Raw genomic sequence first — 57,671 nt, 5'->3', positions numbered from 1 at the left:
TTCGCCGGTGAAGCGCTGCGTGCCGTCCTGCGCACGATTATGGGTCAGGATGGCCTGCGAGATAACCGGAGTGGGCACGACGTCGTCGCGCGAATCGATGCGCACATGCACGCCGTTGGCGACCAGCACCTCGATGGCGGTTTTCTGCGCCGGGTCGGAAAGCGCATGCGTGTCGCGGCCGATGTACAGCGGCCCGGTGACGCCGGCGGCCTTGCGGTATTCGGCGATGGCCTGGGAGATGGCCACGATATGGGCTTCGTTGAAGGAGGTCTTCAGCGAGGATCCGCGGTGCCCTGAGGTGCCGAAGGAGACACGCTGCTCGGGATTCGCGGGGTCGGGGATGCAGTCGTAATACTTGCCGACGACTTCATCAACATTGATCAGATCAGCTGGGGTGGCGGGCATGCCCGCATTTTTTGCAACCATGCCACCATTGTGCCACGAAGTCGCTCCTTATTGGGAACAATTGCGCATAATAAATGTTGCATATGGTGTTTTCCGGCTCTTCGAGACGCTCTCGTACCACGACATGCAATGACTTTGACTTCTTGCATACGAGGCCGTACGCTGGTGTCGATTTAATTGCAGGGTTGCAAGTCGCGACGAAGACGCAAGACCTGAGATGGCGGAAGTGTATTTTCCGTATATCTCAGGTCTTTTTTGGTACGGCCCTTCCACTGCAAGGAAAGTCATACATCTCAAGAAAGAGAAAAGGAGGCAACACGATGGCTAACTCAACACGAGCGTCGGAGATCATCTCCGCGATCGGTGGCGCGTCCAATGTCAAGACGTTGACGCACTGTGCCACGCGACTGCGTTTCGAGCTGTTCGACGGCAACAAGGTCGATCAGCAGCGCATGGAAAGCATCAAAGGTGTGCTGGGGGCGGTTCCGCAAGCCGGCAATCGCTATCAGGTCGTCATCGGCGGCGCAGTGGCCACGGTGTACGAAGAGGTTATCGCTCTGCCGGAGATGGCAGGACGCGCCCAAGGCACCGTCGATGCCGATGACGGCATGACGAATGCCGACGTCAAGGCCGAGGCCCATGCCAAGGGCAAGAGCAAAAACGGGTGGGTGAATTCCTTCTTCGAGTACCTGGCTGATTCCTTCCGGCCGATCCTCGGTGTGCTGCTTGGCGCGTCACTGATCATCGCGCTGGTGAATCTGCTCATCTCGATCCACGTCATCGGCGGATCCGAAGAGACCACGGGCCTGGTGTTCGTGGAAGCCATCTGGAAGGGCGTGTTCTACTTCCTGCCCATCATGATCGCCTACAACGCGTCCAAGAAGCTCAAGGTCGATCCTTGGCTCGGCGGCGCCATCATGGGCATGCTCATGACCCCGCAGTTCATGAGCTTGTTCGACGAGAAGGGTCACGGCGTTGCGCTCAAGGCCGTGGCGGCCATTCGCGGCGTGGACCTCAAGTCCCTGCAGGGGTGGCATGACGCCGTCTCCTGCGTGCCGAACCAGGCTCTGGGCACCCAGATGTGCACCGCCAAGGTCTTCGGCCTGCCGATGATACTCAACGACTACAGCGGCAACGTCTTCGTGCCGCTGCTCATGGCTGCCGTGCTGGCGCTGGTCTACAGAGGCTTGAACAAGATCATCCCCGAAAGCGTTCAGATCGTCTTCGTGCCGTTCCTGTGCATGGTGATCGTCGGCGCGCTGACCGCGTATCTCATCGGCCCGCTCGGCGTCTTCGCAGGCAACTACCTCGGCATCGGCCTGGCGTTCCTGAACAAGTACGTGCCGTTCGTGCTCGCGATCCTGATCCCGATGCTCTACCCGTTCCTCGTGCCGCTTGGCCTGCATTGGCCGCTGAACGCCCTGATGCTGCTGAACCTCAACACGCTCGGCTACGACTTCATCCAGGGCCCGATGGGCACATGGAACTTCGCATGCTTCGGCGCCACCGCCGGCGTGCTGTACCTCTCCATCCGAGACAAGGACAAGGATATGCGCCAGGTTTCTCTCGGCGCACTGCTCGCCGGCCTGCTCGGCGGCGTGTCCGAGCCCAGCCTGTACGGCATCCATCTTCGTTATAAGAAGATCTACAGCCGCATGCTTCCTGGCTGCGCGGCCGGCGGCGTGACCATCGCGGTCCTCGGCTGGCTCTTCCCCTCCGTGGTGAACGGCGCTGCCGTCCACGGCGTGACTGCGAACGCCTTCGCCTTCACCTCGCTGCTTACCATCCCGATCTTCAGCCAGGTCTGGGTTTATGCGGTTTCCATCGCCGTGGCGTTCTTCGTTGCGATGTTCGGCATCATCTTCTTCGATTACCGCACTCCGGAGCAGAAGGCGGCTCTCAAGGCTACTGCAGCTCAGGGTTCCGACGCCGCTGCCCCGGCTCCGGCCGTTGCCGCTGCTCCCGCAGCCGCTCCTGTCGCTACGGCGACTGCAACTGCGGTTGCGACGACTGTCGTCGGCTCCCCGGTCGCAGGTCATGTCATCTCCTTGGATGACGCCGGCGATCCGGTGTTCGCCTCCAGGGCGCTCGGCGAAGGCGTCGGCATTCAGCCGGCGGCCTCGACCATCGTTGCCCCGGTGTCGGGCACGCTGCAGACCGTGGCCGAAACCGGCCATGCCTTCGGCATCGCTACTGCCGATGGCGTGGAAGTGCTGGTGCACGTCGGCATCGACACGGTCAAGATGAACGGTGACGGATTCAGCGTCGCCGTGGCGAAGGGCCAGAGCGTCAACGCGGGCGATACGCTGGCGACCGTGGACTTTGATAAGGTCACGAAGGCAGGATTCAGCACCACGACGCTCGTCACCGTGCTGAACACCGCCGAACTCGGCAGCGTCACCCCGCAGCCGGGCAAGGACGTCCAGGCGGGCGATCCGGTGCTGGATATCGTGCGCTAATCCGCACGGCGGTTGGAAGGAAGGTCCTTGGAGATACTTCGCGTGTTCAACAACAACGTCGTCCTCGCCAAGCGCGGCGACGGCGTGGTGATCCTCACCGGTCGGGGATTGGGCTTCAAAGCTCACACCGGCCAGCGGATCGACAACGCGAAAGTGACCAGGACCTTCATTCCCTCAGACGGGCGCGATCCGGACCATCTCGCAGAGCTGCTCTCCGAGATCCCGCCCGAAGTCATACATCTGGTCACCGATGCCATGACCGCCGTCGGCCTCGCCGAGCAATGCGAGACCCAGCCGACGCTGGTCATGGCCTTGGCCGACCACGTGGCATACGCGCTGCGCCGGGCCCATGACGGCACCAGCGTCGCCTATCCGCTGCAAGCCGAGGTTCGTTCGCTCTATGTGCGCGAATACACGCTGGGAGAGCGGCTGCTGGCCGAGCTCAACCGCCATCTGGGCGGTGCGCTGCCTGAAGAAGAAGCGGTGGCATTCGCAATGCATCTGGTCAACGCCGGATTCTCGACGGGCAATCTGTCGTACACCTACAAGATGACCGGCGTCATACAGCAGATTCTTTCCATTGTGGAACAAACGTATGGCATCACCATCGATCAGCACAGCGTGAACGTCGGCCGGTTCATCACGCATCTGCGGTACCTTTTCGTACGCATCAGCCAGAACAGGCAGCTCGTTGACGAGCCGGCTCCGATTGTCGCGTCGATTCGCCAAGCCTATTCGGATGCGGCGGCATGCGCTTGGAAAATCGCCGCGGTTATCGAGCTGCGGCTGAATGCGGGGCTTACCGACGACGAAGTCGCGTACCTGACCCTGCATGTGGCGCGTGTTGCGGCCGATGTGAGCTGACCCTCGCCCTGACGACGGTGTTTTGCTGACTTATGCGCTGGCTGTGCGCTGCCGGATACGACAATCCGCTCGTATCGTCGTCACGCAAACGAGCTGGCTTGCGTGATATTTCTGCCAGGATCCGTGTTTTTTCGTATTCTTGTCACACTGATAGGCCAACTTGCGCAACAAAGCCAAGAAGCTGCAGCGGATGGATGGTGCCTGCCGCTGGGCATCGGCGCATGTGATGGCGGGGCCAGAGGAACGGGACTATCCCTTTATTTATTATTTATGTCTGCGTGTCTGCGCTTCTGCGCCTCTGTCATTGCGCTGAGGTTTCGGACGAAGCCCCGATGCCGGCCTGCGCATCTTCAAGCTGCGGCACGCGCACACGCAAGGCCTTGCGATCCACGTCGAAGCGGATGCGCTTGGTTTCGCCCACGATATCCCCATCGACCTGCGCCAGAGCCTTGCGTTCCAGCTCGATTTCGGCGCTGATGCCCTGAATCTGATCGAGCGTCGAATTGGTCGACAGCGGGCTTTGCCCCGGCTTGCCCACGACGGTCTGATGCACCATGTCGCCGAAGAGATTCGCCCAGCCGATGATGCCGCCTGAAGTGTCGATCAGTTCGAAATCAAGCAGTCCGTCGTCGTACGTGGCCTCGGGCATAAGCGAAACCATGGGAATCTGCCCGCAGTTGCCTGCCAGGAATGTGCGGAATGACACGCTTTTAGAGCTATGGATTTCGCCATCCGCGCCGGTCATCGTGATGGTGCCCCGGTATTTGGGCGAGAACAAGTGACGGAATCCGCTGACGAAATAGGCCAGCCAGCTGATGTTCTTCTTGAGTTCGGGATCGGTGTCGTCGATCATCAGGGCATCGAATCCGATGCCGGCGATAATCAGAAACGCGTGCTCGCGTTCGTCTTCTGGCTGGTCGAGCATCGAGAGCCGACCCATATCGACCTGCCGGGAGCCGTGCGAGGTGGCGACGGTGAGCGCCGCATCGACGTCGTCGATAGGAATGCCCATATTGCGTGCGAAGAGATTGCCGGTGCCGATGGGAATGATGCCCAGAGTGTGTTCGGTGCCCGAAACCACGCTCGCCACCGTGCGCACCGTGCCGTCGCCGCCGACCGCGATGAGCACGTCGGCGCCATGATCCAGCGCTTCGAGCGCACAGGCGTGGCCATCCTTATCGAGCTGGGTTTCGATGAACTCGACCTGCCGCAGTTTCTTGCGTCTGCAATACTCCTCGATATGCGGCCGCAACTCGGCTGCCTGAGGCTTGGAGGGATTGATGATGAAGGCGTAATGCACCTGATCCTTGTCGCGCTGCTCGACGGCCTGCGTGAAACGATGGCGTCGGTACGCCCGTATGCCGAAAACCACCGCGGCAATGAGAACTATGGCGGCGACGATGCTGGCGATGACGATGAGCGCAGTGGTGGACATACCCTCCATTGTGCGCGTTCATAGCGGAAAACGCCCTGCGCGAATTGCGACGTCAACGATTCCTGCACGAACGCGCACAGGTATGCGCGGCGCCGGGCGTGTGGCATACGGTGCGCGAGATCGAATGCAGGGCGGCAGACGCGCGGCGAAGCGCCCCGAGCCTGCCGTGTCGGCTTGCGGCATTACTCTTGAAGCCATGCTTGATATCCAATTCATACGCGACCATGCCGATATAGTGAAGGAATCACAACGCAAACGCGGGGAATCCGTGGAGCTTGTGGATGAGGTGCTGGGGGCAGACGAGTCGCGGCGGGCCTCGCTCAAGGAATTCGAAGCGGCGCGGGCCGAGCAGAAGGCGCTCGGTCGCAAGGTCGCCGCAGCCAAAGGGGACGAGAAGGCCGCGCTCATTTCGCGCACCAAGGAACTGTCCGCAAACGTGTCGCAGTTCAAGACGGCATCCGACGAGGCGGCCGAGGCTTACACGAACGCGATGTGGAAGCTGTCGAACGTCGTTGAACCGGAAGCGCCCGAAGGCGGCGAGGATGATTACGTCGTCGTCAAGAAGGTCGGCGATATCCGCGATTTCGCGGCCGAAGGCTTCGAACCGAAGGATCATTTGGCACTCGGTCTCGGCGTGGCCGGCATCGACATGCGCCGAGGCGCGAAGGTCTCCGGCTCGCGCTTCTACTTCCTGCGCGGCGCGGTTGCGCGTCTGCAGATCGCCATGCTGACGATGGCCGTCGACCAGGCCGAGTCCGAAGGTTTCACGCTGACCATCACGCCGACGCTGGTGCGCCCGGAAATCATGGCCGGGACCGGTTTCCTCAATTCGCACGCCGATGAGATCTACCGGCTTCGCGACCCCGACGACCAGTACCTGGTCGGCACTTCCGAAGTGGCGCTCGCCGGCATGCACGAGAACGAGATTCTTGATCTGAGCAACGGCCCGCTGCGCTATGCGGGCTGGTCGAGCTGCTACCGGCGCGAGGCCGGAGCCGCCGGCAAGGACACGAGCGGCATCATCCGCGTGCATCAGTTCGACAAAGTGGAGATGTTCGTCTACTGCAAGCAGGAGGACTCGCGCGACATGCACGTGCGCCTGCTCGCGATGGAGGAGGAGATGCTGCACAAGGTCGAGGTGCCCTACCGCACCATCGACACCGCTGCCGGCGACCTGGGCTCTTCCGCGGCCCGCAAGTTCGACAACGAGGCGTGGGTGCCGACGCAGGGCCGGTACCGCGAGCTGACCTCCACCTCGAACTGCACGGAATACCAGGCACGGCGCCTCAACATCCGCGAACGTCTCGAGGACGGCTCGACCCGTTCGGTGTCCACGCTGAACGGCACGCTGGCCACCACGCGCTGGCTCGTCGCGATCATGGAGAACCACCAGCAGGCCGATGGCTCGATTGAGATTCCCGCCGCGATGCGCCCGTACATGGGCGGCCGCGAGGTCATAGAGCCTACTGCTTGGGAGGCGTGAGGCGTTCAGCGGTCGCGAATCGAAAGTCGTCCTAGACGACTCGGTGTATGACTTCCGACTCGTGACCGGTGCGTGGTTTTCGGAAGGCGGAACCATGGCGTTCCGGCATTCCGTTTCTGCGAGCGCTGCATACGATAATGCCGCGCACCATGCGTCGAATGAAAGGGCACGGGCCAAGCTGGTTGCCCTACGGCTCATGCGTTGCCAGCAACTCCGGTAAGTTCATGACTTGTCGGCAATGTCGGTTTCGTCGGTTATAATTACAGCTTGTGCCTCGCGTGCGAGGCGCAATGGACAGGTGTCCGAGCGGCCGAAGGAGACGGTCTTGAAAACCGTTGTGGAGCAATCCACCGCGGGTTCGAATCCCGCCCTGTCCGCTTTTCAAGGGCTTCCGGCCAATTGCCGGGAGTCCTTTTCGGTGTGCGGAATTTTCGTTCTGCTGTGCTGCACTCGAAGCCAACTGGATTAGCGGGCAAACCGAGTCTGCGAGTCGAAGCCGTCCAGACTCGTGCGTTCGGTGAATTGGTAAACGAATTCGTGACCGGCGTCGAATTGACTCAGGATTTCATCGCGATAGCGTTCGCGGCTGTGATGCATGAAATCGGCCAGGTTTTCTGGTGCATCCAGATGCCATGCGGACAGCGCGGCGAGGTACTGTGACTTCTCATCGTCGAAGATGACAGGCGGCAAGACGCCGACGCGCAGTGATTCCTTGAACATGAGGAGGCGTCCGACGCGCCCGTTGCCGTCGGAGAACGGGTGGATGGCCTCGAAGGTCGCATGAAAGCGCGCGAATTGGGCATCTGTTCCGGTGAAAGCGGCCATGAGCGTGAACAAATCGTCCAGTTCGGCTCGCACATGGTCCGGCTGCGTGGTCTTCACGGGGTCGAACATGCCGATTTGGTTGGGGTGGCGTTTGTAGCCGCCCACATTCCACATCCTTGGGTTGCGCGCCTGGCTGGTGTCGGCCTTGAGCATGGCATGCAGCGAGGTGAGCAGGTCGTGGCTCAGTGGCTCCTGATAATGGTCGAGGATCAGGTCGAAGGCGCGGAAATGGTTCTTGGTCTCGATTATGTCATCGACTTTGATCGACTGCCCGTCGCCCTGCGGCGTGAAGGAGTCGGTGTCGTAAATCTGCTGGGTCTGACGCTGAGTGAGTGTGCTGCCCGCGATGTGATTCGAGTTGTATGCGAGCACAATCGGCGTCCAATAATAAGCACCATGCGATATGCGGCCGTCGGAGGGAAGCACTCCCGCTCCTTTGCCCAGCGCGCCGCTCGCGAATATCTGATCCGCGATGTTCTGCAATGCGATCACCTTGCCAGTGGCAGGCGAGGTGACAGCGATGACCTTGGTTTCCGCGACGGTCTGAGTCGCAGTCATCGGCGCGGCTGCAGGCGCAGTCGCGGCAGCAAGTACCGTCTTGGAAGACTGTGCTGATTGCGCGGCAGCCGGGACAGCGGCAGCCCAGTCATCCGCCTGCGCGGCGTTGATATCGCCGGTTTCAGCCGCCACCGAAGCCACCGAATCCTCGGGCATGTCCTTGAAACCGATTGTGACCGTGAGAATGAAGGCAAGTACCGCGGCGACACCGGTGCCGATCATCTCCACGGCGAAATTGCCCACGCCGATATATACCGGTATGGTCAGCCCGCCGGGCAAGGCGAACGCGGTCGTTCCGCCACCGCCCGCAGCAGCGATCGCACCGCCGACTCCGCCGGCGATAACCGCGTAGATGAAGGGCCGGCGCAACGGCAGCGTCACGCCGTAGATGGCCGGCTCGGTGATTCCTGCGAACACGCCTGTGATGGTCGCCGGGCCTGCAAGCTCCTTGAGACGCTTGTTCTTGGTCTTCAGGAACACGCCGAATACAGCGCCGCACATGCCGAACACTGCGGGCAGCAGAGGCGCTGACAGGTGGCTGGATCCGTCGAGCGTGATGTCGTTGATGATGACCGGCCACACGCCCCAGTGGATGCCGAACACCACGAGCGGCTGCCATGCGGCGCCCAGAATCAGGCCGCCGACGATGGGCGCCTTGCTCCACAGCCATTCGAGTCCATTGGCAAGTCCTTCCGCGCACCAGCTCGACAGCGGTCCGATGGTCAGCAGCACCAGCGGAACCGTGATGAGCACGACGAGCATGGGGGAGAGGAAGTTGCGCAGATTGCTCGGCAGATATTTGTTGAGGACATGCTCGAGCTTGCTGGCGGCCCAGATCGTGATGATGATCGGAATCACGGTGTAGGTGTAATTCACGATCGCCACGGGGATGCCGAGGAAATGCACGGATTTTGCGCTTGCCAGCTCGATCACCGACGGATTGCTGCGCCGGAGACCCTTCGCTTTGCATGGGGATGGCCTCAGAACCACCCCACTGGATTCGGCAACGTCCCCTGAAAGTCCTAGCGCCTGCCGAGAGTGTAGGGAACGTGCGGAAATGCCGTGTCCAGCATCTCCATCATACCCGATACCCCCAAAACCCAACGCACTCAGGCATCGGTAACCAGCCATTAATACAAGCCGTGGTTTTGTAACTGGTCCGTAACAGCTCCACCGCGATTGCCTGGGCGTTGTTGGCGAGAATGGAAGTCACCAATCACGAATCCGCTATACAAAAGAGGTTTCGATGTTACAGATTTCCACGATTCTCGATTCCGACGACGAGCCGGCAAGCCTTGACGCTTTCAGCGGGCTGACCAAAGGCTCGTCGGCGCCGTTCTGGCTGTTTCAAGGCGTGTGCGCGGCCTGGGGCATTGAGAAGAGCCGCGCCGGAATCCAACTCATCACCGTCTCGGAGAACGCGACCTTCGTGCTCAAGCTCGACGGCAAGGAGGAAGGCGTCGTGCGCGTCTCGCAGCCCGGATACGTGGGCGGCCCGCAGGCGGTGGCCTCCGAGATCCTATGGCTCAACGCCTTGCACGACATCGATGGCGTCAGACTCATCAATCCCGTGCCCACGGTGCGCGGCACCTTCGTGACCACGATTCATGACACCAGCGGCATCGGCTGGACGGTGGTCTCCACCAAATTCGTCAGCGGCGAAGTACTCGAAGACCTCGACAACCCGGCGCCGTATTACGAGACCATCGGCTCGTGGGCGGCGCTGTTCCACGAGCAGTCGCGCCATTGGAAACCGCCGTACGGCTTCCAGCGGTTCAATTGGGACCTGTCGAATATGGTCGGCCCATCCCCGCGCTGGGGTCGGTGGGAAAGCGCGGATTTGAGTGATGGCGAGCGCGAGACATGCGAAAAGGCGCTGTGGAAGGCGATGGACGTGGTCATGAAAGTGCCGCGCACCAACGAGACCTGGGGCCTGATTCACGCCGACCTGCGCCCTTCGAATGTGATCAGAGCCGAGGATGGCGAGCTGACCATCATCGACTTCGATGACGCCGGATACAGCTGGTACCTCTACGACTACGCGTCATCGCTGAGCTTCATCGAACATGAGTCCTATGCGCCCGAGCTCGCTCAGGCGTGGGTGCGGGGATATGAGCGTCAAGCCGGGAAATTCAGCGATGACGAGCTCGAAACCATGTCCGCGCTGTCGATGATTCGTCGCCTGCAGATGCTCGGCTGGACCACCAATCACCGCGAGGACGCGTTGCCCGACGGGCTGGCGGCAGCCCAGGCGCCGGGCAGCGTCGAATGCGCGCGGCGCTATCTGGACGATCCGCTGTGGCTGCTGCGGTAGCGGATCAGCGCAAATCAGCAGGTACCCAGGATTCATAATCACTGACTTCACATCATTAACTTCGCGCTGCGCGTTGCTTTCCGCAGCCGCTTTCCGCAGCTGCCGTCCGCAGCACAGCGAAATCATTCCCATAGTCAATTCACGGAAAGGAATATGGTCATCATGTCTACAGCAACCACCGACGAACACAGAAGCACCGGACCAGCCGGCATCACCTATATCACCACCAGCGACGATTATTTCGAAAAGCGCCAGCTCAAACGAACCGCGGGCGTTTTCGGCCTGTGGGCCATCGGCATATCCGCAGTGATCTCCGGAGACTTCTCCGGCTGGAACGGCGGCATCGCCCAAGCCGGCTGGGGCGGCATGCTCATCGCAGCCCTGGTGGTGTACGCGATGTATGTGATGATGCTCAATTCCATCAGCGAAATGGCTTCGGCCATGCCGCACACCGGCGGCGCCTACTCCTTCGCACGGGCCGCAATGGGGCCGTGGGGCGGGTTCTTCACCGGTCTGGCGGAAACCATCGAATACGTGATGACCGCGGCGACCATCGTGTATTTCTCGTCGGCGTACGCAGACGCGATACTCTCCGACCTCACCGGATATTCGCTGACTCAGCACGGGCTGCAATGGGTGTGGTGGCTCATCCTGTACATTGTGTTCGTCGTGGTCAACTGGCTCGGCGCTGAAACCTCATTCCATTTCGCTCAGATCATATCGGTTGTCGCGCTGGCCATCGTTGCCGTCTTCGGCATCGGCGCGATCGTCTCCGGGGCGATCGACTTCTCCTCGCTGCTGAACATCAAGCCCGAACAGGGCGACAACGCTTTCCTGCCTTTCGGCGCTGGCGCGATATTCTACGCGATGCCCTTCGCCATGTGGCTGTTCCTCGGCATCGAACAGCTGCCATTGGCCGCCGAAGAGGTCCGCGACCCAGAGCGCAACATTCCGAAGGCCTCGCGCTGGTGCATCTTCACGCTGGGATTGTCCGCGCTGGTCATCGTCTTCCTCAATCCTGCGGTTGTCGGCTCCAAGGCGCTCGCCGGCTCCGATGAACCGCTGCTCGACGGCTACCGGGCGATTCTGCCGGGCAATCTGGCAGCCGTGCTCTCTGCATTCGCGCTGATCGGTTTGCTTGCCTCCATTCAAGGCATCATGTTCGCCTACGGCCGCAACCTGTATTCGCTTTCCCGTGCTGGCTATTATCCGGCTTTCCTGAGCCTGACGGGCAAGAAGAAGACGCCGTACTGGGGGCTGATCGTCGGAGCGGTCATCGGATTCGCCGCGCTGTTCATCATCGCCTACGGCGGCTCCGGAGCCGGTTCGGTCGTGCTGAACATCGCGGTGTGGGGCGCTGTGCTCGCCTACCTGCTGCAGATGGTGTCCTTCGTGCTGCTGCGCAGGCGGATGCCCGACATCAAACGGCCATTCATCAGCAAATACGGTGTTGCCGGAGCAGTTGTCTCAGGGCTGCTCGCGCTGGTGATTTTCGTTGCCGTGCTCTTCAACCCGGATTACCGGCTGGCGGTGTACGCCATGGTCGCCATTTACCTCGTAGCCACGGCGTTCTTCGCACTGTACGGGCGCAAGCATCTGGTCCTGTCTCCCGAAGAAGAGTTCGCGGCTTCAGGCGGCGTGGCGCAGTACAAAACCGAATGATTTCGGGGCTGGCGCGGGACGAATCAGAGTAAGTCTGCAATCGCTGCAACCAGCCGAAACGAGTCCGAATAGATTCTGATTTTGCAATATCCAACTAACCCTCAACCATCTCAACAACAGTAAACACGTTTATTCAAGCAATATGTATGGAGCAGCAATGAAGACATCATTCGTCAAGAAATCGCTGGCGGTTCTCGCCGGTCTGTCCATAGCCGTGACATCCGCAGCCTGCGGTTCGTCGTCCGGCGGCAAAGCCGATGCAAAATCATCCACGGCCACCAGCTCAGCAGATTTGGGCGGCATGGATGGGCTGGTCGCCAAAGCCAAGGCCGAGGGCGCGCTCACGCTGATAGCCTGCCCGGATGACTGGGCGAATTGGGGCAGCATTATCAAGCTGTTCCAGTCGAAGTACGGCATCAAAATCAATTCGACTAACCCCGATGCCTCCAGCGCGGAGGAGATCAAGGCCGCGAAGGATCTCAAGGGCCAGAAGAACGCGCCTGACGTCTTCGACTTGGGCCCGGCCGTTGCCACCACCAGTACATCCTACTTCGCGCCGTACAAGGTCAAGAATTGGGATACGATTCCGGCCGAAAACAAGGAATCCACCGGCCTGTATGTCAACGACTACACCGGTGTCATCTCGATCGGCTACGATTCCTCGAAAGTTCCCGAGCCCAAATCGCTCGATGACCTGCTCAAGCCGGCATATAAAGGCAAGGTCGCGATTAATGGCAACCCGACCCAGGCAGGCGCCGCATTCGCCGCGGTCGGCTGGGCAACGCTGCAGCAGGGCGGGAGCCTGGATGATTTCTCGACCGGCATCGACTTCTTCAGCAAGCTGGCCAAAGCCGGGAACTTCTTATCCGTGAGCGCCACATCAGCTACTGTCGCTTCCGGAGAGACCCCGGTGGTCATCGACTGGAATTACCTCAATGTTGCCGCGGCCAAGCAGAACTCGAACTACAAGACGATTGTGATCCCGAGCGACGCATACGGCTCGTACTACAACCAGGCGATCAACAAGGACGCTCCGCACCCAGCCGCAGCCCGCCTCTGGGAGGAATTCCTCTTCGGCGACGAGGTGCAGAACCTCTTCCTGCAGTCCGGCGCGTTGCCCGTCCTGGCCAAGGACATGGAAACGAAGGGCACGATCGATGCCAAGGCGCTCGCGACTGCAGGCGGCTTGCCCAAGGAGATCAACACCGCGTCCAGCGATCAGGTCACCAAGGCCAACACCTTGCTTGCCAATAAGTGGTCGTCAATAGCGGCATCCTGAGAACCTATCGCGATTAATCGTTCTCTATCGAAAGGGGCATGGCTATGGCAAAAGTCACGAACACGTTGAGACTGCTGCCGTTCACCGTCTACGTTCTACTGATGTTCGTGCTGCCGGCCGCGCTGGTCGTCACCAGCGCGTTCCAGAACGGTGAGTCCTGGACGCTCGCGAATTTCAGCATTTTCTCGCGGCCGGGCATCGTCGTTTCATTCTGGAATTCGTGCTGGCTCTCGGCCTTGGTCGCCTTCGTGGGGGCGGTATTTGGAGCTGTGGTGTGCTTCGCACTGCTTGCATGCAAGGAAGGTGGCGTCATGCGTCGGTTAGTCGATTCCGCGTCGAGCACCCTCTCGCAATTCGGCGGCGTCATGCTGGCTTTCGCCTTCATCGCCGTGATGGGCAACCAAGGCATGGTGACGCTGCTCATCCGCAATCTGCTGCACGTCAACATCTACAAGAACAGTATGTGGCTGTACTCGACACAGGGCCTCATCCTGCCATACTTGTTCTTCCAAGTTCCGCTCATGATCATTACTTTCTACCAGTCGATCGCGCGGTTGCCGGAAAATCTGGCCGAAGTGGTGGCCGGGCTGGGTGGCAGCAAGTGGATGTTTTGGAAGAATGTCGGTATGCCGATTCTCTTCCCCTCGTTTATGAGCGGCTTCTTGCTGTTGTTCGCCAACGCGTTCTCCGCCTATGCAACCGCGGCCGCGCTGATCAGCCAAGGGTCGCAGATTGCGCCGCTGCAAGTGCGAGCTGCGCTCATCAGCGAAACCGGACTTGGCAGTGAGGGTGTCGCAGGAGCTCTAGCTGTCGGCATGCTGGTGATCATGCTGGTTGTGATGGTGGTGTACGCCGCAGTGGAAAGGAAGGCTGCAAAATGGCTCAGCTAGCTACGGAACCGGACTTGAATAAGCAGACGGCGGACAGCCAGCCTACACGCGATGCCGTGATTTGGAAACGCTACGATCGCCCCTCAAAGGCGACGAAGGCCGTCGTGCTGACCCTGTTTCTGCTGTTCCTCGCATTCCCTGTCGTCGGCATGATCTACTTCACCTTCCGATCTTCGGCCGGCGGCTTCACGCTCAGCCACTGGGCTGACTTGGTATCGGGAGAGACATCGTCATTGACCTCCATGCAGGACGGGCTGATGAACTCGATCGTGCTAGTCATTGTCACTATCGCGATTGAATACGTCATCGTCATACCCGCGCTGGTGCTCATCAACGTGCGCTTCCCGCGTCTCGACCGGGCGATGCGGATCATCATGCTGCTGCCTATCGCGCTTCCCGCGATCATTCTGGTCGTTGGTTTCGCGCCGATCTTCTCCTTCCTATCCACCGTGTTCGAGGCGGGCACATGGACGCTTTCGCTGGCGTACGGCATCATCGCCTTGCCGTTCGTGTACACGACTATTGAATCGGATTTGGTCGGCATGAACGCGGCTACGCTGACCCAGGCGGCAGAGTCGCTGGGTGCGGGATGGTGGCGGGTGCTGCTGTCCATCCTTATTCCCTGCTTGCGAAAAAGCATCATTTCATCGACGCTGATCACAGCGGCCATCGTCTTGGGCGAATTCACCATTGCTTCGCTGCTCAACCGCGAGACCTTGCAGACGGATCTGATTGTCGTGTCGCAAAGCGATGTGTATTTCTCGGTGATCATCACACTGATCGTGCTCGCTGTGACCTTCCTGGCGCTTTTTGCGGTCAGCGGTCTGGGAAACAAGCGGCGCAAGAGCTGAATTCCATAGGAATCCGAACAGCCAAGCATTTCAAGAGGAGAACAATATCATGAGCGATGATTCCCAGACGGTAGTAGGCGAATCGGTGACGTTCCGTAATGTCACAAAATCATATGGCGGCAAGGAAGTGCTGCATTCCTTCAATCTCGATATCAAGGCAGGCGAGATGGTGAGTCTGCTCGGGCCCTCGGGATGTGGCAAATCCACAGCGCTGCGATGCCTGTCCGGTTTCGAAAGCATCACCCGGGGCGAGATCCTCATCGGCGACAAGTCCGTGGCTCCCGTCCCTCCGCAGAAACGCGGCATCGGCATGGTGTTCCAGCAGTATTCGCTGTTCCCTAACATGAATGTGCTTGACAACGTGGCCTTCGGCTTGAAAGTGCGCAAGGTCGGCAGAGATGAGCGGATCGCGGCGGCCCGCAGCATCCTGGATATGGTCGGGCTCAAGGACTTCGCCGAAGCATACCCAGCTCGTCTTTCGGGCGGTCAACAGCAGCGCGTGGCGCTGGCCAGAGCCATCGTCGTCAATCCGAAGGTGCTGCTGCTTGACGAGCCGCTTTCCGCGCTTGACGCCAAGATCCGCGTGCAGCTGCGCGACGAGATCCGTGCACTGCAATTGCGGCTGGGCATCACCGCCATCTTCGTCACGCATGATCAGGAAGAGGCGCTGGTCGTCTCCGACCGCATCGCCGTGATGCATGACGGCAACATCGAGCAGATCGGCACGCCCAAAGAGCTCTATCTGCACCCAGAAACTCCGTTCGTCGCTGATTTCGTGGGGCAGACGAACAAGATCGAAACCAAAGTCGGCCATGATGGCGCAGTGGACGTGTGCGGCTATGCCGTCCCGCTGTCGCAGCCGCAACCAGAGAACGCGTTGGTAAAAGTGTTCGTCAGGCCGGAGAATGTCATGCTCACGTCCGACCCGCAAGGCGATTTCGAGGTTCTGAGCGAGAATTATCTCGGATCCATTGAACGCACGACGGTGGGCGCCGGATCCATGCTGCTGACCTCGCAGCATGCGCCGAGCGAACAGTATCGCCAGCATGAGCGCGTCCGCGTGGCGATCAGGCCTGAAGCCGTGGTCGCGGAGCCGATTGAGCTGCGCTGGGCCGAAAACAGTACGGCGGAAAGGGAGGCGCAATGACAATGTCTGAGGAGGTCGAGAAGTCTGAAACGGCTGAAGCAGAGCAACCGGTTGAAACAGTATCCGAAACCCTGCGTGGCCGCGGGACTGACCGTCATCAATCAATCCGTCTGCACAGTTCCCGGCAGAAGGGCAATCATGTTTTGCACTTCCGCGAGAACGGAACGTTGCGCGTGCTCCAGCTGGCAGATGTCCAAGACGGCCCCGATGTAGATCCCGATGCCGTGGCGCTTATCGAGCGTGCGGTCATAGCAGCCGACCCCGATCTCGTGGTGCTCACCGGCGATCAGGTGCGCGGCTACGATGCGGCCTATGCGTCCACGTTCATGGCGAGGCGCGGCGACGAACCCGGCACTCGGCTTCCGCTGGCCATGCGCGTTGAGCAGCTGCTTGCCGAACGCAACGGATTCGCTGATCCGATTGACGATTCTTTGGCCAATGGCGGTGAAAACATGGAAGGCACGCGCGTCAAAATCCGTCAATCGTTCTCACAGTTCCTAGGGCCCATCGTCTTGCGGGGAATTCCTTTCGCGGCGACTTATGGGAATCATGATTTTCAATGCGGGATCCTTCCTGATGAGCAGGATGACATGTATCGCGAATTCGCGGGGTGTCTCAACCCCAAAGTCGAAGATGGCGCTGCATCGTCTGCAGGTGCAGACCCGCTGGCTTGCGAACCTGGAACCTTTGCTTTGCCGATTGCCTCGCATGACGGCAAGCGCACCGCCATGAGCATCATGATGGTCAATTCCGGCGATTTTGAACCTGGCGGCGGCTACGGTTCCCCCAGCGATGCCGCGGTTGAATGGCTTGCCAGGGCCGAAGATGCCGTTAGCGGCACCGGCTCGCGCGTACCCTCTATCGTTTTCCAGCACATCCCGCCGCAGGATTTCTACCAGTGCCTGAAAAAAGTGTCGCCGTTCACGCCCCATGCCGTCGAAGGCTATCGGGCGTTCTCGGACTCCTGCTACGTCGTCAACCCTGAGATCTGTCGGCCGGGATCCACGTTGGGAGAAGGCCCATGCTGCTCGGAGCGGGCCGTCGGCGAGGTCGAACGCATCCGTTCGGCAGGCGGCTACTTCGCCCTGTTCTGCGGGCACGACCATAAGAACAATTTCATCGGGCATATCGACGGCGTGGATCTGGGCTATGCGCCGACCTGCGGATTCCGCTCGTATGGGCCGAAAGCCGCTGATCGTGCGCTGCGCCTCTTCGTATTCCACGAGGACGCGCCCGAGCAATACGAAACACGACTGCTGACTTACGGCGACTTGGTCTCGCGGCGTGTACGTCATCCGTTGCGGTTGCTGGCCGGGGAATACATGATATCTGGCCTGTCATCCGTGCGCGATTTGCTGCGCCATCCGAAGATCTTCATTGGCATGTGCCTAGTAGCCGCACAGGCGATTTTCGCGCTCATCGGCCGACGTGCACCGCCGCACTGATCATCGATCATCGTTACCCATATGTGAATACGGTGCGGAATGCAACAGACAATAGAACGCAACAACACATGAGAAGGAAAAGAAATAATGGCAACCCGTTCAACGATTATGGACACCAACAGCTTCCGGCCTGAAATGGCGAAGGAGCTGGATCCTGAGACGCGCAAGCTGACGGAAGAGCGCGAGGTGCTCGGGCCGGCGTACCGGCTGTTCTACCGCAAGCCCGTGCACTTGGTCAAAGGCGTCGGCTCGCATTTGTGGGACGCCGACGGTGTCGAATATCTGGACGTGTACAACAACGTCGCGTCGGTCGGGCACTGCCATCCCCGCGTGGTCGAAGCCATCGCGAACCAGGCCTCGCTGCTCAACACGCATACCCGCTATCTGCACGAGAACGTCCTCAATTATGCCGATGATATTCTTTCCACCATGCCGGATGAGATCGACCGCATTATGTTCCAGTGCACCGGCTCGGAGGCCAATGATCTCGCGGTGCGCGTGGCGCGGACGTATACGGGCGGGCAGGGCATCATCGTCACCACTGAGGCCTACCACGGCAATAGCGCGCTGACTTCCGGACTCTCACCGGCCTTGGGCACGGCCCAGACGCTGGGGCTGACCATGCGCATGATTCCCACGCCGGACACCTACCGGCTTGAGATCGACGGCGTTCCGGCCTCGCAGTGCAGACCCGAGGTCTTCGGCGCGTGGATGGCCGGAGAAGTGCGCAAGGCGGTCGCCGACATGCAGCGGCATGGCATCGCCTTCGCCGGGCTGCTGGCCGATTCGATCTTCTCCTCCGACGGCGTCTACCCCGATCCGGTCGGCTATTTGAAGCCCGTGATCGATGCCGTGCACGAGCTGGGCGGCGTGTGGATCGCGGACGAAGTGCAGCCGGGCTTCACGCGCACCGGCGACGCCTTCTGGGGCTTCGCACGCCAGGGCATCGTGCCCGACATCGTGACTTCGGGCAAGCCGATGGCCAACGGGCTGCCGACCTCCATGATGGCCGTGCGACATGAGGTATTGGAGCCCTTCGCCGGTTCGATTCCCTATTTCAACACCTTCGGCGGCAACCCCGTGTGCATGGCTGCGGCCCAAGCCGTGCTCAATGTCATGCGCGACGAGGACACCATGGGCAACGCGCGCACGGTCGGCGCACACTTCAAGTCCGTGCTCACCGAAATGCAGCAGCATCACGCGTGCATCGGCGATGTGCGCGGAGCCGGGCTGTATATCGCATGCGAGATCGTGAAGCCGGGCACGAAGGAAGCCGACCAGCCCATGGCGCTGAACATCCTCGAGTCCTTGCGCGAGCACCGCGTGCTGACTTCGGTGTGCGGACGCTACGGCAACATCCTCAAGCTGCGCCCGCCGCTGGTCTTCAGCGACAGCGATATCGACTGGTTCGCCGACGCCTTCGAGAAGACCCTGAGCGAGCTTAAGGCCTAAGATCTTAGGGACTGAGACTCAATAACTATGCAGGGCTAGTCAGGTTGCGTGGTGCGCTCTGCCTGCATTGCGTGGGTGGCATTGCGCCGGTGGCTCTGCATGGCTCTGCGTAGTCGGCTGCGTGGGCCTGTTGCGCATGAGGCTGCGCAGCCGGCGATGCGGCGAGACGACGGGCCGTTATGCATACACGCGGTTGCATGTATAAACGGCCCGCGTCTTCCCTGAAACCGGCCAACGTTACGATGGGCTACAACATAGTCGGATGATATGCATAAGTACTTGCAGGCAGCGGCATATCGGGAAGGAGACCGTAAGTGCATGACGGGCAAGGGCGTGCCGATAGCGTTCGCCGCCGGTATGCCCGCAGCGAGACCATACGTCGGCTGCGCGCGATGATCAGCTCGGGCGAATACGAGGTCGGCGAGCGGCTTGGATCGGAGCGCGCTTTGGCCACGCAGCTGGACATCAGCCGCGCCGATTTGCGACTCGCGCTGGCAAGTCTTGAGGCATCGCATGAAATACGGCGCATCATCGGCAGAGGCGGCGGCATTCTGGTCTCCGACAGTCGGTTGGAACGCAATATCAACACCGTCGAATCGCTGCCGATCATCGCTCGCCGCCAAGGACTTCTCGTCTCCTCGCAGGTGCTTTCCGCATCGATTGCCACGGCATCGAGGTCCGACATGCGGCGTTTGGAACTCAAGGAGACCCCGGCCTCGATCTACGACATCGTGCGGCTGCGATTCATCGATGAAACGCCGCTCTCGTTGGAAATCAGCCATCTTCCGGCGCAGACCTTCCCCATGCTGCTCACACGTGATCTGACCGAGTCCTTCTATACGATATTCGAGCGCGACTATGACGTGCGCCCTCACATCGTCGACGAAACCGTGGAGCCGATGCTGTGCAATGCCGAGGAATCCCGACTTTTGCAGGTGCCTGAGTGCACTCCGGTAGTTCGGATTCGGCGCATCGCGCGTGATGTGGACGGGCGGCCATTCGAGCGGGCCACCGATGTGTATGTTGCTTCGCGGGTGCGCTTCACCATGCATCACTCCGGCTATGTCAGGCTTTCCGCCACGGCGAGGGAGCAGAAAGAGCCCGGTGGGCCAGAACAGTCGGAGAAGCCGGGGAATCCGGAAACCAATCCGCGCGAGCATTGAGCGATAGGGTTTTGTGGCTTGTGGCTTGTGGCTTGTGGCCTGCACTGGTTTGAACAGACTGCATGTTCTGAGCCGACCGGCAAGAGCATGTCTGTCCCTTGGGAGAATGTGGAAGTCAACGCCGACGAAGAAGGGAAGAGCCATGACCCAGCTTTTCGATCTTCCCACGTGGAGTCAGCTGCTGTCCGCCGCGATGACGGTGCTGCTATGCGGTCTCATCGGCTTCGAACGCGAATACCACGACAAAGCGGCCGGGATTCGCACAAACGTGCTCGTCGGCATCGGCAGCTGGCTGTTCACCATGGTTTCGTTCTACGGGTATAAGGCGGCGACCGGGCTCGCGGATGGCTGGGACCCTTCCCGCATCGCGGCCCAAGTGGTTTCCGGCATTGGTTTCATCGGCGCCGGCGTGATCTTCGTTCACCGCGACAATGTGCGCGGGCTGACCACGGCAGCCGGCATCTGGGTCTCCGCCGCCATCGGCATGTCGGCGGCATGCGAGCTGTTTTCGCTCAGCATGCTGACGGCGCTGCTGTATTTCCTTGTGGTGCTTGGCATCGCGCCTCTCGCACATCGCCTGACTCGGCGTCAGCGTCACGCGACAATTCGCCTAACCTACCGCAACGGCAAAGGCTCTTTGCGATCCTCTTTGCTTGAACTCGAACGCGAAGGCTTCGATCCTCAGGTGGTGTCCTCGCGCAATGTCGAAGCGGGCTCGGGAAGCATGGTGGCAGTGGAGATCCGCGTTCAGGGAAACATCGCTGCGGATATGGTGAGCGCGCTCGCCCGCATCGACGGCGTGAAGGACGCCGAACTGCTTCCCGAGGATGAGGAGTGATGCCGTGAGCGCATCGATAGACTTGCCCGCCGGCGTCACCGACGTGGTGTTTGGCTGGTACGGCGTGCTGGTGGAGCGTTTGCCCCGACTCGCGTTGGAAGGGCAGTATCCGTCCGGGGTGATTGACATGGTGCTCGATCCGGACGATATCTGGGGCTTTGATTATTACGACGCAATGCTCGAATGCGGGTGGAGCGAGGAGCGGGTGCTCGCGGACTACGAGCGTCATCACGGGCCTGCCGTGGCATGGGTGTTGCGCGTGTATCTTAGGCGTCGGCGTCTGGCGCTGCGTGCCGTGATGCCCGGGATGGGCGCGGTGCTGCAAGGCTTGCGCTCGCAGGGAATTCGGATATGGGCGTTGGCGAATGCCGCAGCGGCCGATTACGACGCGGCGCTTGAACGATTTCCTGAGCTTGGGGCCTTGTCCGGCAGCATCGTCTCCGCGCACGAAGGGCTGCGCATGCCCGACCTCGTGCTGATGCACCGCGCCGAGGAGGGGCTCGGACGACTCGGCCTTGACGCCAGCCGTGCTCTGTATGTTGATTGCGATGTGCGCAGCGTCGAAGTCGCACGGCAAGCCGGCTGGCGCGGCGTGGCATTTCGGGATGCCGGCCAGCTTCGACGCGAGCTGGCCCTAGCTTAGCGTCAGTTTTGTAGCGCTAACGAGCGGCTGACGCTACAAAACTGCCTATAACCGCCGCTTAGCGTTCGTTTTGTAGCGATAGCCGTCCTGTAGAGGCACGTCTCACACGATACGGCGGTCGGCGGCCCAGCGGGTCAGTTCGGTGCGGTTCGACAGTTGCAGCTTGCGCAGCACTGAGCTGACGTGGGTTTCGACGGTTTTGATCGAGATGAACAGCTCGCCGGCCACTTCCTTGTACGTGTATCCGCGGGCGATAAGGCGCATGACCTCCTGTTCGCGCGCCGAGAGGCGGTCGAGCTCGTCGTCATGCGTGGCCGGTGCGATGCCTTGGAAGGTGGAGAGCACGAATCCGGCGAGTTTGGGCGAGAACACAGCGTAGCCCTCATGCACCTGGCTGATCGAGTTCATCAAGTCCTGCCCGGTGATGGTTTTGGTCACATAGCCGCGTGCCCCGGCGCGGATCACAGAGCCGACATCCTTGGGCGAATCCGAGACGGAAAGCGCCAGAAACGCCGAATCAGGGGAGAGCGGCTGCGATTTGGCGAGGATTTCCGCGCCGCCGCCGCCCTCGCCGCCGGGCACATGCACGTCGAGCAGCACTACATCGGGCGCGGTCTGGCCGATCATCGCGATGGAGCCTTCGACGTCGGCCGCCTGCCCGACGATCTGGAAATACGGCTGCAGCGTGGCGATGACGCCGGCGCGGAACATCTCATGGTCGTCGACGACGGCGATGCGGATATGCCTGAGATCCTCGCTGCTGTGGCTTGGAGAGAGTTCGGCGTCCGAAAGACCGTCGCCCGGAAATTCGCCGTTTGCAGCAGGTTCGTCGCCCGTGGTATCGGTGCCGTTCATCATTGCTCCTTTGCGTCGTTCTGACGACAGTTGATCGACTCAGCCAGAACGGTCTCCGGTTGCATCGCCGTTATTGCCGCTGCTCGTGCTGTGGCTATTGCAGGTATCGTTGCGACCCCTCCGTTGCTTGCTTCGCCGGGCCGAAATGGGCAGTGTCTCGAATGCATATGCTTCTCATCAGTGTCGTTCATCATTGCTCCCCGTTATTCGTGTTGCCGTCGCTATTGTCTTGGGATATGTCGGCACCCGTGTCATCGCTCGTGTCGCCACTGCTGTATGGCTTATCGGCAGTATTGGCAGCCGTACTGTCATGAGTATTTTCAGCGGTCTCATCGGCCTTGCCGTCTTCGTCGCCCACGCAGGCGACCGGCATATGCATGCGCACTTCGGTCCCCCAATTCGGCTTCGACACGATCTCCACTGTACCGCCGCGCCGCGTGACGCGCCCGACGATCGATTCCTTGATGCCAAGCCGGTTGGCCGGCACGGCATCCACGTCGAAACCGGCGCCGTGGTCGCGCACGAATACCTCGACCGTGCCATTGCCTGCTTCGCAATACACGGAAATCGGCTCGCCGCCGTGCATGGCCGCATTGACCAGCGCTTGCCGCGAGGCGTCGAGTAATGCATCGGTCTGCGCGCTGGGCAGCGCGTCGCCTACGGTCACTACTTCGATCGGCTTGCCATGCTCATCCTCGACCTGCGCGGCGATGTCGCGCAGCCCCCGGCTCACCGAGCGCTCGGGCGGCGTGCGCTCCTGATAGAGCCAATCGCGCAGCTCGCGCTCCTGCTGGCGGGCCAGCGTGAACACCGTACTCGGCTCCTCGCTGTGCAGCTGAATCAATGCCAGCGTCTGCAACACGCCGTCGTGCAGATGGGCCGTCATGTCGGCGCGCTCCTCCTCGCGCTCCTTCAAGGCCCGCTCGGTGCCCACATCGCGGATGAGCGAATGCATCCATGGCACAATCGCGATGCCGGTGCCTACGAGCATCGCCAGTCCGGCGAACAGCACCATGCGCACGTTCGGGTTGGCAGGATTCGCCGGCACGGAGGAGGTGATGTAGACCGCGAAGGCGAGGAACTGCATGGCAATGCCGATGATCATCGAGCGCAGCTGTCCGTTTTCGGCGTTATAACGCAGCCAGGCGACGCCGATGCCGGCGAGCGAGAGCAGCGTGGCGGCGAGAACGCCCGCGGCGAGGCCTGTGCAGGCCAGCAGCACGCCGACCGCAAGGGTGAGCAGCCCAGCGAGCGCGAACAGCGACGATTTCGACGCGCGACGCAATGCCGTCAGCAGGCTTTCCGCGGAACCGCGTATATCACTTGCCGCGTCATGCGGGGCATCGCCGGAGATGAATTCGTGAGTGGCAGCGTTGCCGTTTTGGCCGACGCCTTTGATTGCGGCGTCCGGCGCGTCGCCGCCTTGTGCGGCATAGGGCTTGTTGCCGTGCGACAGCGGCGAGTCGGTCACCGAAACGGCATGCGCGAGCGCAGCGGCAGCGCGAACCGGATCGCCCGAGGGAACGAAAACCCACAGGAACACATAGGCGATGGGACCGGCTCCGAACAGGAAAGTCGAGGCCAGAAACGCGGCTCGCACCCACCAGACCTTGATGCCCAGATGCTTGGCTATCCCCAGGCACACTCCGCACAGCACGCGGCCATGCTCCGGGCGCATCAGCGGCAGCACGGCAGGATGCCGCGGCTGCGTGAGCGGGCTGGGCATCGTGCCGGAAGCGTCGTCGCGCTGCGGCGGTCGCATGGTGGTGGTCTGCGTCATACCTCTATTGTGCCTTCCTGCCGGGTGCAAGGGTAGGGATCGGGCGAGAGTTCAGGGAACAATCAGGGTGTTCCCCGATACGATGGCGCATGCTCGTTTGCTGTAATAGAGACATGAGCAATCCATATGACGCGGCGCCGCCGCAGGAACCACATCCGCAGGATCCATACGACAAGACGTTTTCGACCCATGCGCGACGCTTCTTCGCATGGATACGGGGCAGCCGAATCAGCCGCGGCGAGGATCGCTGGGTCGGCGGCGTGTGCGCCGGACTGGCCGAACGCATCGGGTGGAGCCCGGTGCTCGTGCGTGCGCTGATGGCCGCCTCCACCGTGGTGTTCGGCTTCGGACTGGCGTTCTACGCTCTCGCTTGGTTTCTGCTGCCAGACGACTACGATGGCCGCATTCTGGCGCAGGACCTCGTCAATGGGAGCTGGCGCTGGGTGATGCTAGGGCCGTTGGCCATGTTCGTGGCCGTTTTCGCATTCCCCGGCATAGGCCTGTTTGTGGATGCGCTCGCGCTCGCTGCACTGCTGGTCGTGATCAACAACCTTTCGCATCGCGAGATCATCGCGGGCAGAGGATCCGGATACGCCGGCCCGCAGCCGAATCCGCCTGGGCCGCAGCCTTGGTCCGGTGGGGCCAAGGACGGACCTGCGCCTAGGCAGACAGGACCTGCCGGTCCGTCAGATTCGGATTCAGAGCATGCGCGGTGGAATGGGCAGGCAGGGCCGGCCGGTCCAGCAGGCCCGCCCGAGCAGCCGGCGTATGCCATGCCTGCTCGTCCTTCCGAAGGCTGGGCCCCCGATTCCGGCTCGGCTGATTCCACGGCAGCGGCGGCATACCGAAGGCCGGTGCAGCAGGCAGCGCCGAGATATGCGCGGCGCAAGCCGGCTGGTTTCGGCGTGGTCGTGGCCGTGCTTGGATTGATTTTCGTTTCGGCGGCGGTGCTGTTCGGCACGCAGGTGAACGCCCGTCTCTATCTCAGCGATATCGTGAAGCTGGCGATGCTTTGGAGCGCCGGGGCATGCCTGCTTATCGGCGCCGTGATTGTGGTGCTTGGACTGATGGGCCGGCGCTCGGGCGGTCTGATGCCGCTGGCATGGCTAGCGGGCTTCGTCGCGGTCTGCGTCGCCGCAGCAGGCGCGGCCTACACTTACAATCTCAACGATATGCGTCACGCGGATGCCTTGTACACCAGCGTTTCAGGGCGCAAGCCGCAGGCGCTGGGGTCGGGCGAACGCGATATGGCCACGCTGAAGAACGGCGTTGCCTTCGTGGGCGACAACTATGACAACAGTAGCGCTGCCATCAATCTGAGCGACTATGCGAAAGGCCGCAAGCCCCACGATTTGAAGCTGGCCAGTGGCAAAACCGCATCCTCGCAGTGCCCTGCCGGCGAGATCAGCCTCACCGCCTATCGCACGCAGGTGTCGATCACGTTGCCGGATGGGTGCTCGTATGGCTTTGGGATGTCGTACGGCTCTGGGAATGGTGGTTGGGAATACTACGGTTCCGTGCGTTCGATTGGAGGACGGTATGTATCCATGCGCCGATCCGCGAACGTCATTGGAGTCGATTACATGTATCTGAAGGATATCGGCGACATAGGCGACAAAAACTATAGCTGGCTGTATGGCGACGACGATCAGCGGCCCGCCGAGGGGCCGGAGCTGTGGATCAACGCCACGCATGTGATCGAGGCCAAGGTGTCGGTGCGCTATGCTTCCGAGCCAGTAACGGACATCACCGGCGCGGCGTGGGATGGCATAGCTGGTACGGCTTGGCGCGGTTCTTCGTCTCGGCCGGCCGCGCTGACGCTTGTCGCTGCGAACGACGGGAAAGACGCAAGGAGATACGCCACGCGATTGAGCATGATCGACGCTGCGCAATTCGCATCGACTAAGGAGATTGGCCATGAATGAGCTCAATGAGACGCCGGATACGAATCCTGAGGGCGCCGAGCAGACGCGTCCTGCCGAGTGCTCGACGAATACCACGCAGATGCCTATCTATGACGAACATGCTCAGGATGATGCCGGCGCGGCGCCGGCCGCGGATGCAGGCGCCGACGCCGAGGCGATCGAGGTTCTTGAATCGCCTGCGACCAGTGCCGATTACGAAGCCGATGACGACACCGAATCCATTGCGGGGCGGATGTCTGTTTTCGAGGATGTTCATACGGAATCACTTGATGAAGACCCCGCGTCGAATGGGGACGACAACGACGATGCTGCGCAAGGCGATGCCGGCAAGTTCGCATCGCCAGCCGCGCAGCCGCGGGTGCAAGATGCTTCGGCTTCGGTGCCGTTGTATGCGACAGAACCGCCGCGAGGCTTCGGCTACCCGCAGCATGGCGCGAATCCGCAGGCTGCGGGTAGCTCGCAAAGCCCTCACCATGGGCAGCCGTATGTGCAGGTGCCGCGCGAGCCGCAGCCCGTCGCCCCGCTGCTCAGAAAAACCGGGCCGAGCGTGCCGACGATCATTCTAGGCACACTCGGCCTGGTGCTGGGAGCGGTTGTCGCGGCGTTCGGATGGTTTTTCCCGATGGATGTCATCATGAATCCGGTTGTGAACATCCGTGTGTTCATCGCCGCGCTATTCGCCATATTGGGCGGCATCCTCATCGTCGTAGCGCTCATATGGGCGTTGGCGTCGTGGCTTCGACGGGGCAATGCGCAAGACCCGGCAAAGGCGTCAGAGCGAGAATAGCCCCCAGAACGCCAGTGAAACCAAGGAGAACGCCGCACTGAGCGCAAGAGATGCGAACACGAGTCGATGGCCGAAGCCGGCGGCGGCAACCGGAGCGCAATCCTGCGAGCGCAGATGCTCCGGTGGGCGGGCCAGGCGATTCTCGCTCAGACGGACCAGCAGCCAAGCAAGAGCTACCGTGCTGAGCACGGCGAGCGCCCGCAATGCCGTCCATCCTGCGGACAGCGCCGTCGCGTCACTGCGCAATGCGAGCGTGGCAGAGACGGTTCTGGCCAGATAGGCCAGCAGCCCAGCTATGCTCGTCACGACAGCGATGGCATTCGCCACGAGCAGTCTGGTCACTCCCGCCCCGAAGGAGCCGCATCGGCCCAGTTTTCGGCGCTGCCGGCCAGTGAGGCCAAGCACGAGCGCACCCAGTGCGCCAACCAGTAGACACAGCGGTGCCATCGCAAGCAGTATCAGCAGCATCGGCAGCGAACGGATCAGCCCGGGAGCGGTCGCCTTTGGAACGGCAAGACGCTGATGGGGCTGTGTGCCGGCGATCATAGGCGTGCTCCAGTCATTGGCGGATGCGCCGGCGGTCACCGCGTTCAGCCAGTTTTCGAGATCATGCGTGTAATGGCCATCGAGCGGCAGTCCGGGCTGCGAGGTGCGCGCGCCGACGCGCATCTGGTGATTCGCGGGGTAGTAGCGCACCGTGACATTGTCATTGCCGGCCCGATGCGCGTCTTCGCGCAGCGTCGCCGCGCCCTGCTCGATGGGCATCGACAGATCCTCGGTGCCGTAATTCACCAGCAGCGGCATGGTGAGCGCGTCGAGATAGCGCTCGGCGGGGAAGTCCGCATAGCGCAGCCCGAGCATCGAGAAATCCATGCCGATGAATTTGGTGACGTTTTGCGCCATCGGCTTCGGAGCACCGATATGCGTCATGTAGTTGCTCGCCGCCATCGCCATCTGCCTGCGGCCCGGGACGATGGGCGGGGAGGTGAGGATCATGAATGCGAGGTCGGGATGGTCATGCGTCATGGCGCTGGCGATCCACGTGCCCTCTGATTCCGCATACAGCCCAACGCGTGCGGAGTCGACGTCGCCGCGCCCCTTCAGCACAGCCAGCGACGTGACGTAGTCGCGGGCCATGGCGATGTAGTCGCGTTGGAAAGTCGTGTAATTGTCGAGGCGCTTGTCGGGCACCAAGGTGACGATGCCGGCCGACGCCATCGCGGAAGCGATGTCGCCGTAGACTTCGGAGGCCTTGCCGGTGCCTGCGCCATGAATGAACAGGCAGGCCGGGCGCCTGCCCGCGGCGTCCACGGGTTCGCGCAGCAGCGCATTGACGGTGGCCGACGCGGTGAGGCGAATGCGCAGATGTGTTTCCTTGACCTCGTATCTGCCCTCTTGGCTCGTATGCAGCCCGCGCACTGCGATCGCCGTGTCAGGCGATTCGACGGCGACTCGGTCGGAGCTGCTGTTCTTTCCGCGTTGGCCGGCCGTTTTGGCTGAGTCGGCTGCGTCGGTCAGGGGTGCGACGCGCCAATCCGGCGTCATCGCGTCGCCGAGCAGTGCGCACAGCACCAGCAGCACGATCGACGCTGCCGCGATCGAGATTATTCGCTTCACAGCGCTTTTCACAACTTGCACGGCCCTTACTGTAGCGCTTCGGCCTCCTCAAGGCTTGCGAAGCCGCCGAGCAGCGCGGTGTTGCGCACGGTTTCCTCGGTCAGGTTGCGGTTCTGCGACTTCAGCTCGTCGATGAAGCGGCGGTAGAGGTCAAAAGTGGATTGCGAGTAAGTGCCGAGCTCGCCGCGCAGGTAGGTCTCGAATGAGGTCACGTCCGGCGTGTCCTCGGCGGTGTGCAGCACGCGCATGCCGTTGCCAAGCCTAGGATAACGCGTGCGGAATTCCAAAGCCCAGTCCACCTGCGTGGCGATGACCTGATCCTGTGCCGCGACGCGATCGTCCGGCAGCTTGGGAATATACGGCTCGATATCCCTGCGGTATTCGTCCGGCGCAGTCGAGGACATCATGCGGCCGTATTTCTCGGTGATCAGATTGCGCCCGGTGCGGTCGGCCTCGTCCAAATCCTTGGCATAAGTGTTCAGCAGCGGCTCCGGCCAGGTGAGGAATTGGCTCAACCGCATCTGGCGAAACATCGGCCAGTTGCCTTGGCATGCGGCCCGCCCGCCTTCGTTGTCGGTCTGCTGGAATTGCTGCCACTCATGCTGCACAACCGCCTCGGCGAGTTCATTGCCGTCGTTGCCTTCGGTGCTGTCGTCGTTGCCGTCCATAGTCGCTCCTTTATCCCTGTGTAAATATATGCGATGCCGCTGCTCACAGGCTGTGCAATACCGCCGCGTCCGATTCGATATGCTCCTCGACGTACGGTCGCTGCCATTCGAGGAACGGTTCCGATGAATCGCTTAAGCCATCGGCGTTGAGTTCGTGGACGATTCCGGCGCAGATATGGCTCACGATGCTTTGTATGTTGCCTTGCGCCGGCCCCGAACCTTTGCCTCCTTCACCGAATCCCGCGCCGCCGAAGCATGCAGCCGATGAAAGCCGCAATATGGTTTCAAGCTGCTCGCACACGTCGGCGAGCCGCGTCGCCATGCGCCTGCTGAGCTTGCGCAGCGCTGCGAATCGCCATTTGTAATACGGCAGATAGCCCACGGTGACCGGCTGGTTGATAAGAAAAACCAGCGAGCAACACGCATTGGCAAATTCGTTGATCGACAGCCAGGCCGCCGCGCCGTCGCCACGGTCCAGCATGCGCGGCAGATTATATTGCCCGGCCTGCGCGATCATGCCCAAACGACGGGAAATCAAGGCGAGTCGCACGTCTTCGGGCATCATCTTGAAGCCTTGGCGGGTCTTAAGGAACATGCCGAGCGGATCGGCGAACACTTCGCCGTTGGTCGTCGCCGCCAGCGTTGCCTCGTCCAACAGCAGCCACTCGTGCGGCTTGCTGGCAGCAGGCGCCTGACGGTATCTGGTCAGGCGCTCGAAGAAATCGCCGATGGCGAACACGCCGACCCGGCGGCTCGCACCGCCCGCCCGCGCCGTGGACTCGCGAGGCCCGTAGCCCATGAACTCCTTCGGCAGCGCGTCGTAATTGGCCTGCAGGCGCTCGCCGATACGCGCATAATCGTCATCGGCGAGCCACAGGCAGAAGCCAGGGCCGAAATCGTGGTCCTGCGAGAACTTGTCGTCGAAGCCGTAGCATTCCGAACCATGCCCGACCAAGCCGGCCGCAATGCGCCCGCGATACTCGGGGTGTAGCTCGGCAAGCAGCGGTTTGCCGTACTCATTCCAGTACGCGCGGGCCAAACGCAGCCCGGAGATGCGTTCGCGCGGCTGGGCGGTGTGAGGTTGCTGGGTGGCAGTTTGTCGGTCGGCGGTTTGCCGAATGGCTGTTTGCTGCCCGGCGGGTTGGTGATCGCTGTGATTGGAACGACTAGAGCGATGAGAGTTTTGCCGGGCAGACTGGTGGCTGCTGGCGGTGTCGGCGGTTTGATGAGATACCTGTTGAGATGTCTGCGCATCGGAAGATGCCGATGTGACGAGTCCGTCAGTTGACTCGTTTGACTCGTTGTTGTCGGCGTCGTTGGCATGGTCATCGGCGGCGCCGATTTTTGATGAGACGGTTTCAGGAGCTTCAGCGGCGGCAAATATTTCATTGCGGTCAGCCGATTTGCTGCATTCGGCTGAATGGCCACGGTCTGATTCGCTGCTCACGCCCGCATCGTCGGCAGCTGCATGATGCGCCTCCTGGTCCTGCGTTTGCTCCGCCGCCTCCTGCGCGCTCTTCAGATTCGCTTCGGTGATGCGGTAGTAATCGGTGTCAGTGCCATAGCATTCCGCGATCACCGCAAGCGAACGCTGATACGTTTGGACGGCCTCGGCGAAGCGGCCCAGTGCAAAGCAGACCTGCGCGTAGCTAGCCAAAGCCGACGCATAATGCGCGCTGTGCTCGAGATGCCCCGTCCGATAGATGTGCAGCGCCTGCGACGCATGGTCCAATGCGCTCGCGAGCAGTTCCTCGCGCTGAGCCGTGGAGTCGGCGTCCTTTGCGGCGGCGGTTTGCGCATCTTTTTCCACAGCATTATTGGCCCGAGGACTAGTCTGTGCCTCCTGCAGCAGCACAAGGGCCAGATTCGTGTGCGTCGAGGCCGCGTCGATATCGACCGAGGCGTCGACGCTTGCAGAGTCGAGAATGTGCAGCGCGGTTTCCAGCTCCTCCCGCGCCTGCGGCAGACGCTTGGTTTCGCTATAGAGCATCGAAAGATTATTGTGCAGCGCGGCCATGCGCCGATCGGTCGGCGGCAGCGTGCGTGCGGCGTTGTCGAGCGCCTGACGATAGAGATCTTCGGCCTGATCGTACTGCCTTGCGGCGCGCATTCCGGTCGCCGCGTTGATCAGCGTCGTGGTCCAGGCCTCGCTGCCTTGCAGCCCCATGCGCAAACCAAGCTCGATCGCCCGCTGGATGATCCACTGGTTATCGTCGTGCCGGCCTTGGGAACGATAGAATCCCATCGTCTCATTGAGCACCGTGAGCAGTCCGGCATGGTCTTCTGCGTTTTCGGCATCGACCAAGGCCTGCTGCAAGTACGGCTCGGCTTTGATGCCCGCGTCGTGCGCGTCGAAGATGGCGTCGATTCCCGCCAGAAATTCATTGACGTCGAAATGCGTCTGCTCGCTGGCGTTATCGGTATCGTCGGCATCGACGCTCACGGCATCATTTGCGCCGCTGCCGGTGCTGCGCATGTCGGCATTGCCGCTGCCGGCGCTGTCCATCACGATGCCGTTGGCATTGGCGATGATGCCGGCGAGAGCGTCGGCCTCGCCGCCTTTGCCACTCTGCGTCTCGTCGCTCGGCTGTGCGTCTTTGCCCATCATCGTTCCTTCCGACAGATTGATTCGCTGGATCCTAGTCTATGGCCCGATTCGGCGCTTATCGACGCGGTGTCTGCTTCGCGAAGAGCCTGGCGAGCTGATTTGAGCTTGGCCTTCGCTCGGTTGTTGCGGAAAGCCAAGCGTTGCGGAAAGCCAAGGCAGCGCATGCGCTGCGGCATAAGGAGCTCGTCCCCGCGCGATAAAGTATCACGGTTTGGCAATCCGCAGGGCGTTGCGCGGTTTCGACCTGCGGCGAAGTTATTTAATCTATGTATATCAGGTCATATCAATACTGATACGAAGGAGTGTCATCATGGCTTCACCAATGACTCGTTTCACCACCGATTTCCAGCATTCCGGCATGCCCGCCAAGGATCTGGACGAGACGATCAAGTTCTACACCGAAACGCTCGGGTTCGAGCTGGCCGGGCTGTTTCACAACGGCGAGAACCGCTGCGCGTTCCTGCGCTACGGCCATCTGACTATCGAGACGTGGGAGGGCGACCCGGCCCCGATGACCACCGGCGCCATCAACCACTGGGCGTTCGACACCCCGGACATCGAGGCGGCGTTCAAGAACGCGCAGGAGCTGGGCCTGAACTTCAAGGACACTGAGATCCAGTCGATTCCGACGTTCTGGGAGAAGGGCATACGCTACTTCAACATCTACGGCCCCAACGGCGAAACGATCGAATTCTGCCAGATCGTCAAATAGTCGGCGAATAACTCTCGGACGACCCAATCGCCTGCACGGCAACGCTTGCACCGTCGCGATTCCCATGCGCCGATGCGTGGTAGCTCGACGCGGGGCGCCGAGCATCACAACGCCCGCACTATGAGGATGCCTATGCGGGGCTTGTGCTGTATAGCAGCGGTTATACATCACAAGCCCCGCATTCGGGCAGACATAGTGCGGGCGTTGTGACGTTTCAGGCGTTCCAACTATCGCCATCCCCGCAGTGCCCCATATCGCAGTGCCCCGTGTCTGGGTCGGGAATGACGTGTCTGATGGTGCTGAGAGCCGCACTCCGTCCGAGCGCGCAGGCTGTTTCGTGCGTGCCGCGACGATAAGAGATCGATGGCGCCGTCTGATGACGCCATATGCATGTCGTTATGAATAGATGAGAATGCGGAAAATACAAGATATGAAAAACAAATGAAGGGGACGCCGTTGTCCGGCTTCTGCATCGAACGCCCAGCCATTGCATGGCTGCATTCGATTGATACTATTTTTTCAGTTATTGATACTATTATACTTTTTCAGCGCGTTTCGATAGTCTCGATGGCGTTGACTGCGGACTCGCTGTAGCCTGCCTGAGCGAGGGCGCTCATGCCGCTGACTTCGAAACCACGCATCACCGCAGCTATGAAACTCTTCTTGTTCATCATGGTGAATTTCCTTTCGTTACCGCGCCAATTGGCGCTTCAACCGGACTTTCCGGCTGATGACACCTAATATAGCCGCGCGCGACGACTTCTGAAAAACGGTTTTGTAAAAGGTGTGTTTCGTCTTTCTGCCTGATATGCCCGAATTCGGGCAGTGGCATACGAGTGGCAATAAAGTATCAATTCTTGATGTTGCGTACGCCAAATCATCTGCGTTTCCCGATGGAAACTGGTATCAACGCTCCAAAGAAGGGCGGCACGGAATAACGAGGTTCTGGAAAACGTAAGGAAGATGTAATGGCACAAGGATTGGTGCGCAAACTGCTGCCGGGATTTCTGGCGGTTGCGGTATTCATGACGGGAGATGGGTTCGAGCTGACGTTCCTGTCCAAATACGTCGTGGATCAGGGATTCAGCTCATCGCAGGCGTCGCTGCTGTTCACGATGTACGGCCTTATCGCGGCGCTTGCCGGCTGGTCCTCGGGCGTGCTGTCCGAGCTGTTCGGCCCCAAGCGCATGATGCTCATCGGCGCCGTGTCTTGGATTGTGCTGCATCTGGTGTTCATAGGCATAGCGCTGCCCAGCCACATCTTCTGGCTCATGCTCGTCTCGTACATGCTGCGAGGCATGGGCTACCCGCTGTTCATCTACTCCTTCGTGGTGCTGCTCGTCCAGACCGTCGACCCCGGCAAGCTGTCCTCGGCTCTGGGCTGGTTCTGGACCGCCTATTCCTTCGGCATCGGCGTGTCCGGCGCCTATCTGCCGGCATGGATCGTGCCTAAGATCGGCGAGTACGAGACGTTGTGGTTCTCGCTGGTGTTCTCGGCGATAGGCACGCTGATCTGCCTGTTCTTCATGCCGAAGACCCATAACGCGAAGCTCGACACGATGAGCAGCTCCGACAAGATGCGCGAGCTCGCCCGCGGCGTCACGATTCTCAAAGACAACCACCAGATCGCTCTCGCTGCCGTGCTGCGCGTCATCTGCAACCTCACGCTATACGGCTTCCCGGTCATCATGCCGCTCTATTTGGCCACGCACAACAATGGCGGCGGCGCCTGGTACAGGGTCACCGAGTGGTCGACCATCTGGGGGCTGCTGTTCCTGGTCACTGTGGTAGGCAACGTGTTCTGGGGGCGCATGGGCGACCGCTTCGGCTGGATGGGCCAGATGCGCTGGTGGGGCTGCTGGCTGTGCGCCGTCGGCACGCTGGCCATGTACTATGTGCCGCAGTTCTTCGGCCGCAACCTGCCGCTGATGTATCTGTGCGCAGTGGTACTCGGCATGGGCATCTCCGCCTTCGTGCCGATGGGCGCCGTGTTCCCCGCGCTGGAACCCGAGCACAAGGGCGCCGCAGTCTCCGCGAACAACCTCGCCTCCGGCCTGACCACCTTCTGCGGCCCGTTCATCGCCACGATGCTGCTGCAGACCGTCGGCTTCGCCGGCGTGTGCTGGGCGTGCGCTGTCTGCTACATCGGAGGCTCGATCATGTCCTTCTGGATTCGGCCCAATCAGCCCGGTCTGCCAGAGCGCAAATCGCGCAGATCCCGCAAACTTGCGGCGTAACAGCCGCACCCAACCAACCCAATCAACCAATAGTTTCAACCAAAACAAAGGAGTTATCATGAAGGCAGCCGTTCTCGAAAAGCAGGGCGTCATCAACATTCGCGAGGTCCCGGACGTCAAGGCCCCCGGCCCCGGCGAACTGCGCATCGCGCCCCACACCGTAGGCGTGTGCGGGTCCGATCTGCATTACTACACGCACGGTCGCGTCGGCAAGTATGTGGTCGAGCAGCCGATGATCATCGGCCACGAGGCATCGGGCACCGTGCTCGAAGTCGGCCCCGGCGTCACTGATTTCAAGCCCGGCGACCGCATCGCGATGGAGCCCGGCATCCCTGATATGATGTCGCGTGCCAGCCGCATGGGCATGTACAACGTCGATCCGGCCGTGCGCTTCTTCGCCACCCCGCCGGTCGACGGCTGCCTGTGCGACGAGGTCATCCACCCGGCCGCGTTCACCTACCATCTGCCCGAGTCCGTGAGCTTCGGCGAAGGCGCGCTGCTTGAGCCGACCGCCGTGGGCATGTGGGCCGCGACCAAGGCCGGCATCAAGCCCGGCGATGTGTGCGTCGTGACCGGCTCGGGCACCGTGGGCATGCTCACCGCTTCCGCCGCGCTCGCCGGCGGCGCCTCCAAGGTGTTCGTCTCCGACATCTCCGACATCAAGCTCGGCATCATCGGCCAGATCCCCGGCATCATCCCGGTGGATCTCAAGAAGGAGGATCTGGTCGAGCGCGTGCGCGAGGAGACCGCAGGCTGGGGCGCCGACGTGGCGTTCGAGTGCTCCGGCGCTCCGAAGGCCTACGAGACCTTCTGGAAGCTCATCGCGCCCGGCGGCACGGCTGTGCTCGTCGGCATCCCGGTCGATCCGGTCAAGATCGACATCACCGAGCTGCAGGCCACCGAGGTCCGCATCGAAAACATCTTCCGCTACGCCAACGTGTACCAGAAGGCCATCGATCTGGTCGCCAGCGGCAAGCTCAACCTCAAGCCCTTCATCACCGAGACCTTCGCGATGAAGGACACCAAGGCCGCCTTCGACCGCATGGACGAAGGCCGCCCGGGAGACATCAAGCTGCAGATCACCGTCGATCGCGACTGATTGCAGCTGATTGCCGGTCTGTTGATTGATGGTCGCCGATTCGTCGATTATTGATCGCTGACCCACGGTCTACATTATTACGGCATTACAGCGGAGACGCCCGTTTCTGAATATGGAATGGGCATCCCCGCTGTAATGCTCGGGACGGCATTCGCCAAGGCCGATTAGGCAGGCAAGGCGAATTTGTCAAGGTCGTTACGCTGGTCGCGGCGGGTCCGTCGCGCGAGACAATGCGCGATACAGTGGTAACGCAATGGGCTGTGGCATTGGTCGGCAATATATGGAGAATGGATGATGAGTTCGCAACCGGGCAGCATCAGCAGCCGATCTGATTCAGGCTCGCTTGAGGTAATCGTCCCCGATGGGGAAACCGCCATCCGCTGGGCCAGCCACGGCTATCCGAGTTCGCTGGCGAAATGGCACTACCATCCGCAGATCGAAATTCATCTCATCCGCGAAGGCAGCGGCCAGTTCATGGCCGGGGATGGTCTGATGCCATTCGAAGCCGGGCATGTGGCCTTGATCGGGTCGAACCTGCCGCATAACTGGATCTCGGACATCAGGCCCGGCGAGCGGCTTACGCACCGTGACATCCTATGCCATGTGCGCCCGCAGACCATACGACTGCTTTCGTCCGCATTCCCCGAGACCGCGGGCTTCGAGCAGGTGCTGCGTCGCGCTCTGCATGCCGTGGTGCTCTCTGGGGAATCGGCGCATCAGGTGGCGGACCTGCTGGTCGCGATGGGAGACCATGAGGAATCTCGTCGGGTAGCCGATCTGGTCGCCATGCTTGCGGTATTCGAGCACGCCCCGGAAGCGGAATCACGCACTTTGGTGACGCCCGAATACAATCCAATGGTGGCGGTCGGCGCCGAGGACGGCATCAACGCCGCGATCTCCTATATTTCGGATCATCTGGACGAAGTCAGCCTTCAGGATGCCGCCGAAGCGGCCGCGATGAGCGCCTCCACGTTCTCGCGGTTCTTCAAGCGCGTGGCCGGCATCGGCTTCGCCGACTTTGTGCGCAGCCTGCGCATCGGGAGGGCGTGCCGGCTGCTGTCGTGCACGGATATGCCGATTGCGCGCATACAACGGATGAGCGGCTATGCGAACGCTTCGAACTTCAACCGGCGTTTTCTGGAGGAGACAAGTCTGACGCCTTCCGCCTACCGCAAGAACCACTCGGCGCGGTGACGCCTAGACGCCGAATGCACAGGAAAATAAAAGGGCGGATCGTTGATACCTGAACGATCCGCCCTAGTTTGTCGGGCTGGCGAGATTTGAACTCGCGGCCTCCTCGTCCCGAACGAGGCGCGCTACCAAGCTGCGCTACAGCCCGTTTTGGCAACGTGGGCAATACTACATCCGGGAGGCGGACAAGGCAAAGCGGAGTGTCGAAGCCTGCGTCAAAGGCATAGGCTGAGACACGGGTTCTTGTCTTGCTGGTATATGGTGCAGACAGCGGGCTATGCATGGCCGTTCCCATCCCCAGTGCATCATTTGCGCCAAGGGTCAGCGATGGATGTCACAAATGTGTACGGGGTCAGCGATTCCGCATCATTTGTATCTTGTGAGCGCTGCGTAATGTCGCCAACGATGCATTCCTCCAAAGAAGCTGCCGCATGTGCGCTTTCATGCAGCCATTCTGTGTGTATTTATGTGTATCGGCACTTGGATAGACTGGTGCGTTATGAGTGAAACGACTGAGAACACTGCCGAGATGAATGAAGCGACCAGCCACGGCGCACCGATATCCGCAAACAAGACGTTACAGGCATCGAAAGAATCAGTATCCAAGGCGGCCAAATCCGACAATACGCAGGAAACCGGCGAGCAGGCACCTGCGATGACCACCGTCCAGCGGGCGCATATGCTGCTGCAGCAGGACCAGAGCATCTGCACGGCGATCGACGGCGGCGCGAGCCTCGATGAGGCGATCGACCCAAGCAACGATACGTACGGCCCGCTCGCGCACCCCGAGCAGGTGCAGATGCGCGTGGCCAAGCGCGCGCTCATGCTCAAGGAGGGCCTGCAGCCCTATCCGGTCCATCTCGACGTGACCGATCGCATCGAGGATATCCGCGCCAAGTATGACGGCACGTTGCAGCCGGGCGAGGAGACCGAGGATATGGTCGGCATCGCTGGCCGCGTGCTCTTCATCCGCAACGCCGGCGGCCTGTGCTTCGTGCAGTTGTGCGCGGGCGACGGCACCAAGATCCAAGGCATGATCGCCAAGCGGGAGATCGGCGCGGATTCGCTCAAGCAGTTTAAGCAGCTGGTCGATCTGGGCGACCATTTGTATCTTCGCGGCCGCGTCATCGCGTCGAAAACCGGCGAGCTGTCGGTTTTCGCCACCGAATGGAGCATCGCCGCCAAGGCCCTGCAGCCGCTGCCCGCGCTGCACAAGGAGCTCAACGACGACACGCGCACGCGCAAGCCGTATATCGGCATGATCGCCGATGAGAAGGTGCGCAACATGGTGCGCAACCGCTCCAAGGCCGTCTCCTCGCTGCGGCGCACCTTCGACGAGCATGATTTCATCGAGGTGGAGACCCCGATGCTGCAGACCATCCACGGCGGCGCTGCGGCCCGCCCGTTCACCACGCATATGAACGCCTTCGACATCGACCTGTTCCTGCGCATCGCGCCCGAGCTCTTCCTCAAGCGCTGCCTCGTGGGCGGCATCGACCGCGTGTTCGAGATCAACCGCAACTTCCGCAACGAGGGCGTCGACGCCACGCATGCCCCGGAGTTCACCATGATCGAGGCCTATCAGGCCTACGGCACCTACGACACCATCGCCAAGCTCGTCAAGGAGCTCATCCAGAAGACCGCAATGGACGTTTTCGGCTCCACGACTGTCACACTGCTGGACGGCACTGCGTACGATCTGGGCGGCGACTGGAAGCAGATCAGCATGTACGGCTCGCTTTCCGAAGCCTTGGGCGAGGAGATCACGCCGGAAACCTCGGTTGAGCATCTTGGCGCGATTGCCGACAGACTCGGCGTCGAACGCGACGAGGTGGAGAACCACGGCAAGCTCGTGGAGCACCTGTGGGAGCACTTCTACGAGGATAAGCTCTACGCGCCGACCTTCGTGCGCGATTTCCCGGTCGAGACCAGCCCGCTGGTCAAGGCCCACCGCTCCAAGCCGGGCATGGTCGAGAAATGGGATCTCTACGTGCGCGGCTTCGAGCTCGCCACCGGATACTCCGAGCTCAACGATCCGGTCGTGCAGCGCGAGCGGCTCGTCGCGCAGGCGCATGACGCGATGGCCGGCGACGAGGAGGCCATGGACATCGACGAGGACTTCCTCGAAGCACTCGGCGTGGGCATGCCGCCCGCAGGAGGCATGGGCATGGGCGTCGACCGTCTGCTCATCGCCCTGACCGGCGCGACGATCCGCGAAACCGTCACCTTCCCGCTCGTCAAGCCAATCAACTTCTAGGCTGCGTTCGGTGCGTTCGGTGCGTTCGGTGCGTTCCGTGCGTCAGCACGTACGGCGTCGCTTTTTGCACGTTAACGCGAGGCTGACGTACGTTTCGTGACGTTTTGCGGCCGTTTCGCATCGCTTTTTGTACGGTAGCCTCGCGCTAGCGTACAAAAGACGACGCAAAGCCGCGAGTTGCGATTATATGGGATGGCACAGATCGGGGGATGGTGTAAGGCGGAAGGCACCGGGCGATGTGCGGATGCGCGAAAGGCCCGTGACGAGCCTACCCTCGGCGTATGGTGGGGAGCCATGAAGCTTGGATTGTGGATACAAGGGGCGCGGCCGAAAACCCTGCCGCTGGGACTGGCTCCGGTTATCGCAGCCGCTATGACGATGTGGCAGCCCGTGTTTGAGGGCGTATACGGCGGGTCATATGACCATAAGCCGTGCCCGGTGTTCGATGGCAGGCCGAACCTCGATCTGGCCAGCAACTACGGCCGGTGCCTGACCTCCCACGGCTGGTACATTGCCGTGACCTTGCTGTGCGCAGGCGTTGCGGTTTTCCTGCAGATCGCCGCCAATTTCGCCAACGATTACTCGGATGGCGTGCGCGGGGTCGACAGCGGCAGGGACATGCGAAACGCTTCCACGTCAGGAGCAGCAAATATTACCGGCGGCGCAGCTCAGGCCCAAGTCCAAGCTCAGTCTCAACAGTTGTCCAAGGAATCGGCAGCTTCCGAAGGCTCGCAGCGCAGCCAAGCCCCATCGCGCCTCGTCGCGTCGGGCGTCGCGCCGAAGAAGGTGCTTGCCGCGGCCGGCATCAGTGCGGCGCTCGCCTGCGCATGCGGTCTGGCGATTATCGTGCTCACCGGCCATTGGTGGCTCCTCGCGCTTGGCGTGGTGTGCATCGTGGCTGGCTGGTTTTATGTCGGCGGCAAGCATCCGTACGGCTATCATGGCTGGGGCGAGATTTCGGTGTTCGCATTCTTCGGTCTGATTGCCACCTGCGGCACGTCGTATGCGCTGTCCGACACGGTGCCATATGTCATCATCTGGGTTGCCGTCGCGCAAGGACTGCTTGCTGTCGCGGTGCTGTCCGTCAATAATCTGCGCGATGTCGATGAGGATGCGGCGCACGGCAAACGCACATGGATGGTGCGCATGGGCAGAAGCGGCGGGAAAAAGCTCACCGAGATGCTGATTGTGGTACCGGCGCTGATGCTGACGGCGGAGTTCGCCATGCGTCATCCTTGGACCGCTGCCGCTGAGAAAGTCGATACCGCGTGTGGCTGGCAATACTCGTCGCCGAGTGATTCCGTGGGCAGGGAGGTATGCGATTATTCGCATGTCGCGTATACGCAGCATCTGTTCGTGGTGACTGCCGCAGCATTCGCATTGTCCTGCATCGTGTGCGTGGCAGCTGCGATCTACGTGCACCGGGAGAAGTACCGCGCGGCTTTGCCGTTATGCGCCCTCTCTTCGCTTGCACTGGCTTTTGCCTTCGGCACCTTGCATCTCCTGTAGCACCCTCCCTCATGTGAACGTGCACATGCACCGGGGTGTGATACTGCCCACAGTGTCGCCGATGGACATTATGATTGGGGCATGTCTTACAAACTAGTACTGCTCCGACACGGTCAGAGCGCATGGAATAAAACCAATCAGTTCACCGGCTGGGTGGATGTCCCGCTGACCGAGCAAGGCGTCGCCGAAGCCAAGCACGGCGGCCAGCTGCTCAAGGAGAAGAACGTCCTTCCCGACATCGTCTTCACCTCGCTGCTGCGTCGCGCCATCAACACGGCCAACTTCGCTCTCGACGAGGCCGATCGCCTGTGGATTCCCGTTCAGCGCAGCTGGCGTCTCAACGAGCGCCACTATGGTGCGCTGCAGGGTAAGAACAAGTCCGAGATTCGCCAGGAGTACGGCGATGAGAAGTTCATGATCTGGCGCCGCTCCTATGCCACCCCGCCGCCCGAGATCAACCCTGACGACCCGTATGCTCAGGACAATGACCCTCGCTACGCCGGCGATCCGGTGCCCGAGGCCGAGGCTTTGGCCAACGTCGTGGCCCGCGTCACCCCGTACTGGGAGTCCGCTATCGAACCTGAGCTCAAGTCCGGCAAGACCGTCCTGATCGCCGCGCACGGCAACTCGCTGCGCGCCATCGTCAAGATGCTCGACGGCCTGAGCGAGGAGGAGATCTCCAAGGTCAACATTCCGACCGGCATCCCGCTGCTTTACGAGCTGGACGAGAACTTCAAGCCGATCAAGCCCCGCGGCGAGTATCTCGACCCCGAGGCCGCCGCAGCCGGCGCCGCCGCAGTCGCCGCGCAGGGCCAAAGCAAGAAGTGAGCCGCTGAAGGCGTCTGACGCTGCTTCAACGCTTCAACTGCTTCAACGCAGAAAACCGCTGCCGTCTATCGCAAGTCGATTGGACGGCAGCGGTTTTCTGCTGTTCGCATTGCCTACTGGAGCGAAAGCGCCGCTGAGTACTGGGGGTGCGGACGAAAAGTTGGATATACTTTTCGTCCGCACCCCCTTTCGATGAGCGTCCGGATTGTAGCGCTCATTGTGACCGTGCGCTACACAACGGTCTGTAAGGCTTCGTTAGCGGCAGGATTGTAGCGTCAGGACGTAGCTAGCGCTACAAAACGGACGCTAAGCCTGGGGGTGCGCCTTTGTTCCATCAGCAAGCGGCTTTTAACTGCCAGTACTGCCAGTAGCTCTTGGTAATGTTACGCAAAACGAGGCGGAATCCTGATAACCGGGAATCCGCCTCGTGTGATGGGCATGACCGCGCTATGTGGCCAGCTATGACGCTCAGCTGATGTCGGTGCCTTCGTCGCGCTGGGGCTCCTTGCTGGGGTCGAAGCCGGAGACGATGTACGTCACCCGACGTGCGGCCGAAACCGCATGATCGCCCAGCCGTTCCATGAACCGGCCGATGAGCACCACGTCGATGAGCTGCTGCTTCGTGCCCGTCCACGAGTCGTCCAGCACCATCGAGAAGGTCTGATGGTGCAGATTGTCCAATGTGTCGTCGTCGAGGATGATGCGCTCGGCGATATCGGCATCGCGGTCGGCGAGCATGTTCACCGTGCGGTCGGCGGTCATATCGAGGAAATCACGCATCTGGCTGAACAGGTCCTGCGCCTCTGGCGGCACAGGGGAAAGCGGGTAGGTGCGGCGTGCCGCCTCGGCGATGTGGCGGGCCAGATCTCCCATGCGCTCGAAGGTGGAGGCCAGGCGCATCGAGGAGACGACCACGCGCAGATCGGTGGCCACCGGGCTCTGCTTGGCGAGCAGACGCACACACTGGTCGATGATGCTGGATTCCAGCGCATCGATCTCGATGTCGCCGTCGATGACACTCTGCGCGGCCTCCAGATCGGCATTCACCAGCGCTTCGCCCGAAGCGTTGATCGCCTTGCGCACGGCTTGTGCCATATGGTCGAGGTCGTCGGCCACAGCCTTCAGCTCCTCGTTGAAAATTACGCGCATGATTCAGCCTTCCTAATGTGAAATTCGCGACTACCACTAGTGTATGTGCAACGCCTCTTCGGCGCGACGCCAACATGTCTCGGCGCGGCGTTGTTGTCGCAGAATTCACCGTGCCGTTCACCTGCCATTCATATTGCTCGGCGGCTCGGCGAGCGATATGCGGCATGATTCACCGCGCGGGTTTGCCGTGCGGCATATCGTGCAGTGCGTGCAGTGCACCGGATTCGCGTGAGCAGTTGTGCCAGGCGCACCGCATGCCGCCGTGCCAGGCGCCGCAGCGCATGTCGCGCGATCCGACGCGCGGTATGGGAGAATGGAGGCATGCCCCTGACCATGTCATCCGTCCTGATTTTCTCGGTGTTCGGCCTGCTCGCCGCCGCCATCGTGACCGCATTGCTGTACTCGATGTTCGATTGGCTGCGGCCTGCGCTCAAACGGCTGCTCGGTTCCGGTTCGACGCTTTCCGACCGCGCCGGATCGCTGCGTCGCCGCTGGTCGCGCCGGCAGACGGACGAGGAGGCAGGCGACGATCTGGATGATTCGACGGCCGCGCTCATTTCAATGCTCAACACCGTCTCGATCGTGGTGGATGAATCAGACGAGGTCGTACGCGCCAATCCTGACGCCTACGCCTTGGGGGTGGTGAGCGATGACGCAATCGTCAACGAATATGTTCTCGAGCAGGTCCGCTTGGTGCGGGTCAAAGGAGGCCGGCGTCAGTTCGATCTGACGACCGACACGCCGGAGCGCTTCGTAAGTCTTCCTGCCGACGCGCCCGAGAGCGGCGGCGCATATGGCAATGATCGCAGCGACGCGAGTGCCAGCGTGCAGATGGTGAGCCGGCCTAACTGGTTGAAGGTGACCGTGGGGCGCATCAACGGGCATTTCGTAGTCGTGCTGCTCGACGATGTGAGCGAATCAATCCGCTTCGCCCAGCTGCGCGACTCCTTTATCGTCAACGTGTCGGAGCAGCTCTTGGCGCCTACGCAGGATCTCGAGCGGCTGGCCGATGCGTTGGAGCGCGGCGATCTTGACCTTGAGCAGATTCATGCCCAGGCTCGGCAAGTACGACTCTCGAGTCGCCACCTCAGCCATATGGTCTCGGATCTGCTGCTGCTCATCAAGGCGCAGGAGCCCGTCACGCCCAGCGAGTCGAACCGGCTGGATGTCAAGGAGCAATTGGATTGGGTCGCCAGCACGCTGGCCGATGAGAGCAACCGATTTGGCACGCCGATCGCAGTGAGCTGCGAGGAGGGCTTGAGCGTCAACGGCGAACGCGAGCAGATTCGTGCCGCAGTGGGCAAGCTGGTCGAGAACGCCATGACCTATTCTCTCAGGGGCTCCACGGTGAGCGTGTCCGCGCAGCGGTCCAAGGATGGCAAGGAGGCGGTCATCCGCGTGATCGACCGCGGCGAAGGCATTGCGAAGGCGGAGCAGCCGCGCGTGTTCGAGCGCTTCTACCGCGGCGCGAACCAGAATGAGCGCACCGCCGAGGGCATCGGGCTGGGGCTGGCCATCGTCAAGCATGTGGCGCTGACGCATCATGGCAGCGCCACTTTATGGAGTGCGCCCAAGCAGGGCAGCACTTTTACGCTGACGCTGCCGTTGGCCCATCGCGCCGCTGTCGATTGAGGTCCGCTGGGAGTCCGCTATTCGCCTAGACGGCGGTAGTTCCAACGGTCGAAATGCTCCCAGAGCAGCAGCAGCATGCCGACGACGATTCCTGAGCCGCAAATGATCAGCAGCCGCACCATGTTGAAGCCGCAGGCCATAAGCACTAAGCAGACGGCGAGAGCCAGCAGCCACAGGCCAATGCCGATGAGAAACACCTTGCGCAGATCCACGCGCACCGGATTGGGTGCGGGTTTGCGGACGTCGGGATTGAGGATCGGCGCGAATTTCATACCATCACTGTAGCCCGCGGGGTAACCTTGGTTCAGTCCGTCGTCCGCCGGGAAGAAAGGAACCGACCGTGTACCCGATTCGTCCCGTCGCCAAGCAGTACGCCTGGGGATCGTATGACCGGCTGCAGTCCATGTTCTCCTCCCAGTTCGAGCAGCCGTGCGAGGGGCCGCTGGCCGAGATGTGGTTCAGCGGGCACCCGCAGTGGCCTTCGCTGCTGAGCGTCCCGGGACGGGGAGAGATCAGCGTCACCGATGCGATTCGCGAGGATCCCGAGGGCATGGTAGGCCGGCGCAGCTCCGACCATTTCGGACCGGTGCTGCCGTATCTGCTCAAGGTGATCTCCGCCAGGATTCCGCTGTCGCTGCAGGTTCACCCGGTCGGCTTCGAGGCGCGCGCAGGGTACAACGCGCAGAACGCGGCAGGCGTGCCCTTCGATTCGCCGCTGCGCTCGTTCAAGGATCCGGTGGCGAAAAGCGAGATGGTTGTGGCGATGGGACCGTTCAGCGCTTCGGTCGGCTTCGCGTCCATTCCCTTTATGCTGCGTAACCTCAGACTGGTCGATCATCCCCTCGCAGCGCGTATGGCGCAGGCGTTCGCCTCGCGCTTCGCGGTGCGGGCGCGGGGCGCGGACGACTTCGAGGAGGCCGACGCGATGATGCCGGTTTCCGCCGCCGTCTGGCCTGAATCGCGAAAGCAGGTGTTCCGCGCCTTTCATACGGCGATAGCCGCAGGCGAATCCGATGGCCTGTTGCCTGCGTTGGAAGCCGCAGCGACCGAGGCCGCCAACACGCGCTCCCATCTCGCTTTTGAGCACGCACTTATCGCCGCAAGGGCTTTCGAGCGCGATGCCAGCGTGCTGAGCCTGCTGATGATGAATCCGGTCACGCTCGACGAGGGGGAGTCGGTGTTCATCCCGGCAGGAACGCCGCATGTGTATCTGCATGGCACGGGCGCGGAGATCATGACCAACTCGGACAATGTGCTGCGCGCAGGCATGACCGTCAAGCACAAGGACATACCCAATCTGCTGCGTACGCTCGATTGCCGATCAGGCGCTCCCATCAACCCGGCCGCCACCGATCTCGTGTCGCTGATGATGCGCGATGTAGTCGTCTACAAGCCCGGTCTTGAGGAGTTCATGCTCTCCTACGGGCATGTGGATGCCAAGCACCAGCAATGGCCTATGGCAGAGCAGCTGATTCGGCGCTATGGCAAGCTCGCCGGGCAGATCGGCAACGGGCGGCCGCTGGTCCCCAGGGAGCAGGGACCGCGCGTGCTGCTGTGCACCGAAGGCGCGGTGCATTGCGTCAGTGCGCAGGACGAACGCGTGCTCGTGCGTGGGCAGTCCGTTTTCGTTCCCGCGCACGAGGGCTGGCTGACCGTTGACGCCGTCGACTGTGGCCCGGATTCAGCCCATGCCCCCTTCGCGGCCAATGGCTCGTTCATCATGGCCTCGACGCAGCGCTGAGCGCTTCATAGGCGTTGAGTTTTATAGACGCTGAGTTTCACAGGTGTCGAGCGTTCCATAAGCAACGGGGCGGTTCATAGGTAACGGAGTGCCCCAAAAGACAGCGCTGCTCGGTTCGCGAGCGACGTCGCGTGGTTCACAGGCGCTCGACCACGTAGTCGATGCAGTGGGTCAGAGCCTCGACGTCGTCGGGTTCCACGGAGGGGAACACGCCGATGCGCAGCTGATTGCGGCCGAGCTTGCGATATCCGGCCGTGTCGACGATGCCGTTGCCCCGCAGCGTGGCGATCACCTGCTTGGCATCGATGGCGTCATCCAGATCGATGGTGACCACCGCGTTCGAGCGGGTCTGAAGGTCGCTTACGAAAGGTGCGGCATAGTCGCTGGCCTGCGCCCATTGATACAAGGTGCCTGCGGAACGAGCGCAACGCGCCGTGGACCACGCCAGGCCGCCGTTGCCGTTTAGCCAGCCGATCTGCTCGGCAAGCATGATGAGGGTCGCGATGGCCGGCGTGTTGAGTGTCTGGTCCTTGCGCGAGTTCTCGATGGCCGAGCGCAACGAGAGAAACGGCGGTATCCAGCGCGGCGAGCCGGTCTGTTTGGCGGCGTCGGCCAGGCTGTAGGCACGTTCGATGGCGGCGGGGGAGAGCACGGCGACCCATAGCCCGCCGTCCGAGCCGAAAGCCTTCTGCGGGGAGAAATAGTAGGCATCGCACTGCGAGACGTCCACCGGCAGTGCTCCTGCGCCGCTTGTCGCGTCGATCAAGGTCAGGGCTTCCTGCTCGCTGCTGCCTTCGACACGCCGCACCGGCGCGGCCACGCCGGTCGAGGTCTCGTTCTGCGCCCAGCAGTAAGCGTCCGCATGCTCAGTGTATTCAGGGATGCGGTAAGAGCCGGGTTCGGCCTCGTATATCACAGGATCGTCGAGGAATGGCGCCAGCGCCGCCGACTGAGCGAATTTAGCGCTGAAGGAGCCATAGCTGCCGAACGCTGCCCTGCGGCCGATAAGCGAGGCGCAGGCAAGATCCCAGAAGGCGCTCGCCCCGCCGTTGCCCAGTACGATTTCGTACCCGGCGGGCAATGAGAAGAAATCGCCCAAGCCTTCGCGAATCGAGGCGACCAGTTTCCGTACGGGAGGCTGGCGGTGCGAGGTGCCGAGCAGTGCGCCGCCAGCCTCGTCAAGAGCGCGGATTTGTTCGGAACGTATTTTGCTGGGACCGGAGCCGAACCGTGCGTCGCTGGGCCGTAGGGATTCGGGAATCGTCACTGTTTTGACCATACTTGCCTAGAGTAGCAAGGTGGGCGCATCACCGCCGGCGATCGGTCATGCTGTGGCCCCGATGCGAGACACGCCCGATGATCCAGCGCGATGAGCCATGGCGCAGTCGCCGGGAGGGGGACGCGAAAGGCCGATTTTTAGCCCTATGCTCCGGGCGCCGAAGCCGGCCGCCTCAAGAGACGATCGGCGACGGGGCTGGAGGTTGGACCAGACCATCATGTAGGGTGCTGCTTGAGCTTGTACCGGGTCGCCGCATGCCGCGTGACCCTGAACCCGATAAGGAGCTGGGCACGTATGAAGCATGCTGCGCATAAGGCGGCCAAGGTTTCCCAGAGACGAGAGAGCGCACAGCGCTCGCTGTTCGCCTCGAGCCATGGCACCCACACCGCAAAGGCTACCCTTGTTCAGACTTCCGCAGGCACGATGAGCGTGGAGATCGATCAGGCCCTCGCTGCCAGAATCAACGAAGTGGCTCCGCTCACCCGTCGCGCGATGCGTGAATCGGCCCGTGCCGCGGACCGCCGCTCGCATATCATCGCTTCGACTTCGCTGGCCGCGCTGGTAGGCACTGCAGCCACAGCTATGGCTTTCGCCAAGCCCTCTGACGCCGCGGTGGCTGCCGCGGATGCCCCCACGGCGACCACGCAGATCAAACGCGCTTCCGCCAATGCCGCTTCCCGTTCCGAAGATCGTGTGCCGCTGAACGAGACGGTCGCGCAGCCGCAGGCGACTTCCGCCACGCAGACCAGCAGCAACGAGGGAAACTGGCAGCTGAGCGATTCAAGCGCCAGCCTCGACGTGAACAGCATGTCCCGTTCCACCGCCAACAACCCGGCCATCGCCGCGCTGCTGGACGGCGACCACGATGCGTTGCCCGCAGGCTTCGACCCCAACCACGCCACCGGCGATTCCGGCAACGCCTACGAATTCAGCCAGTGCACTTGGTGGGTCTACGTGCGCAGGCATCAGCTGGGACTCCCTGCCGGCTCGCATATGGGCAACGGCAACATGTGGGGCAATTCGGCTCGCGCTCTAGGCTACTGGGTTGACCATCAGGCTCGTCATGTCGGCGACATCATGGTGTTCGCCGCAGGCCAGGATGGCGCCGACGCCGCATACGGCCATGTCGCGATCATCGAGAAGATCAATCCTGATGGCTCGGTGGAGACCTCGGAAAGCGGCTCGGTGATGAACGGCAAGACCTATTCGCGCAGCTACAGCGCACAGCAGGTCTCCCAGCACGACATCATCCATTACTGAGTTTTCCGCGCCGATCGTTTTTCGCTGCTCTTCGCGGCTGAGCCGATGATCAGGCATAGGCTGTTGTCTGAGCCGACGACGGCTCTGCGTTACTGGTTCGTCTCGCCATTCATCCGCGTGTCTCGGCAATACCAACGAGTGAGACACGATTGGGCGTTGCCGTGTAAGGAACATGTGCTATCTTCATGTCTTGATGATGAATAGAACGAAGTCCCTAACCGCGGCTGTGGCCATCGTGGCTACCAGCATGATGCTGACCGCGTTTGCCCCTTCCGCCACCGCAGCGGGCGATGATTCCGCTGCCTCGTCTTCTGCTACCGTATCTTCGTCGCGCTCTTTCAAGGCTGTCCAGCCGAAGAGCGATTTGCTCAAAGAATCCACATCGACCACGAATGACGGGGGCTGGGGCACGCAGACCCTCGACGTTCCCCAGACCAAGTCGCAGGCCGAGAAAGACGCCGAAGCGGCACGAGCCGCGGCTGAGGCGGCAGCAGCGCAGGCGGCGCAGGCCGCTGCGGCAAGCCGTTCCACGGATCGCGAATCGCTGCCTGCATCAGGTACGCAGAGTTTTGCCGTTGCGCCGCCGAATGGCGCTTCTGCGGCCTCGGTGCTCTCCTTCGCCAACCAGTTCGTCGGTAAGGTTCCTTACGTGTACGGCGGCTCGACCACCGCGGGCTGGGATTGCTCCGGATTCGTGCAGTACGTCTTCGCCAGCGTCGGCATTTCGCTGCCCCGCGCCTCCGGCGCACAGGCCACTGTGGGCACTGCAGTTCCCGATCTCTCCCAGGCAATGCCCGGCGACATCATCGCCAATGGAGGCCATGCGGGCATCTACATTGGCAACGGCATGGTCGTTAACGCGTTGAATCCGAGCCAAGGCACGGCAGTTTCCAGCGTCGGGGTATCGTTCAGCGGCGGCTATTCAATCCGTCGAGTTCTGTAGATTTCGTTTTCTGTTGCTGGCGGCATGTCCTTTACGGACATGCCGTTTTGCTATATGGACATAATCATTTGGCATAATCACATGTCGTAATCGTTAGAACACTGCACGCGGTCCCGCTCGGCTTGCATTCGCCAGCGGCAGGCGTCGCATGCGAACAGCAAGAAAGACAGATGCGTTTATGGACGATAAGCAACGGATCATGGACATCGTCGATGACAAGCAGGGCGAATTCATCGAGGCGTCCGATCGGATCTGGGACACTCCGGAGACCCGCTTCGCGGTGAAGCGCTCCGTAGAACCGTATTACGAGGTGCTGGAGAAGGAAGGGTTCTCGATCAGCAAAGGCGTGGCCGGCATGGAATACGCCTTCATCGCCACGTATGGCAGCTGCAAGCCGGTAATCGGCATCACGGCCGAATACGACGCCTTGGGCAACCTCAGCCAGGAGGCGGGCAACAGCGAACGCAAGCCGCTGGTTCCGGGCGGCGCCGGGCAGGGCTGCGGGCACAATGTGCTCGGCACCACGGCGTTGGGCGCTGCGGTCGCCTTGAAGACCCTCATGGAGGAGAAGCAGCTCACGGGCACGCTGCGGCTGTATGGCTGCCCCGCCGAGGAAAGCGGCTACGGCAAGGCCTTCATGGCGCGTGACGGCGTGTTCGACGATCTGGACGCCGCCTTCACCTGCCACCCGATGGACACCACTGCAGTAGTGGGCTCGGCCAGCCTGGCCGTGATGCAGGCCAACTTCGAATTCACCGGCGTCGCCGCCCATGCCGCCGCCGCGCCCGAAATGGGCCGTGACGCGCTGGACGCCGCCGAGCTGATGAATGTCGGCGTGCAGTTCCTGCGCGAGCACATCATCGATCAGGCGCGCATCCACTACGCCTTCCTCGACGCCGGCGGCGAATCCGCCAACGTCGTGCACCCGTCCTCGAAGATCTACTACTTCGTGCGTGCGCCTAGGCTCGACCAGGTCAAGGAGATCTACGATCGCGTGGTCAACATCGCGAAGGGCGCGGCGCTCATGACCGACACCACGCTGCATATCGACTTCGATTCGGCCTGCGCGAACTACATCCCCAATCATCCGCTCAGCGAGGCGATGGATGCGAATCTCGATCTGATCGGGCCGCTGCAGCTGACACCTCAGGAGCTCGCCTTCGAGAAAGACATCCAGGAGCACAGCGCACAACCCGGCCTGATCGACAAGCTGACCGCGCGCACCAAAGAGGCCTTCCCGGGCAAGACCCCCGAGGAGATCAGCGAGATCGCGAACAGCGGCATCGCCCTGCCGAAGTTCCCGCTGGTCTTCACCGACAACCCCAAGGGGCAAGGCTCGACCGACGTGGGCGACGTAAGCTGGTGCACGCCGACCACATACGTAGCAGTAGGCTTCGAGCCGCAGGGGATGTCGCCTCATTCCTGGCAGTGGGTCGCGAACGGCAAGTCCTCGGTGGCGCACAAGGGCCTAGTGCTGGGCGCAAAGACCATTGCGCTCACGGCGTACGACGCGTTGACGAATCCCGATCTGATCAAAGCCGCGCGGGAAGCCTTCGAACAGGATCTCGACGGCGCGACCTACACCTCGGTGATTCCGCCCGAAGTGGTGCCCCACTGAGCGAGCTGATCGCCCCTGCGATTTGCGAGGAGTCGCCGGAGATCTAGAGATAGCGAGACATAGCCGGGCGTCGCATGCCATTCCCGCACGCGACGCCCGGCGTTTTGTTTGCTGCGTTGCCCGTTGCAAGGCGCCTGATGCGCGGCGCCTGCCGTCGAGGAATGCTGGGCGGGCGCCCGCCGGCGAATGATTGCCGCCCGGCCATACCGCGGCGATTATGACGGAATGATTACGATGGCTTCTGCGCTTCGCACGCGTCGCGCGGTATTCTTGAAGGGAAGAAGGTCGGCTGCGCAGCCGCGCCGGCCGCTACTCCAAGGAGGTTCGCCATGATCAACGAAAAAGCCATTCTCGTAGGCGTCGATGGATCGCATGCCAGCTACAAGGCCACATGGTGGGCGGCGAACTACGCCAAGCATGCAGGGCTGACCTTGCAGATCGTGTGCGCGTATTCGCTGCCGAGCTATGCCGCCGTATCATTCGACGCGACCTATACGGCGATGGGCGATGACAACGCGGCCCACAGCGACGCGCAGGAGATCCTCTCGAAGGCCAAGGCCATCGCGGACGAGCAGGGCGTCGAAGCCGCCACGCTGATCGTGACCGGCGACCCTGCTTCGGTGTTCGTCGAGCTGTCGCGCAACTACAATCTCATCGTCATCGGCAACCGAGGCAAGGGCGGCTTGGCCGAGCGCCTGCTGGGCACCACCAGCTCCTCGCTGCCGGCGTATGCGTATTGCCCGATCGTCGTCGTGCCTTACACAGACGATGACGGCAAGGTGATGCACCTCAACAACACGATTACCAAGGTGGCTGTCGGCATCGATGAAAGCAAATGGGGCCTGAAGGCTCTGGAGCTTGCGGGCAATTTCGCCAGCGCCTGGGATGCATCGCTCGACGTGATCCTTGCAGTGCCCAATATCAGGGGCCTTGAGGGCGAGCAGGGCGTCACGGATTCGTACATGGAGGATCTGGGCGAAAGCATCAAGCCTTTGCAGGCAGCGCACCCCGATCTGCACATCGACAAGACCATCGTGCCCGACACGGCCGTCAACGCGCTGACCAAGGCCAGCTATGACCATGACGTCGTCGTGGTCGGCTCGCGTGGCCGAGGCGGATTCACGGGGCTTATCATGGGCTCCACGAGCCAGGGTCTGATTCAGCACTCCGTCGGCCCGGTGTACGTGGTTCCGCGCAAGTTCGTGGAGGCGCAGGAGGCGCGCATCCGCAAGCTCTCCGAGATCAGCGGCGTCGAGGAGATCTCGGTGCAGGCTGCGGACGACGCAGCGGCCGAAACCATCGAATCTGCAATCGACCCGATGCATCAGCCGCCGAGCCGCAACACGATGATGCAGTAGACGCGGTCCGCTGCAGGCTACACGCAGTCAGGGCCCGCGAAGCAATAGGACGATAGACGTCCGATAGGCAAAATAGACGCAAAGGGGGCCGGCGCAACCATTCCGGTTGCGCCGGCCCCCTTTGCGTGGAGTCGGTCCCTGCCCTATTCGAAGATCAGGCGAGCGCTCACTTGCGTACGGTGACGTTCATGCGCACCGGCGTCTCCTGCTCGTAGGTGTGCATCACGGTGCAGCTTTTCTCGATATGACGGGTGACGCGCTCCTTGAGCTTGGCCGCGTCCTCCTCGCTCAAGCCGGCGTCCGTGGCGTCGACGGTGACCTGCTCGCTGAAATTCAGGTAGGAGTCGCCGTCCGCATCATAAGTGCCGTCCACCACGATCTTCGCGCCCTTGCCTTCGCCGAGCGCATGTTCGATCGCGAACCGGCTGGACAGCGCACCGCACGCGGCCAGCGCCACCTTCATAAGATCGCCGGGGGAAAACTGGCCCCTGCCCTTGCCGAACTTGATATGTGCGCCCTCGTCGCTGAAGGCGTCCCAAGAACCGTCCTTGTTGCGCTCCACCCATATCCTTTTGCCCATATCGTCCTCCTGAGATCGTTATTTCGACGCGGTATCGCATCTGCACAGCCCAATCTAGCGCGTCATCGCGTCAACGGGCTTGGCTTGGGTCCTCCGCGAAACCGGATGCGGGGCGGATCCGCGCGTTTCCCGCGCTGAAACGCAAGAATCTGCCCAGTACGGGTGCGCGGGCCGGCCATACTGGGCATATTGCCGCGTTTTTGCTGCCCTAAACGCAGCACTATGACCAGTAGCGAGGCGTGGCGGCGCGGGTATGGCAACGAAAGAGGTCGCCGGCGGGTGGGGGCGCCATGGATGGACCCCCAAGCGCACGCGAGCTGCGGCATCGGAGGAATATGCCAGCCGCGAGGCGATGGCGCGCCAAGAAAGGTTTCGATTAGACTGGTGCGCATGGCTTTGACACCCGAAGAACTCGCAGACATCCGCACCCGCATCCCACAGCGCCCAAGCACCGATATCCCCATGCCTTACGAGGATCTCGTACGCAAGATCCTCGCCGAAGGCACGCTCAAATCGGACCGCACGGGCACGGGCACGGTTTCGCTCTTCGGCCAGCAGATGCGTTTCGATCTGAGCGAAGGCTTCCCGCTGCTCACGACGAAAACCGTGTTCTTCAAAGGCATTGCCTACGAGCTGCTGTGGTTCCTCAAGGGCTCACGCAATATCACGTATCTGCTTGATCATAACGTGCATATCTGGGACGAATGGGCCGACGAGAACGGCGACTTGGGGCCGGTCTATGGCGTGCAGTGGCGCAGCTGGCCCGCTCCCACGCCGGACGACTCCAATCGCACGATCGACCAGATTACGAATGTGCTGAATCTCATCACGACCCAGCCCGATTCGCGGCGCATGATCGTCAGCGCATGGAACCCGGCCGAGGTCGAGAAGATGGCGCTGCCGCCATGCCACGCGCTGTTCCAGTTCTACGTGGCCGACGGCAGGCTTTCCTGCCAGCTCTATCAGCGTTCGTGCGATATGTTCCTCGGCGTGCCGTTCAACATCGCCTCGTATTCGCTGCTCACCATGATGATGGCCCAGCAGACGGGCTTGGAGCCCGGCGAATTCGTGTGGACCGGCGGCGACTGCCATATCTACGACAATCACATCGACCAGGTGCTCGAGCAGCTGGACCGCGAGCCGTATCCCTACCCGCAGATGAGGATTCGCAAGGCCAATTCGCTATTTGACTACGATTACGAGGACTTCGAGATCGTGGGCTACCAGCATCACCCGACCATCAAGGCGCCGATTGCGGTGTGAAACAGCGTCGGATGAGCGGGCTGCTGGGTGGGCTGGCGAAACGCCGCGCGATGGTCTGAGGCAATCACTAAGCTGTGAGCCAGTCAATTTCCTTCCAAGGAGTGGATGAAATGGAGCATGACAGTAGCCGCAGTGGCTATCACGAACCCGAGCCCGGGCTTGCCGGGCTGCAGGAGGCCGAGGAGTGGGGCGATGACATCGTCAAGACCTTCTCGGTGAATCTCATCTGGGCGCAGGCGAGCGACAACGAAGGCCGTCCGGGCGCCATCGGGTTCAAGGGAACGATGCCTTGGCACTTGGCCGAGGACATGCGCCGGTTCAAGGAGCTTACCGTCTCCCACCCGGTGATTATGGGCCGCAAAACGTGGGAATCGCTTGATTCGCGCTTCCGTCCGCTGCCCAACCGCGACAACTTCGTCATATCGGGCGATCACACGTATCGTGCGCCGGGCGCGACCGTCGTGGACGATCTCGAAACCGCGCTCGACCTCGCGCGGCAGGAAGCCATTCCCGACGACGGTCTGGACCGCAGCGAAATCTGGGTGATCGGCGGCGCGCAGATATATCAGGCGACCCTGCCTTTCGCCAACAAGGCCTACATTACGCAGATCGACGCGCAGGTCGATGCCGATGCCTACGCGCCGGACATGAACGCCTTGGTCGAACTCGGGCTATGGCACGTCGCTGAACAAGGCGAATGGCGTACGCCGAAGAAACCTGAGGGAACGGTGCAACGCTACCGTTTCCTGACCTTGGAAAAGGGAGAGCAGAACCAGTGAGCGACGACAGCAGGCAGCATTACACTGTGATGACCGTGTGCACGGGCAATATCTGCCGTTCGCCTATGGCCGAAATCATACTGCGTGCGCAATTCGAAGGCGCCGGGCTGAGCGGGCGCGTGGATGTCGAATCAAGCGGCGTAAGCGATGAAGAGGAAAGCCACCCCATCGATCCTCGGGCCGTGCGCGTGCTGCGCCAGCGCGGCTATGCGATTCCCGCGCACCATTACGCGCATCGCATCACTCGTGACGAGATTGAACGAACCGACCTCTTCCTGCCCATGACAGCCGCGCATATGCGTTCGCTGCTGCGCCAGATTCCCGGCGGCAAGCGATCGCAGGTGCATCTGTATCGCAGCTTCGATCCGAATCTGCCCACGCCGCCGGCAGGTCGCGAGGACAAGATCGACTTGGTCGACCCGTGGTACGGCGGTCCCAAGGACTTCGAGATCGCCATTGATCAGATCGAGGAAGTCGCGCCGTACATCGTCGATTGGGTCAAAAGTCGGTTATAGCGAGACGGACTCGCACTTTTTCGAGCGCTTCGAAAAAGTGCGAGTAAAACGCAACAACGGGGGTGCGGACGAAAAGTTGGACGTTTTGGCGTCCGGATTGGAGTTCGCATGTTTTCGATGGAGGATCGGCGCAGGGCCGTTGACCTGTATTTCACGGAGGGCATGACCATCAGGAAGGTCGTCGCCGAGCTCGGCTACCCGTCCGAGGGCGCGCTGGTGAAATGGGTTCGCGAGGACCCGCGTTACACGGGCGCGTGCAGGCGTTCGTATACGCTGGAATGCAAGACGAACGCGGCCAGACGCGCGCTCGGCGGCGAGCCCCTCGCCCGCGTGGCGCGCGACGCGGGCTGCACGCCGACGAGCGTGTACCAGTGGATGCGCCGCTACCGGAGCGAGGGGATACTGGGACTGATGAACAGGAGAAACGCGCCGATGCCGGCCGGGCCGGTGCCCGCGGCCGGCGATGACGTGGAGGGGCTGCGCCGGCAGGTGGAGGCCCTGCGGCTGGAGAACGCGGTGATGCGGGAGACGATCGATGTTTTAAAAGCCGACGACCCGCGCCTCGACCCGTCCATGCTGACGAATCGGGAGAGGACGCGGGTCGTCGACGCGATCAGGGGTGAGTTCGGCCTGGCCCGCGCGCTCCAGGCGACGGGGTTGAAGCGCAGCACGTACTACTACGAGCGCGGCGTCGTCGCCGCGGGCGACAAACACGCCGCGCTCAGAGCGCGTGTCCGCCGCCTGTTCGAGTCCGGCGGGCGCGTGTGGGGCTATCGCACCGTCCACCGCATGCTGCGCCTCGACGCGAAGGACCCGCTGGTCGTCTCGGAGAAGGTCGTCAGGCGGATCATGCGCGAGGAGGGCCTGCGGCCAGTGTATCTGAAACGCCCGAAGCGGTGGAGCTCCTACGCCGGCGAGATCACGCAGGCACCTGAGAACCTCGTGGAACGCGACTTCCATGCCGGCGAACCGAACATGCTGTGGGTCACTGACGTGACCCAGTTCACCATGGATGGGTACAAGTGCTGGCTTTCGCCGGTGGTCGACTGCTTCGACGGGATGGTGGTCTCCTGGACGCTGTCGCGCTCCCCGGACGCCGCGATGGCGGACCGGATGCTCCTGGACGCGGTCGCCACGCTCAAGGACGGGGAGCGTCCAATCATCCATTCCGACCGCGGCTGCCACTATCGGTGGCCCGGATGGATCCGCATCTGCGAGGAGAACGGCCTGGTCCGTTCGATGAGCGCGAAGGGCTGCAGCCCGGACAACGCGGCCGCCGAGGGGTTCTTCGGCAGGCTCAAGAACGAGTTCTTCTACAAGCGGGACTGGAGTGGCGTGGGCTACGAGGAGTTCCGCGAACGCTTATCCGCCTACCTGACCCATTACAATGAAACCAGGATCAAGAAGTCACTGGGCTGGATGAGCCCCGTGCAATACCGCAGAAGCCTTGGACTGGCCGCCTGACCGTCCAAAAAAACATCCGCACCCCCGTTAAATGACAAAATGTGTGTTTTATTTTGCCACTTATTCCTACTGCCGTAAGGCGTGTCGCAGGGTGATTCTGGGTCCGGGGCATTATCGAGGCCCCCGCTTGACTTTTCCGGAAAACATGCTCCTGCTGTGCTTGACGGATGGGCGGAAGAAAATCATCCGAAGCGGGACCGTGCACGATATGCGGCGAGCCGATGCGCAAGAACGGGACGACATCGTCGGGCGGGCAGCGGTGGCGGTGCATGCGCGCCGCGCGAGCAGCGCGGGCGACGGCGGC

At 61.7% G+C, this 57,671-nt stretch carries 47 protein-coding genes and 2 tRNA genes (1 of these 49 running past the window's edge); 35 read left to right on the top strand and 14 right to left on the bottom strand.

What is annotated here, in order from left to right; genetic code table 11:
• Nucleotides 1-426, bottom strand: the 5' portion of a protein-coding gene (gene pgm / locus BISU_RS08450) for a phosphoglucomutase (alpha-D-glucose-1,6-bisphosphate-dependent) (RefSeq protein WP_024464238.1). 1,248 nt of this gene lie to the left of the window's left edge; 426 of the gene's 1,674 nt are visible here — the first part of the coding sequence; its start codon is at nucleotides 424-426; its stop codon lies off the left edge, out of view.
• Nucleotides 427-725: 299 nt separating this feature from the next.
• Here pgm and BISU_RS08445 point away from each other — a divergent pair, with 299 nt between their 5' ends.
• Both BISU_RS08445 and BISU_RS08440 read left to right on the top strand, forming a co-directional pair.
• Nucleotides 726-2,864, top strand: coding sequence for a glucose PTS transporter subunit IIA (locus BISU_RS08445; RefSeq protein WP_024464239.1), 2,139 nt, complete (start codon nucleotides 726-728; stop codon nucleotides 2,862-2,864).
• Between the two features lie 27 nt (nucleotides 2,865-2,891).
• Nucleotides 2,892-3,728 carry a PRD domain-containing protein gene (locus tag BISU_RS08440; protein WP_024464240.1) on the top strand — a complete coding sequence of 279 codons (837 nt, stop codon included), beginning with the start codon at nucleotides 2,892-2,894 and terminating at the stop codon, nucleotides 3,726-3,728.
• A gap of 301 nt (nucleotides 3,729-4,029) precedes the next feature.
• On the opposite strand, the gene BISU_RS08435 is transcribed toward BISU_RS08440, so the two are convergent.
• A complete protein-coding gene (locus tag BISU_RS08435; RefSeq protein ID WP_193039330.1) occupies nucleotides 4,030-5,163 on the bottom strand; it encodes a diacylglycerol/lipid kinase family protein in 1,134 nt (377 codons plus the stop codon).
• 196 nt (nucleotides 5,164-5,359) lie between these two features.
• Here BISU_RS08435 and serS point away from each other — a divergent pair, with 196 nt between their 5' ends.
• Together serS and BISU_RS08425 are read left to right on the top strand one after the other, a co-directional pair.
• Entirely contained in the window at nucleotides 5,360-6,646 is a 1,287-nt protein-coding gene (serS, locus tag BISU_RS08430) for a serine--tRNA ligase (protein ID WP_024464242.1), read from the top strand.
• Nucleotides 6,647-6,938: 292 nt separating this feature from the next.
• A tRNA-Ser gene (locus BISU_RS08425) sits at nucleotides 6,939-7,023 on the top strand.
• A gap of 88 nt (nucleotides 7,024-7,111) precedes the next feature.
• On the opposite strand, the gene BISU_RS12135 is transcribed toward BISU_RS08425, so the two are convergent.
• Nucleotides 7,112-8,962, bottom strand: coding sequence for a PTS transporter subunit EIIC (locus BISU_RS12135; RefSeq protein ID WP_024464243.1), 1,851 nt, complete (start codon nucleotides 8,960-8,962; stop codon nucleotides 7,112-7,114).
• 313 nt (nucleotides 8,963-9,275) lie between these two features.
• Here BISU_RS12135 and BISU_RS08410 point away from each other — a divergent pair, with 313 nt between their 5' ends.
• From BISU_RS08410 to BISU_RS08360, 11 genes are all read left to right on the top strand, one after another.
• Nucleotides 9,276-10,343: a phosphotransferase enzyme family protein gene (locus BISU_RS08410; RefSeq protein WP_024464244.1), complete on the top strand. Its 1,068-nt coding sequence runs from the start codon at nucleotides 9,276-9,278 to the stop codon at nucleotides 10,341-10,343.
• Nucleotides 10,344-10,505: 162 nt separating this feature from the next.
• Nucleotides 10,506-12,005, top strand: a complete 1,500-nt coding sequence (locus BISU_RS08405; protein ID WP_024464245.1) for an amino acid permease — start codon at nucleotides 10,506-10,508, stop codon at nucleotides 12,003-12,005.
• 157 nt (nucleotides 12,006-12,162) lie between these two features.
• Nucleotides 12,163-13,284 carry an ABC transporter substrate-binding protein gene (locus BISU_RS08400; protein ID WP_033503183.1) on the top strand — a complete coding sequence of 374 codons (1,122 nt, stop codon included), beginning with the start codon at nucleotides 12,163-12,165 and terminating at the stop codon, nucleotides 13,282-13,284.
• A 44-nt stretch (nucleotides 13,285-13,328) separates the two neighbouring features.
• The gene (locus BISU_RS08395; RefSeq protein WP_152599236.1) at nucleotides 13,329-14,174 is read left to right on the top strand and encodes an ABC transporter permease; all 846 of its coding nucleotides are present in this window, start codon (nucleotides 13,329-13,331) and stop codon (nucleotides 14,172-14,174) included.
• Nucleotides 14,162-15,025 (top strand): ABC transporter permease, encoded by an 864-nt coding sequence (locus BISU_RS08390; RefSeq protein ID WP_024464248.1) that lies wholly within the window; start codon nucleotides 14,162-14,164, stop codon nucleotides 15,023-15,025. Before BISU_RS08395 ends, BISU_RS08390 begins: the two co-directional genes overlap by 13 nt.
• A gap of 49 nt (nucleotides 15,026-15,074) precedes the next feature.
• On the top strand, nucleotides 15,075-16,172 hold the full coding sequence (locus tag BISU_RS08385; RefSeq protein WP_051246254.1) for an ABC transporter ATP-binding protein: 1,098 nt from the start codon (nucleotides 15,075-15,077) through the stop codon (nucleotides 16,170-16,172).
• Entirely contained in the window at nucleotides 16,169-17,617 is a 1,449-nt protein-coding gene (locus tag BISU_RS08380; protein WP_226839092.1) for a metallophosphoesterase family protein, read from the top strand. The genes BISU_RS08385 and BISU_RS08380 overlap by 4 nt, the downstream gene beginning before the upstream one ends.
• Nucleotides 17,618-17,704: 87 nt before the next feature.
• Nucleotides 17,705-19,069: an aspartate aminotransferase family protein gene (locus tag BISU_RS08375; RefSeq protein ID WP_024464251.1), complete on the top strand. Its 1,365-nt coding sequence runs from the start codon at nucleotides 17,705-17,707 to the stop codon at nucleotides 19,067-19,069.
• A 314-nt stretch (nucleotides 19,070-19,383) separates the two neighbouring features.
• Complete coding sequence (locus BISU_RS08370; protein ID WP_024464252.1) at nucleotides 19,384-20,232, top strand: GntR family transcriptional regulator; 849 nt, start codon at nucleotides 19,384-19,386, stop codon at nucleotides 20,230-20,232.
• 142 nt (nucleotides 20,233-20,374) lie between these two features.
• Nucleotides 20,375-21,070 carry an MgtC/SapB family protein gene (locus BISU_RS08365; RefSeq protein WP_024464253.1) on the top strand — a complete coding sequence of 232 codons (696 nt, stop codon included), beginning with the start codon at nucleotides 20,375-20,377 and terminating at the stop codon, nucleotides 21,068-21,070.
• 4 nt (nucleotides 21,071-21,074) lie between these two features.
• Entirely contained in the window at nucleotides 21,075-21,713 is a 639-nt protein-coding gene (locus tag BISU_RS08360) for an HAD family hydrolase (RefSeq protein WP_024464254.1), read from the top strand.
• Between the two features lie 102 nt (nucleotides 21,714-21,815).
• On the opposite strand, the gene BISU_RS08355 is transcribed toward BISU_RS08360, so the two are convergent.
• Nucleotides 21,816-22,571, bottom strand: a complete 756-nt coding sequence (locus BISU_RS08355; protein WP_226839091.1) for a LuxR C-terminal-related transcriptional regulator — start codon at nucleotides 22,569-22,571, stop codon at nucleotides 21,816-21,818.
• A gap of 187 nt (nucleotides 22,572-22,758) precedes the next feature.
• Nucleotides 22,759-24,294 (bottom strand): ATP-binding protein, encoded by a 1,536-nt coding sequence (locus BISU_RS08350; protein ID WP_226839186.1) that lies wholly within the window; start codon nucleotides 24,292-24,294, stop codon nucleotides 22,759-22,761.
• Nucleotides 24,295-24,461: 167 nt separating this feature from the next.
• Between BISU_RS08350 and BISU_RS08345 the strand changes: the two genes are divergently transcribed.
• Nucleotides 24,462-26,273: a PspC domain-containing protein gene (locus tag BISU_RS08345; RefSeq protein WP_024464257.1), complete on the top strand. Its 1,812-nt coding sequence runs from the start codon at nucleotides 24,462-24,464 to the stop codon at nucleotides 26,271-26,273.
• Nucleotides 26,266-27,060 carry an ABC transporter permease family protein gene (locus tag BISU_RS11690; protein WP_024464258.1) on the top strand — a complete coding sequence of 265 codons (795 nt, stop codon included), beginning with the start codon at nucleotides 26,266-26,268 and terminating at the stop codon, nucleotides 27,058-27,060. Before BISU_RS08345 ends, BISU_RS11690 begins: the two co-directional genes overlap by 8 nt.
• Here the strand turns inward: BISU_RS11690 and BISU_RS08335 are convergent.
• The 3 genes from BISU_RS08335 to BISU_RS12595 are packed head-to-tail and all read right to left on the bottom strand — an operon-like array spanning nucleotide 27,046 to nucleotide 31,851.
• The gene (locus BISU_RS08335) at nucleotides 27,046-28,677 is read right to left on the bottom strand and encodes an alpha/beta hydrolase family protein (protein ID WP_033503196.1); all 1,632 of its coding nucleotides are present in this window, start codon (nucleotides 28,675-28,677) and stop codon (nucleotides 27,046-27,048) included. The genes BISU_RS11690 and BISU_RS08335 overlap by 15 nt on opposite strands.
• A gap of 26 nt (nucleotides 28,678-28,703) precedes the next feature.
• On the bottom strand, nucleotides 28,704-29,345 hold the full coding sequence (locus BISU_RS08330; RefSeq protein WP_024464260.1) for a DUF4125 family protein: 642 nt from the start codon (nucleotides 29,343-29,345) through the stop codon (nucleotides 28,704-28,706).
• Between the two features lie 43 nt (nucleotides 29,346-29,388).
• Nucleotides 29,389-31,851, bottom strand: a complete 2,463-nt coding sequence (locus BISU_RS12595) for a DUF4037 domain-containing protein (protein WP_024464261.1) — start codon at nucleotides 31,849-31,851, stop codon at nucleotides 29,389-29,391.
• 412 nt (nucleotides 31,852-32,263) lie between these two features.
• On the opposite strand from BISU_RS12595, the gene BISU_RS08320 reads away from it, so the two are divergent.
• Nucleotides 32,264-32,665, top strand: coding sequence for a VOC family protein (locus tag BISU_RS08320; protein WP_024464262.1), 402 nt, complete (start codon nucleotides 32,264-32,266; stop codon nucleotides 32,663-32,665).
• 545 nt (nucleotides 32,666-33,210) lie between these two features.
• Here the strand turns inward: BISU_RS08320 and BISU_RS13360 are convergent.
• Nucleotides 33,211-33,339 carry a hypothetical protein gene (locus BISU_RS13360; protein ID WP_264298188.1) on the bottom strand — a complete coding sequence of 43 codons (129 nt, stop codon included), beginning with the start codon at nucleotides 33,337-33,339 and terminating at the stop codon, nucleotides 33,211-33,213.
• Between the two features lie 294 nt (nucleotides 33,340-33,633).
• On the opposite strand from BISU_RS13360, the gene BISU_RS08315 reads away from it, so the two are divergent.
• The 3 genes from BISU_RS08315 (at nucleotide 33,634) to BISU_RS08305 (ending at nucleotide 37,195) form a co-directional block, all read left to right on the top strand.
• Nucleotides 33,634-34,902: an MFS transporter gene (locus BISU_RS08315; protein ID WP_024464263.1), complete on the top strand. Its 1,269-nt coding sequence runs from the start codon at nucleotides 33,634-33,636 to the stop codon at nucleotides 34,900-34,902.
• A 58-nt stretch (nucleotides 34,903-34,960) separates the two neighbouring features.
• On the top strand, nucleotides 34,961-36,001 hold the full coding sequence (locus tag BISU_RS08310) for an NAD(P)-dependent alcohol dehydrogenase (protein ID WP_024464264.1): 1,041 nt from the start codon (nucleotides 34,961-34,963) through the stop codon (nucleotides 35,999-36,001).
• Nucleotides 36,002-36,292: 291 nt separating this feature from the next.
• Nucleotides 36,293-37,195 (top strand): helix-turn-helix domain-containing protein, encoded by a 903-nt coding sequence (locus BISU_RS08305; RefSeq protein WP_226839090.1) that lies wholly within the window; start codon nucleotides 36,293-36,295, stop codon nucleotides 37,193-37,195.
• Nucleotides 37,196-37,266: 71 nt separating this feature from the next.
• On the opposite strand, the gene BISU_RS08300 is transcribed toward BISU_RS08305, so the two are convergent.
• Nucleotides 37,267-37,340 (bottom strand) — tRNA-Pro (locus BISU_RS08300).
• 507 nt (nucleotides 37,341-37,847) lie between these two features.
• Here BISU_RS08300 and lysS point away from each other — a divergent pair.
• The 3 genes from lysS to BISU_RS08285 all read left to right on the top strand — a co-directional run bounded on the left by lysS (nucleotide 37,848) and on the right by BISU_RS08285 (nucleotide 41,786).
• Nucleotides 37,848-39,449, top strand: coding sequence for a lysine--tRNA ligase (gene lysS, locus BISU_RS08295; RefSeq protein WP_033503194.1), 1,602 nt, complete (start codon nucleotides 37,848-37,850; stop codon nucleotides 39,447-39,449).
• A gap of 294 nt (nucleotides 39,450-39,743) precedes the next feature.
• Nucleotides 39,744-40,958, top strand: a complete 1,215-nt coding sequence (menA, locus tag BISU_RS08290) for a 1,4-dihydroxy-2-naphthoate octaprenyltransferase (protein WP_033503182.1) — start codon at nucleotides 39,744-39,746, stop codon at nucleotides 40,956-40,958.
• 81 nt (nucleotides 40,959-41,039) lie between these two features.
• On the top strand, nucleotides 41,040-41,786 hold the full coding sequence (locus BISU_RS08285) for a phosphoglyceromutase (protein WP_024464268.1): 747 nt from the start codon (nucleotides 41,040-41,042) through the stop codon (nucleotides 41,784-41,786).
• 468 nt (nucleotides 41,787-42,254) lie between these two features.
• On the opposite strand, the gene phoU is transcribed toward BISU_RS08285, so the two are convergent.
• On the bottom strand, nucleotides 42,255-42,935 hold the full coding sequence (phoU, locus tag BISU_RS08280; RefSeq protein ID WP_024464269.1) for a phosphate signaling complex protein PhoU: 681 nt from the start codon (nucleotides 42,933-42,935) through the stop codon (nucleotides 42,255-42,257).
• A 321-nt stretch (nucleotides 42,936-43,256) separates the two neighbouring features.
• On the opposite strand from phoU, the gene BISU_RS08275 reads away from it, so the two are divergent.
• Nucleotides 43,257-44,567 (top strand): sensor histidine kinase, encoded by a 1,311-nt coding sequence (locus BISU_RS08275; protein ID WP_024464270.1) that lies wholly within the window; start codon nucleotides 43,257-43,259, stop codon nucleotides 44,565-44,567.
• A gap of 17 nt (nucleotides 44,568-44,584) precedes the next feature.
• On the opposite strand, the gene BISU_RS08270 is transcribed toward BISU_RS08275, so the two are convergent.
• Nucleotides 44,585-44,839: a hypothetical protein gene (locus BISU_RS08270; protein ID WP_024464271.1), complete on the bottom strand. Its 255-nt coding sequence runs from the start codon at nucleotides 44,837-44,839 to the stop codon at nucleotides 44,585-44,587.
• Nucleotides 44,840-44,907: 68 nt separating this feature from the next.
• On the opposite strand from BISU_RS08270, the gene manA reads away from it, so the two are divergent.
• Complete coding sequence (manA, locus tag BISU_RS08265) at nucleotides 44,908-46,308, top strand: mannose-6-phosphate isomerase, class I (protein WP_024464272.1); 1,401 nt, start codon at nucleotides 44,908-44,910, stop codon at nucleotides 46,306-46,308.
• 136 nt (nucleotides 46,309-46,444) lie between these two features.
• On the opposite strand, the gene serC is transcribed toward manA, so the two are convergent.
• Nucleotides 46,445-47,587, bottom strand: a complete 1,143-nt coding sequence (gene serC / locus BISU_RS08260; RefSeq protein ID WP_024464273.1) for a phosphoserine transaminase — start codon at nucleotides 47,585-47,587, stop codon at nucleotides 46,445-46,447.
• 294 nt (nucleotides 47,588-47,881) lie between these two features.
• Here serC and BISU_RS08255 point away from each other — a divergent pair, with 294 nt between their 5' ends.
• The 4 genes from BISU_RS08255 to BISU_RS08240 all read left to right on the top strand — a co-directional run bounded on the left by BISU_RS08255 (nucleotide 47,882) and on the right by BISU_RS08240 (nucleotide 52,766).
• On the top strand, nucleotides 47,882-48,847 hold the full coding sequence (locus tag BISU_RS08255) for a CHAP domain-containing protein (protein ID WP_024464274.1): 966 nt from the start codon (nucleotides 47,882-47,884) through the stop codon (nucleotides 48,845-48,847).
• Nucleotides 48,848-49,040: 193 nt separating this feature from the next.
• Nucleotides 49,041-49,790, top strand: coding sequence for a C40 family peptidase (locus tag BISU_RS08250; protein ID WP_034533020.1), 750 nt, complete (start codon nucleotides 49,041-49,043; stop codon nucleotides 49,788-49,790).
• 178 nt (nucleotides 49,791-49,968) lie between these two features.
• On the top strand, nucleotides 49,969-51,408 hold the full coding sequence (locus BISU_RS08245; protein ID WP_024464276.1) for an amidohydrolase: 1,440 nt from the start codon (nucleotides 49,969-49,971) through the stop codon (nucleotides 51,406-51,408).
• Nucleotides 51,409-51,737: 329 nt separating this feature from the next.
• Complete coding sequence (locus tag BISU_RS08240; protein WP_024464277.1) at nucleotides 51,738-52,766, top strand: universal stress protein; 1,029 nt, start codon at nucleotides 51,738-51,740, stop codon at nucleotides 52,764-52,766.
• A gap of 166 nt (nucleotides 52,767-52,932) precedes the next feature.
• On the opposite strand, the gene BISU_RS08235 is transcribed toward BISU_RS08240, so the two are convergent.
• Complete coding sequence (locus BISU_RS08235; protein ID WP_024464278.1) at nucleotides 52,933-53,346, bottom strand: OsmC family protein; 414 nt, start codon at nucleotides 53,344-53,346, stop codon at nucleotides 52,933-52,935.
• 462 nt (nucleotides 53,347-53,808) lie between these two features.
• On the opposite strand from BISU_RS08235, the gene BISU_RS08230 reads away from it, so the two are divergent.
• From BISU_RS08230 to BISU_RS13665, 5 genes are all read left to right on the top strand, one after another.
• Nucleotides 53,809-54,609, top strand: coding sequence for a thymidylate synthase (locus tag BISU_RS08230; RefSeq protein ID WP_226839185.1), 801 nt, complete (start codon nucleotides 53,809-53,811; stop codon nucleotides 54,607-54,609).
• A 110-nt stretch (nucleotides 54,610-54,719) separates the two neighbouring features.
• Nucleotides 54,720-55,388, top strand: coding sequence for a dihydrofolate reductase (locus tag BISU_RS08225; RefSeq protein ID WP_024464280.1), 669 nt, complete (start codon nucleotides 54,720-54,722; stop codon nucleotides 55,386-55,388).
• Between the two features lie 29 nt (nucleotides 55,389-55,417).
• Nucleotides 55,418-55,903: a low molecular weight protein-tyrosine-phosphatase gene (locus BISU_RS08220; protein ID WP_033503179.1), complete on the top strand. Its 486-nt coding sequence runs from the start codon at nucleotides 55,418-55,420 to the stop codon at nucleotides 55,901-55,903.
• Between the two features lie 108 nt (nucleotides 55,904-56,011).
• Nucleotides 56,012-57,367: an IS3 family transposase gene (locus BISU_RS08215; RefSeq protein WP_033503612.1), complete on the top strand. Its 1,356-nt coding sequence runs from the start codon at nucleotides 56,012-56,014 to the stop codon at nucleotides 57,365-57,367.
• Nucleotides 57,368-57,534: 167 nt separating this feature from the next.
• Nucleotides 57,535-57,671, top strand: a 137-nt coding sequence (locus tag BISU_RS13665) for a transposase-like zinc-binding domain-containing protein (RefSeq protein ID WP_459166247.1), incomplete at its 3' end; no start/stop codon positions are given.

This window comes from Bifidobacterium subtile (genome assembly GCF_000741775.1).
In the GTDB taxonomy this organism is placed as follows: domain Bacteria; phylum Actinomycetota; class Actinomycetes; order Actinomycetales; family Bifidobacteriaceae; genus Bifidobacterium; species Bifidobacterium subtile.
This window is presented reverse-complemented; position numbering and strand designations above follow the sequence as displayed.

Coding starts and splice junctions, on each gene's coding strand:
- BISU_RS08445 (WP_024464239.1), top strand. CDS start 726: ATGGCTAACTCAACACGAGCGTCGGAGATCATCTCCGCGATCGGTGGC.
- BISU_RS08435 (WP_193039330.1), bottom strand. CDS start 5,163: ATGTCCACCACTGCGCTCATCGTCATCGCCAGCATCGTCGCCGCCATA.
- serS (WP_024464242.1), top strand. CDS start 5,360: ATGCTTGATATCCAATTCATACGCGACCATGCCGATATAGTGAAGGAA.
- BISU_RS08410 (WP_024464244.1), top strand. CDS start 9,276: ATGTTACAGATTTCCACGATTCTCGATTCCGACGACGAGCCGGCAAGC.
- BISU_RS08405 (WP_024464245.1), top strand. CDS start 10,506: ATGTCTACAGCAACCACCGACGAACACAGAAGCACCGGACCAGCCGGC.
- BISU_RS08400 (WP_033503183.1), top strand. CDS start 12,163: ATGAAGACATCATTCGTCAAGAAATCGCTGGCGGTTCTCGCCGGTCTG.
- BISU_RS08395 (WP_152599236.1), top strand. CDS start 13,329: ATGGCAAAAGTCACGAACACGTTGAGACTGCTGCCGTTCACCGTCTAC.
- BISU_RS08390 (WP_024464248.1), top strand. CDS start 14,162: ATGGCTCAGCTAGCTACGGAACCGGACTTGAATAAGCAGACGGCGGAC.
- BISU_RS08385 (WP_051246254.1), top strand. CDS start 15,075: ATGAGCGATGATTCCCAGACGGTAGTAGGCGAATCGGTGACGTTCCGT.
- BISU_RS08380 (WP_226839092.1), top strand. CDS start 16,169: ATGACAATGTCTGAGGAGGTCGAGAAGTCTGAAACGGCTGAAGCAGAG.
- BISU_RS08375 (WP_024464251.1), top strand. CDS start 17,705: ATGGCAACCCGTTCAACGATTATGGACACCAACAGCTTCCGGCCTGAA.
- BISU_RS08365 (WP_024464253.1), top strand. CDS start 20,375: ATGACCCAGCTTTTCGATCTTCCCACGTGGAGTCAGCTGCTGTCCGCC.
- BISU_RS08355 (WP_226839091.1), bottom strand. CDS start 22,571: ATGATGAACGGCACCGATACCACGGGCGACGAACCTGCTGCAAACGGC.
- BISU_RS08350 (WP_226839186.1), bottom strand. CDS start 24,294: ATGCCCAGCCCGCTCACGCAGCCGCGGCATCCTGCCGTGCTGCCGCTG.
- BISU_RS08345 (WP_024464257.1), top strand. CDS start 24,462: ATGAGCAATCCATATGACGCGGCGCCGCCGCAGGAACCACATCCGCAG.
- BISU_RS11690 (WP_024464258.1), top strand. CDS start 26,266: ATGAATGAGCTCAATGAGACGCCGGATACGAATCCTGAGGGCGCCGAG.
- BISU_RS08330 (WP_024464260.1), bottom strand. CDS start 29,345: ATGGACGGCAACGACGACAGCACCGAAGGCAACGACGGCAATGAACTC.
- BISU_RS12595 (WP_024464261.1), bottom strand. CDS start 31,851: ATGGACAGCGCCGGCAGCGGCAATGCCGACATGCGCAGCACCGGCAGC.
- BISU_RS08320 (WP_024464262.1), top strand. CDS start 32,264: ATGGCTTCACCAATGACTCGTTTCACCACCGATTTCCAGCATTCCGGC.
- BISU_RS13360 (WP_264298188.1), bottom strand. CDS start 33,339: ATGATGAACAAGAAGAGTTTCATAGCTGCGGTGATGCGTGGTTTCGAA.
- BISU_RS08315 (WP_024464263.1), top strand. CDS start 33,634: ATGGCACAAGGATTGGTGCGCAAACTGCTGCCGGGATTTCTGGCGGTT.
- BISU_RS08310 (WP_024464264.1), top strand. CDS start 34,961: ATGAAGGCAGCCGTTCTCGAAAAGCAGGGCGTCATCAACATTCGCGAG.
- BISU_RS08305 (WP_226839090.1), top strand. CDS start 36,293: ATGATGAGTTCGCAACCGGGCAGCATCAGCAGCCGATCTGATTCAGGC.
- lysS (WP_033503194.1), top strand. CDS start 37,848: ATGACCACCGTCCAGCGGGCGCATATGCTGCTGCAGCAGGACCAGAGC.
- menA (WP_033503182.1), top strand. CDS start 39,744: ATGAAGCTTGGATTGTGGATACAAGGGGCGCGGCCGAAAACCCTGCCG.
- BISU_RS08285 (WP_024464268.1), top strand. CDS start 41,040: ATGTCTTACAAACTAGTACTGCTCCGACACGGTCAGAGCGCATGGAAT.
- phoU (WP_024464269.1), bottom strand. CDS start 42,935: ATGCGCGTAATTTTCAACGAGGAGCTGAAGGCTGTGGCCGACGACCTC.
- BISU_RS08275 (WP_024464270.1), top strand. CDS start 43,257: ATGCCCCTGACCATGTCATCCGTCCTGATTTTCTCGGTGTTCGGCCTG.
- BISU_RS08270 (WP_024464271.1), bottom strand. CDS start 44,839: ATGAAATTCGCGCCGATCCTCAATCCCGACGTCCGCAAACCCGCACCC.
- serC (WP_024464273.1), bottom strand. CDS start 47,587: ATGGTCAAAACAGTGACGATTCCCGAATCCCTACGGCCCAGCGACGCA.
- BISU_RS08255 (WP_024464274.1), top strand. CDS start 47,882: ATGAAGCATGCTGCGCATAAGGCGGCCAAGGTTTCCCAGAGACGAGAG.
- BISU_RS08250 (WP_034533020.1), top strand. CDS start 49,041: ATGATGAATAGAACGAAGTCCCTAACCGCGGCTGTGGCCATCGTGGCT.
- BISU_RS08245 (WP_024464276.1), top strand. CDS start 49,969: ATGGACGATAAGCAACGGATCATGGACATCGTCGATGACAAGCAGGGC.
- BISU_RS08240 (WP_024464277.1), top strand. CDS start 51,738: ATGATCAACGAAAAAGCCATTCTCGTAGGCGTCGATGGATCGCATGCC.
- BISU_RS08235 (WP_024464278.1), bottom strand. CDS start 53,346: ATGGGCAAAAGGATATGGGTGGAGCGCAACAAGGACGGTTCTTGGGAC.
- BISU_RS08230 (WP_226839185.1), top strand. CDS start 53,809: ATGCCTTACGAGGATCTCGTACGCAAGATCCTCGCCGAAGGCACGCTC.
- BISU_RS08225 (WP_024464280.1), top strand. CDS start 54,720: ATGGAGCATGACAGTAGCCGCAGTGGCTATCACGAACCCGAGCCCGGG.
- BISU_RS08220 (WP_033503179.1), top strand. CDS start 55,418: ATGACCGTGTGCACGGGCAATATCTGCCGTTCGCCTATGGCCGAAATC.
- BISU_RS08215 (WP_033503612.1), top strand. CDS start 56,012: ATGTTTTCGATGGAGGATCGGCGCAGGGCCGTTGACCTGTATTTCACG.